Below are 57074 nucleotides of genomic sequence, written 5' to 3' on the forward strand. Positions count from 1 at the left end.
CTTCAACAGCTTCATGACGACCGAGAAGAACAGCCTGGGCGCCCTGATCTGCGACGAGGCACACCGCATCCGGGAGACCTCGGCCAACCGCTTCACGCGCGCCGAGAACCGTAACGGCAGGGCACAGATCGACGAACTCATCGACGTCGCCTACGTGCCCGTCTTCTTCCTCGACGAGCACCAGGTCGTCCGCCCCGGTGAGATGGGCACGGTGGCCGAGATCGAGGCGGCAGCGGCGAAGCGGGACATCCCCTGCAGTGTCGTACCGCTGGACAGCCAGTTTCGTTGCGGTGGCAGTGACGCCTACCTGCGTTGGGTGGTCCGCCTCCTCGGCCTGGAGAAGGGCGGGCCGGTCGAGTGGGAGCCCGACGGCCGCATGCAGTTGCTGGTCGCCGACAGCCCGCAGGAGATGGAAGCCTTCCTCGAGGCCCGTCGGACCCAGGGCTACGGCGCCCGCATGTCCGCGGGCTACTGCTGGCGCTGGTCCCCGGAGCCCAAGCCCGGCGACCCGCTCCCGCCCGACGTCGCCATCGGTGACTGGGCCCGCCCCTGGAACCTTCGCGGTGACCGCTCCGTCTCCGGCGCGCCCCCGGCCGCCCTGTGGGCCACCGACCCGGCGGGCTTCGGACAGGTCGGCTGCGTCTACACCGCCCAGGGCTTCGAGTACGACTGGTCCGGTGTGATCATCGGCCCGGACCTGGTCTGGCGCGGCGACCGCTGGATCACCGACCGCACCGCGTCCAAAGATCCGGTCTTCAAGAAGTCCACATCGGACACCGACGTGGACCGACTGATCAGGAATACGTACAAGGTTCTGCTGACCCGGGGCATGGTCGGCACGATCGTGTACTCGACGGACCCGGAGACGCGGGAGAAGCTGCGGGACCTCGGGGGACAGCCGACGCGGAAACTGGTCGCGACGTGACATCGGCACCCGCGGCCGGACACTGAGATCATTCGAACCGGTCGCGGCCCGACGGGCTTCCTACGCTTCACGCACGGCATCGCCTTGTGTGGAGGCCGCGACCGCTGAATCTCGTGTACGTCGACGGATCGCCGGCCCCGTTTGACACCCCGCCCACCAGCTCAGTGAATACCACCCGCTGTTCGCCGGCCTTACAGGTTTGCTGAACGGGCATCAGCGCAGGTCGGTCCGGGCACCGGGTCCTCGTAACCGCTATTGAGGATCGGCAAGTTGCGACGATTGAGTGCCTTCGCATCCTTCCGTCATCATCGGAGCATGCAAAAGCTCGAGGCGCACGAGATGCCCCTGCACAAGGTGTTCAGCAGCGACTACGACTTCCAGATCCCCGATTATCAGCGCCCGTACGCCTGGCAGGAGGAGCAGGCGTCCCAGCTGCTGATCGACCTGCAGGAGGCTTTGGACCGCAGCGCGGACGAGCCGTACTTCCTCGGGTCCGTCGTGCTCGTCAAGGACGGCGGGGCCCCGAAGGCGGAGGTCATCGACGGCCAGCAGCGGCTCACCACCCTCACCATCCTCCTGTCGGTCCTGCGTGACCTCACCGAGGACGCGGAACTGCGCGGTGACCTCGACCGGCTGGTGGTGGAGCCGGGCGCCAAGATCCGCGGCCTCGCGCCGAGGCCACGAATCACGCTGCGCAGCCGCGACAAGGACTTCTTCGAGAAGTACGTGCAGACGAAGGGCGCGGTGGACACGCTGCTGGCGCTCCAGGAGGACGTCCTCCGTACCGACGCGCAGAAGGCCATCCTGCGCAACGCGGCCGCCCTGCACCGCAGCCTCATCGCCCTCACCGAGGAGCGCCGGCTCGAACTGGCGCAGATGCTTGCCGAGCGGACGTTCCTGGTCGTCGTCAGCACTCCCGACCTCGAGAGCGCTCACCGGATCTTCAGTGTCATGAACTCCCGCGGTCTGGACCTGTCGCCCACCGACATCTTCAAGTCGCAGATCATCGGTGACCTCGACCGGGAAGCGTCCGAGGCGTGCGCCACCACCTGGGAGGACGCCGAGGAGATGCTGGGGCGCGACGACTTCGCGGAGCTCTTCCTCCATCTGCGGTTGATCTTCGCCAAGAAGCGGGCGGAACAGGAGTTGCTCAAGGAGTTTCCGGAGCAGGTACTCAGCCACTACCTCCCCGACCGGGCCGAGGCGTTCGTCCATGACGTCGTTCGGCCCTACGCCGAGGCCTACGCGCAGATCAAGGAGGCCCGTTATGAGTCGGCTTCGGGCGCGGAGGCGGTCAACGGCTGGTTCAGGAGGCTCCACCAGATCGACAACTATGACTGGCGACCGGCCGCCCTCTGGGCGCTGCGCCACCATGAGGGCGACCCGGCATGGCTCGACGCGTTCATGCGAGCGCTGGAACGCCTGTCGGCCAGCATGTTCATCCGGCGTGTCTACACGACACCTCGCGTCACACGCTATGCCGAACTGCTTCGACAGCTCGACGAAGGCCAGGGCCTCGACTCCCCGGCCCTCGAGCTGAGGGACGACGAGAAGGCGGACACTCTCAACCTGCTCGACGGCGATCTCTATCTCGTCCGTAGGGTCCGCAAGTACGTGCTGCTTCGCCTCGACGAGTTGCTGGCCCGCGGGCAGGGAGTGACGTACGACCACCCGCTCATCACTGTGGAACACGTACTGCCACAGAGCCCTGGGAGTGACTCGCAGTGGGTCGAGCTGTTCCACGAGGAGCAGCGAGTGCAGTGGACGCACCGCCTGGGAAACCTGGTTCTGCTGAACCGCTACAAAAACTCGACGGCCCAGAACTACGACTTCGCCGCCAAGAAGATCAAGTACTTCACCGGCCGCGGGGGAGTGGTCCCCTTCGCGCTGACCAGTCAGGTGCTCCAGCACGCCGAGTGGACCCCCGAACTGCTCAAGGCCCGGCAGCAGGAGCTGCTGGGCCTGCTTGCTGAGGAGTGGCGCCTGTGAGTGCGGGGCCGGGAAGTCGGTATCGGTCACCACGATAGCCAAGCAACTCCATGATGTTCCAAAGAGTTCCATTATTGTCGCCGCTTGGGCTATGGTCGTCGTCCACAGCGCGCGGATCACTGGCTGCGAGTCACCCCGTCGTGCCCGTGCGTCCCGTGTCGCTCAGTCGCCGCCGGCCTGCCCGGCCTCGCGCTTCCCAGCCGTCGCCTCCTCGGGAGTCCCCGCATGTCCGTATCAGCCGATCCCGCACCGGACACCCCTCCCACGAGGCCGCCCGCTCTCGATCCGCCCGCCGGCACCCTCGCCCACCTCATCGCCGGGCGGCTCGCCGGCTCGGACCTTGACGAGGAGACCCGGGCTGTCCTGCTCACCGCCTTCCAGAACGAGGCCCCGGCACGTGGCCGCATGCCGGGGGCCTACCTGCAGTCCGTCACGGTCAGCGGCTTCCGCGGCATCGGCCGAACCGCACGCCTCCCCCTCACCCCCGGCCCAGGGCTCACCCTGGTCACCGGCCGCAACGGCTCCGGCAAGTCAAGCTTCGCGGAAGCCGTCGAGATCACGCTGACCGGCGACAACGCCCGCTGGCGCGGCCGCAGCGACATCTGGCGCAAGAGCTGGCGCAACCTCCACCACGGCCAGGATCCGCAGGTCGCCGTGGAGTTGCGCATCGACGGTGATCCGGAGCCCGCCACTGTGGTGCGCACCTGGCAGGGGGACGACGTCGCCGACTCCACCGCCGAACTCGACCGGCCCGGCCACGCCCCCGTCCCCCTTCAGGACCTCGGCTGGCAAGATGACCTCGCGACCTACCGCCCCTTCCTGTCGTACTCCGAGCTCGGCCAGGTGATCGGCGGCAAGCCCAGCGAGATGTACGACGCTGTCGCCTCCATCCTCGGACTGGAACAACTCACCGCCGTCGACAAGCGGTTGCGTGAGCTGGCCCGCGAGTACGAGGCACCCGCCAAAGTGGCCAAGGCCGAACTGCCCGCCCTGCTCAGCCTCCTGAACGGCACCGAAGACCCCCGCGCACGGGCCGCTCACACCGCACTGAGCGGCCGGCGCCCGGACCTCGCACGAGCGGCCGAACTGGCCGCCGGCACCGACGCGGCGGACGAGTCCCTCCTGTTCGACCTGCGCCGCCGCGCCACCCTGACCGGCCCGGACACCGAGGCGGTCGCCACGGCCGTGACCCGGCTGCGCGAAGCCATCGCCTCCGCCGAGGACATGCGGGGCACCTCCGCCGAGGGCGCGCTGCGCCGCGCGGAACTCCTCGCCCGCGCGCTCGCCCACCACCGCGCCCACCCCGCCCTCGACACCTGCCCGGTGTGCGGCGGCACGGCCCGCCTCGACGAGGAATGGGCCCGGGAAGCCGCCGAGCAGGAACGCCTGCTGCGCGCTGAGGCCGAGCAGGTCCTCACCACCCGCAGGGACCTCGACGCGGCCGCGCAGGCCGTCCGCGACCTGGCCGTCCCGCCCCCCGGCTGGCTGCCGTCCGAGATCGCCGCCGCCTGGGAGGACTGGCTGCGCTGCCGCACCGTCTCCGACCCGGTCGTGCTGGCGACCGTATCCGCCGACGCCGCACGGACCGCCGCCGACGCCGCACGGATCACCCGCCAGGAGGCCGCGGCACGCCTCGCCGGCCAGGACGACACCTGGCGCGACACCGCGCGGGCGATCGCCGCCTGGCTCGACAAGGCCCGCGCAGCCGAGCAGGCGGCCCCGTACCTGGCCCGCGTCAAGGCCGCCCAGAAATGGCTGAAGGCCACTCACGACGACATCCGCGCCGACCGGATGCGGCCCATCGCCGAGGACGCCCAGCGCATCTGGTCCAACCTGCGCCAGCAGAGCAATGTCGCCCTCGGCCCAGTCCGCCTGAGCGGCTCCGCAACCCAGCGCAAGGTCGCCCTCGACGTGACCGTCGACGACATCGACGCCCCGGCGCTCGGCGTGATGAGCCAGGGGGAACTCCACGCCCTCGCCCTGTCCCTCTTCCTGCCGCGCACCTTCCTGCCGGAGAACCCCTTCCGGTTCCTCGTCATCGACGACCCGGTGCAGTCCATGGACCCCGCCAAGGTGGACGGCCTCGCCCGTGTCCTCGCCCTCCTCGCCGAACACCGCCAGGTCGTCGTCTTCACCCACGACACCCGCCTGCCCCAGGCCCTGAAGTACCTGCGGCTGCCCGCCACCGTCCTCACCGTCGACCGTCGCGAGCGCTCCGCCGTACGCGTCCGCTCCGGCGACGACCCCGTCAAGCAGGCCCTGCACGACGCGAGGGCGCTCGCCAGGACCCGCGACCTGCCCGGCGACGTGGGCACCCGGGTCCTGCCCGGCCTGTGCCGCACCGCCCTGGAGGCCGCCTTCCTCGAACCGGCCCGGCGCCGGCTCCTCGGCACGGGCGTGCCCCACGCCGAGATCGAGCAGCGCATCGCCAAGGCCCACAGGCTCACCGAACTGGCCTCCCTCGCCCTCTACGGGGAGACCGACCGGGTGGGCGAGGCCATGACCGACCTCACCCGGGCCTACGGCCAGCAGGCCACCGACCACATCCGGTGGTGCAACAAGGGCTCCCACGAAGCCGTACCCGTCGACGACGCGGAGGAGATCATCCGCCGCACCGCGGACCTCGCGAAGGCGGTGCGATCCCTGTGACCACGATCCCCCCGGCCCCGCCCATCCCTCCCGCGCGCCCGCCCCAGCTCCCCGCGCCCTTCCCGCCTCCGCCGCCGCGCACCTCGACCCCCGAGGAACTGCTCGCGGGCGCGGACCGGCTGCTCGGCACGGCCACCGCCTCCACCACCGGCGTCTGGCCGCGCGCCGTGGCCCTGCTGCTGCGCCACGCCCTCGAGGAGGCCCTGCGCCGCTACTGGCAGGCCCGCAAACCGCAGCTGGCCCACTGCCCGCCGCACGCCCAGGCCCTGTGCCTGGAGTCCTACGCCGACCCCGACACGGCCCGCCGCTGGTCGTCGACCTGGGCCGGCCTCAGCCGGGCCTGCCACTACCACGGGTACGAGCTGGCGCCCACGCAGGGGGAGCTGTGTGGGTGGCGGGACGACGTCGACCGGGTGATCGGGGCGTTGGCGCCCCGGACTCAGTGATGGATCGCCGCCGGACCGCAGACCCGCCGCGCGGGGCGGGCGGCGGGAGGCGGACGCCGGTTGGCGGAGGCGGTACGGGACGGGGCGCCGGGGAGAGGAGCGTGCCCGCTTACCCACCTCGACCGACCACACTCGCGCTACCGTCATACGCGTATTACGATGCCTTCATGGCGAAGACGCGCATCAGCATCAGCTTGGAGCGGGACCAGGCCGAGCGCATCAGGCAGCACGCGGAACGGGCGGGCATGGACGTCTCGGCGTACCTGGTGCACGCCGCAACGCGCCAGATGGCCGAGAGCGACGCCATAGAGGAACAGTTCGCCGAGGTGGACGCACTCATCGCCCGGGCGGAGCAAGCGGCGGACGGGCTCCCCGCCGAACCCGACCCCGAACCGGCTGCGGAACTGACGGAGCAGGAACGCCGCGAGGTGGAGGAAGCCCTGGGTCTCGTCCACGGCCGGGACCGGCAAGACCGCCGTCCGGGACACGCCGCGTGAGCTCGCGAGTGCCGGTCTACGACACCGGCATGCTCATCGCACTCGCCGACCGCAAGGCGAAGGCGGTCGCTCTTCACGAGGGACTGCGCACGGTCCCGCACCGGGCGCTGGTGCTCGGCCCGGTCCTCGCCCAGGTGTGGCGCCCCCAGCCGGCGCTGGTGCACGCCCTGTCCGGAGTCCTGAAGGACTGCACGGTCCCCCAGGCCCGTACGTCCGAACCGCCCATGCGCGAGACGAAGGCCGGCCGTCCAGAGTGCCTGGCCTGCGCTACAGGCCCGGACCTCGCGGACTGGCGGCGCATCGGCACCGCCCTGGGCAGGGCGGCCCTGCCGCCGAAGAAGCGACCGGATGCGGTGGACGCCTGGGTGGCCCTGGCAGCCGCCCGGCACGGCAGCGCGGTGATCTTCACCACCGATCCGTCGGACATCCAGGCCTACCTGACGGTCCTGGCGCCGGCGGATGTGCACGTGGTTGCCGTCTGACGTGCGGGACTCACGCTCCGCCCGGTCCAGACGGTTGCGGAGGCGGTGAACGAGCCTTCGGCAGGAGCGGAGCACGGGGCTCGGTCCTGCACACGTTCGCTCCGGGAGCGGGTCCCGAGGCGATCAGTCAGCAAGGGAAACGGCCATCCAGTGCCACGGTCTCCCCCCGCGCCGACCGCCGAACTCGCCGAGGGTCCGCCACCCGCTTCGCCATTTACCGCGACCGTGGTACTTGGCAAGGCAGGAGCAGGTACACAGCCAGCCCTTCGCGTTCTGGCAGGACGAGTTGCACCTCTCGTGGGGGTTGTACTCACGACCGATGAGGACGCTCGGGTACCTGCGGAGCAACTCGCGGCTCACGTGGGGGAAGTGAGCGCTGGCAACCGTCCAACACCCCTCGCGGCCGTCCCACCGGATCGATCGCTTCCGACCCAGCCCAAGAGCTTCCGCTCGTGTTCCCACAACGTGTGAGCCGGGAACCAAACACCGAACCACCCTTTGGCGGGCAAGCCGATGGTCGGCAGGTGCTCACCCCGGTAACTCGGCATCCAGCCAGAGGGCTTGAGGTACTCGGCCTTCTGCCGCCGATCACGCCTGTGCCCTTGGCCTCCACTCGCCGTCCGTCGCCCGCGTCGAGCCCCGGGGCCCCACTCGACCGATACGAGCCTGGCGAGCTGACCGGAGGCATGGCAGAGGAGATAACTCAGCGGCCTGTCATGCTCGACCACGCGGTCGTCCTGGTCGACCTTGATGAAGCTGCGGCACCTCAAACACGTGCGGCTGAACCTTCCGTCGCCCACGAATTTCCCCCCTTGGCTTGTGCTGCTACTCCCGTGTCTGTTGCCAGGACCTGCTGGTTTTCGGCCAGCGCCTCGTCGGCTACTCGGAGGCGAGGTTCGGCGTCAGCGCGCTCATACGGCCCGGAGGTGACTGCACGGTGCCGTATTCGCTCTTGCGGCGGAGGCGGGGTGCTCGACGCCCCGCAGTGCACCGAGATCAGCCGGTCAAGTTCACGCACGCCGGTGAAGTCCTGCGCGTCAGCAGTCCCACGATGTCGGGGCAGGACCGAACGCACGACGACTGGCCCTCACCGCGAGAGCGGCCATGGCGGCATTGGCCCCACCGCCGATCACAGCGCCGATACCGAACGGCGCCACTCGGCCGAGAACGATGATCCCCTGCTTGGTCCCGTACTTCGTGATGAAGTTCTTCCCCAGGACCTTGTTGATCTGTCGCAGCGTCTCCACCGGAACCTTGGCGACGACCTGACGTCCCCAGTGCTGCCCGGTCCGCTCGGCGATCTTGGTGATGGTGGTGGAGCCGCTCCCACCGAGCAGGATCCCCATGACGATCGTCCGGCGGCGCTCGACCTCGTCGATGGGGACCCCGTGGACCTCGGCGATCGAGAGCGCGAAGAGGGCGGTCAGCTCAAGAGACGACAGCGCCTCACCCGCCGACAGCGCCAGCGCGACTCCCGTACCGACCCCGGGCGCGGCCGCGGTCCCCCCGACCGCGGCACCTGTCCCGGTCAAGGCGCTGACGTACATCCGCTCCAGGTTGCGTATCACCTGCGCCGGCGACGCCTCTGGGTTCCGCTGACGGGCCCGTGCGATGTTCTTGCGCACCAGCGGGCTCTGGCCGCCGATTGCCTTGTCCAGGAGGTCGAGGACTCGCTGCCCACGAGCGTCTCCGTCCGGAACCGGTCCGTCGTGGGCATCCGTTGCCATGCCTTGCCCCCCTGAGTTGTTACGCCCCAAGGGAGTCTCCCATTTGGGCTGCCGGTTCCGGAGGGTTTTCGCGACACCTCCTATCTGTCCAGACTCGGTGCCGTTGCGGTCGGCCATTGCTTACGAAGTCAGCGTCAGCGCCTCCTGGTTCCGCGTCGAACCGGTAGAAGTGTGGTGGCCCATCCGGGAGTCTGGCCTCCACTCATCGGCTGGGCACAGGGCCGTGTTCGGTCGTCTGTCGCGCAGCGGGTGAACCGCGCCCAGCCGTCGTGGTCAGCTCCGCTCCCAGCGCGTGTCCGTGCCGAGGGCCTGCAGACGCAGTTCGGCCCAGACCGTCTTGCCGCCGGGCGGGTACGGCTCGACGCCCGAGCGGTCGGCGAGGGCGGTCACCAGGAGGAGGCCGCGACCGGACTCTGCGTCCAGAGACGGTTCGAGGTCCGGGGCGAACGACGGAAGGCTCTCCCCCCGAGCGTCGGTGACGGCGATGCGCAGCAACCCGGTCGCGGTGTCGAGGGTGAGGGCGAGCCGGAAGTCGCGGCTGTGCACACGACCGTGCAGGGCGGCATTGGCCGCGAGTTCCGCCACGATCTGCTCGGCACGTTCGGTGACGCCGGGTGACACCTCCCAGGAGCGGAGCTGACCGGCGGCGAGCAGACGGGCGAGCCGGGCCCCGCGGCGAGTGGACGACAGGAGCTGGGCGAACGTGCGCACGGTAGGGCGGTGTTGGGGCGTGATCGTGTTCATGGAGCCACGGTGGCGGGTGCGCGAGGCGCGTTCCAGGCGCACGGCCCGTACGTTGCGTCAGCGTACGGGCACATTCCGTGGACGGTACGACGGCTCATGCGTCACGCTGAGTGCCGTCGACTTCAAGACGGCGAACAGCGCGTGTACGAACCGGAGGTGGCTGCGGATGGCCGACGGCGGTGTGGTGGACGGCGGGGACCTGCCGTGCGGCGAGACGGACCGGGAGCCAGGGCCCTCGGACAGTCTGCGGACCTTCGGAGCCGTCATGCAGGCGCTGCGCGAACACGCGGGTTACAGCAGAACCGAGTTCGCGAACCTGGTGAGCTTCTCGAAGCACACGGTCGAGTTGGTGGAGCTGGGGCGGCGGATGCCGGATGTGGCGCTGGTGGAGCGGTCCGAGGAGGCGCTGGGCAACACCGGCGCCCTGCGGAAGGCCTCGCAGTACGTGACACGGGGCGCGGGGACGTGGGGCTCGCGGCGTGGTTCCGGCAGTGGGCTCGGCTGGAACGGGTGGCGGTGAGTCTGTGCACGTACGAGTGCCGACTGGTGCCGGGGTTGTTGCAGTCGGAGGGGTATGCGCGGGCGGTGTTCGAGGGGACCGTTCCGGTGGCGCCGGACAGCCTGCTGGAGGACTTCATGGCCCGGCGGATGGAGCGACAGCGGATGCTGTTCGAGCGTCCGACGACGCCGTTCAGCTTCATCGTCGAAGAGCACGTCTTCCGGCGCCGGTTCGGGGATTCGGAGCAGATGCGGGAGATGCTCGACCATGTGCTGGAACTGAGCGCACCGCGGAACGTGATGCTTCAAGTCGTTCCGTTGGAGGCTGGGTTGCATGCCTGCCTGGATGGGCCGGCGCAGTTGCTGGAGACTCTGAAGGGGCACCGGCTCGCGTACTCCGAAGGGCAGCAGAATGGCCGTCTGATCTCCGACGTGAAAGAGGTGAGCTTACTCTGCCAGCGCTATGACACACTGCGCTCGCAGGCCCTGAACGCCAAGGACTCGCGGGGACTGTTGGAGCGACTCCGAGGAGAGCTATGAGCACGAGGCCGGAACTGGCGTGGTTCAAGTCCAGCTACAGCGGCAGCCAGGGTGACAGCTGCGTGGAGGTCGCCGTCACCGAACAGGCCGTGTGCGTACGGGACTCCAAGGACGTGTCGCGTCCTCACTTCGCTGTCGGCTGCGAGGAGTGGTCGCAGTTCGTGGGTTACCTGACGGATGCATGAGCAGCGGTACGGCGGCACGGTGGCCTCCATTGGTCCGAGGAGTTGAGCGCTGGCGGCCGCCGGCGCGAGGGCGTTGGTGCGAAAGCGGGTGACCGCGAGGGAGGTGGCGGCGAGCACGTGGATCAGGTTTCAGCGCATCCACGAATCCCTGCGGTGGCCTGATGGCCTTCGTCGAGCCAGCAGGCGCTCCTTGGGGCTGGAAGTCCCCTTCGAGTGGTCACCTAATACGCCACTTCGACGAGACCGGCTCGTCCGGTTCATCCCGAGCGCCCTGAAATGCCGCCGCTGCATGGCCGAACCAACTCGTCTGCATACATGAAGGGCTGGCCGAATGAGGGGTGTGGCTGAAAGGTTACGTTAACCAGTATGATTAGCTGATCTGAAGTTATGATCACTTCGTGTGTGCGGCTGACCTTACCCAGGGCGCGGCGGGCTCCGTCCTGGACGTCGACTCCGAAGCGCGCGTGCTCGTATGTCCGGCATACGGGAGCAAAGAGTCGCGTCAGCATTGGCGCGACACGCTTGCGCGGGAGGTGCCCTTCACTGAGTCAACCTTGACGAGGCATCTGTCGCCTGGGCAACTTCAGCGGCTAAGCCGCTTGCATCCTGCCGGTGTGGCCCGCTTCTGGGGTGCTACATCGACTCATGACAAGGCCATGTCCAGCGTTCGCACGGGCGATGTGGCTCTTTTCACTGGAGCGAAGAAAGTGCTGGCTGTCGGGGAAGTCGGCGTCGTCTTCGTCAACCGCGAGGTCGCCGACACACTCTGGCCGCCGTCGCCCGGCGGTAAGAGTTGGCATACTGTATACAGTTTGCGGGACTTTGTCCCGGCTGAGGTTCCATACGAGGAACTAGCTGAACTGATTGGATATTCCAAAAACTACGGCTTTCCTGGCCAGTTGGTGCTCGAAGGTGACAAAGCCCGGGTTGTCATCGAGGGTTTGCGCATAACCACCAGGACGGTGTTGGAGCAACTCGGCGTCGAGGAGCCGCCTGCCCGCGATCCGCTCCCCGTTCACCGGGTTGCATTGGAACAGCAGCACACGCCAGTTGTCAGCTTCGAGCGCGCTGCGACGACAACCCTCTACAGGCGTGATGAACAGCCGTTGGTCACGGAGTTCTGCGCCACACTCACCGTTGCTGCTGAGCGCTTCCGTTCCCCAGTCGGCCTCTGTGACATCTATGTACAGGGACCTGACACTGTGGAGGTGATCGAAGCGAAGAGCCGCACCGGTCACCCGTACGTGCGTGAAGCCCTTTCTCAGTTGTTGGACTACGCCCCGCACAGTCCGCGTCCTGTGGACAGACTTGCCGTGCTGCTCCCTGATTCGCCCGACGAACGGGAACTTCGGTTGTTGCATCGGTATGGCGTCGACTGCATTTACCGGGTGTCTCCTGGCGTCTTTCGGAGAGTTTCGGCACCCGATGACAAGCGACGTCTGATGAAGAAACTGTGGACGGAGAGCTGAGTTCGTCATGGGCGCGCCCTTCAAACGCGTGTCCTGTGCTCTCTCCTCTCCAGCCGCCCCATCACCACCTGATGAGCCCGCCACCCTTCCGGAAACTTGGGCGGCACGTCCAGATACACAGGACTGCTCCGCGGATGCCGGTCCAGCAGGTCGCGGATGCCGGCGCGGGCCACCACAATGCAGGCGAAGCGGTGCCGGGACAGCAGGACGCACAGGCGGCCCGTCTCCAGGTGGAAGGCGGAGGCGTCGTGGCGGCCGGAGAGCGGGTGCCAGACGAGGGTGACGTCGAACTCGCGGCCCTGGAGGCGGTTGGCGGTGTCCACCGTGATGCCGGTCAGACCGCGGGCGGTGAGGCGGGAGCGGACCGCCTCCGCCTGCACGGTGCGCGCCGTGCCGATCGCGATGCGGTCCGTGGTCATGGGCTCCCCGTTGACCAGTGCCCCGCGCTCCAGAAGCCGGGCCGCCGTCGCCGCGAGGGCATCCGCCACCTCCGGGTCCTGGTCGAGGGTGTGGCGGGCGGGGAGTTCCAGGTGGCCCCAGCCGGAGTCGGCGGCCCGGGCGAGGACGTCGTCCAGCGGGCCTGAGCCGTGGGGCAGGCTGGCGTACGACAGAACGCGCTCCGGTGCCGTCGTGCCGGGGACGAACCGGTAGAAGGGGTAGAAGGCCTGCTCGACCAGGGGCGCCGCCGACTCCGGGAGGCGCCAGGAGACGGGGAGCTGGTGGCGGACGAGGTCGGGGTTGTGGGCGAGGGTGACGTCGACCGCGTTGCGTAGGGGATCCCAGGTCAGGCCGTGCCAGCGGTCGGTCTCCACGGTGGCGAAGGGGTCGAGCTGGCCGGGGTCGCCGACGAAGAGGACCTGTGAGTCGTCCTGGGAGAACAGCGGGGCCGTCGCCAGGAGCCCGTCCGAGCGCATCTGGTACGCCTCGTCGACGATGGCCCACCGCCACGGCGCGCACTTGTCCGGTGTGACGAACGACCACTTCTTCGCGGTGGACACCACGACGGGCAGGTCGCGCAGGTCCGTCACCTGGCTGCTCCCGGTGACGTTGGGGTGCCGGGTGACGCGAGGCGGGAGCACGTGGCCGCCGGCGTGGAGGCGGCCGAGGGCCAGGCCGGGATGCTCCCGCGCGATGCGGGCCACCAGGTCGTCGACCTGCTCGTTGGTCTGCGCGACGATCATGAGCTGGTGGCCCGCGGACGTCAGGTGCCCGGTGGCCCGCACCACCAGCGTGGACTTTCCGGCTCCGGGAGGCGAGTCCACGACTACGCCCCGGCCGGGTGCTGTGTCGAGGCTGGTCAGGATCCCCGCGACCGCCCGGTCCGCGCGTTCGCCGGGGGTGAGGGCTTCAGGCTCCCCGGTGTCGGGGAGGAGGGTGGTCACTCCCAGGTCTCCTCTGCGTCCTCGTCGGTGGGCTCGTACGGCTGCGGCGGACCGCCGTGGGTCCAGGGGGTGTTCTCCTCGTCCGGTAAGGCGGACGGCATGGCCGTGGGGTTGAGCGTGGTGTACGTCAGCTCCTCGCCGGTCTCCGCGAGGGTGCCGGCCGGGGCCGGGGGCTTGCGCTTCCTCGCGAAGCCGCCCTCGAGCTGGAGCACCACGGTGTGGCCGCCGTCGTCCTGCTGCCGGACCTCGAGGATCCGGGCTCCCTGGCCGGGCCGGGCAGGGGACTTCACCTCCGTGCCGACCGCGGGGACGGTACGGGCGTCGGTGCGGAGGGTGAGTGTCGGGCGCCACACCTGGGAGCCGGGGCGGTCGCCGGGGACGAAGCGGTCCTCGTCCCTGGCCGTGACCGTGCCCGTGAACGCCTCGCCGGTCAGCTCGTACTCCGCCATCACCAGCGGATCGTCGTACGCGCGCTCCGCCTCGTACCGGGCGACCGCGTCTTCCAGCCGGGCCAGGCGGCGGGCGGCCCGGACGGCCTGGTCGCGGCGGGCCTGGGGGCGGCCGTCGGCGTCCAGGTACTCGGCATACTCGGAGAACCAGCGTCGGTCGAGGGCCCAGCGATCGGGGACGTGGGCGCCCTCCGGCAGCTCGCGGAGCAGCTCCACGCCGCGCCACATCAGCCGCCAGGTGGGCAGCATCTGGCCGTGCAGTTCACGGTCGATCTGGCGGCCGACCGCCTCGCGTCCGCGGTCGTCGGACGCCTCGTCGTAACGCGTCATCAGCTCGTGCAGGGTCCGGTCGAAGACCGGGTCCGTGGACGGGCCGGCGGGCGGCCACACGGCGGGGTCCTCGGCCTCCCGCGCCGCGCTCGCGCCGTCGCTGCCCTGCGGTGGATCGATCCAGGCGAGCAGGGACGCGAGGTGGGAGTCCTCGGAAGGGCTCTGGCCCGTAGCCCAGTGCGCGGCGAGCAACCGGGTCATCGCGAGCAGCACACCGGAGTTCGGGAACTCGGCCAGGTCCGCGAACCACGTCAGCCACTTGCCGAGGGCGGGCACGGACGGGTCGACCGCGTACGGTCCTTCGGTGGCGCGGAGCCTGGTCAGCCGGCCCAGCAGGCGGACGTACGCGATGCCCTCGCCGTTCGGTACGAGGAGCTGTGGGGCCCGCTGGAAGCGCAGGCGTTCCTCCTTCTCCTTGCCACGGCCCACGGTGTAGGGCTCCGTCTCCGTCCGGCAGCCGTCGATGTACGCGAGGAGGATCGCGGCGAGGCGCTCGGCGAACCGGAAGCGTTCGGCGCGGTTGCGCGGCTGGCGGACGGTGAGGAGGGCCGGATGCTCGGGGTCCGTGCCCGCGAGCGCGGCCAGGGGCGCGCACGCCTCGCCGGCGAGGGTGAGTGGCACCAGGACGAACGGCTTGTCGTCCAGGTGCTGGTGGCGGACGGTCGTCAGCGGTTCGGCCCGGCCGGTGCGGGACGCCGTGAGCGCCGCGACGGTGGACAGGACGCTCATGCGGCCCCCCGGCGGAGTCGGCGCAGCCGGGCGGCGGCGCGCAGCAGGTCGGCGGCTTCCGCCTCGGCCTCTCCGGGGGCGGCGACGCCGTCCAGGTAGTCGAGCGCGGTGCGGGTGGAGTCGATGCCCGGCAGGTCGTTGCGTACGCCGCTGCCGAAGCGGGCCGGAGAGGCGCAGCCGTCCGCCTCGTCGCGGCAGTAGCGCGCCATCTCGCAGAAGGACAGGCAGGAAGGCGTGTACGACGCGTCCAACGCCTCTATGGATGCCGAGAGTTCGTCTGCGTCTCGGGTCGTGTCCAGGGTCGCCGTCTCGGGGAGCCGGGCTGCGAGGTCCTCGGCGCGCCGCAGCCGCGAGAGCTGGAACTGGAGGGCGTCGAGTTCCTGCCGGAGGTCGACGAGGCGGGCGTAGGGGCGGTTGGAGAAGTCCTTGGGGCAGACGAGCAGGAAGTCGTGGGCGAGCTGGTCGGTGGGCAGACCGGCGGTCTCGAAAGCGCGGCGCAGGGCCAGGGCGTACACCGCGGCCTGCTTGGCCGTCTCGGCGACGGCGGTCGGGTTGGCCTGGCCGTCGATCGCCGCGAAGGAGCGGATCAGGACGACGTGGAAATTCCCGCCGATGCGGTGGGTGAGCGCGTCCGGTTCCAAGTACGCGGTCTGACCGGCGACTTCGAGGGTAAGCACCGGGCGGTCGAGGATCAGCCGTACGTCCTGGCCGGAGGCCACGTGCGCGAGGAGGCGGCGGGTCTCCCGTTCGCGCACGTGCAGGTCCGTGTTGCCTCCCACCTCGTTGAGGTCGGTGACATGGGCCTCCGCCACGGGGACGGAGAGCTGCTCGCGCAGCAGTCGGATGAGCTCGGCGTAGCCACCCCACTTCACGAGAGCGTGGAACGCCTGTTCACGGGCGAGGGCGAAGGGAGACTGGCCGAAACGCGGCTCGTATCCGACCTGCTGGGCGAGCAGTGCCTTGTCCACCCCGGCGGCGTCGAGGACCGCGCGGCGGGCGCAGGCGGGGTTGGCGGTCAGCGCGGTGATCTTGCGGGCGGTGTACGGCTGAGGGGGCTGCGGTCCACGCAGCCGCGCGAGTCGGCCGTCGGGAGGTTCGGACTGCTGCGAGGGCATCGTCTCTGCTTCGGGTACGTCTTCGGGGGCTTACCCGCCTGCGAGGCGTCTGGCACGCCATCGCTGTCGGGGAACGGGTCGTCAGGACAGGGTCCCACTCGCGTCGCGCAGGGCGTCGCGCATCGGGGCCGCGCCGAACAGCTGCTGTACGTCGGCCAGTTGACCACGGGCGCGCTGCGCGGCCGCTTGCCGCTGCTGGTCGTCCTCCTGCTGATGGACGGCGGCTTCGGCGTGGGCCGCAGCGATCACGCGGGCGGGATCGGGCTCCTGGGCCGAGGCGTCGTAGGCGCCGGGGATGGTGAGGGCGAAGCGGCGCAGCAGCCGCCACGCCGCGTCCGGGGCCGGGTGCCCCGCGGTGGCGAGCCGCTGGATCTGCTCGGCGGTCCCCACCGCGTGGGTGAGGAAGTCGGCGCGCGGGCTGAGCGGGCCGATGATCCGCCGCTCCACGGACCAGGTGGACAGGGCCAGCAGCCCGCGCGCGGGGACGAGACGGTCATGGGTCAGCGCCGCGCAGATGTAGTACGGGCGGGCGTAGCCCTGTGCCGTGAAGGAGCGCTCCTCGTCGCGGCGGAGGGACGCGAGTTTGGTGGCGACCAGCGGTTCGGTGAAGAACGCCTCGTACGTGGAGGAGATGAGCTTGGGGGATGCAGGGGCCCCCAGCAGGGTGAGCGCCTGGTGGACCTGTTCGCGGATCGGGATGGAGCCGTGCGCCGGACGCTCCCTGCGGCGCGGTTCACCCGTGGCTACCGGCGTCGGCGAGGTCTGGGGTTCGGTCGGGAGTGCGCCGTTGTCCGATCCGGACTCGGACTCGGCCTCGACTTCCAGGGCGTGCTCCCAGGCGGCCTCGGCCTCGCGCAACGCGCGACGGATGCGCGCGGTTGCCGCCTTGTCCCGTGCGCGCACGGCACCGCGCAGCTCGGTGCGCAACTGGGACAGGCGCTGCTCGAGATCCTCCAGTGATGCCGCCATGCGGGGCAGCTTAGCGCAGGATCCAACCTGTGCCAATAACTTCCAAGTACTTCCAAGATTGCTGCTACGGTTGATGGCGACGGCGCACCCGGCCGGCCCGAAGGGTGCCGTGTGCCCGAGATCAAGAAGGGGGAGGCAATGAGCCTCGAGCACACCACGGCATGGCACAGGCCGCACTGGCTGACGGGGGACGACAGCCTGGTCCGCGTGGGGCCCGGGACGGGTGGAAGCGAGGAACACACCTGCCCCTCGCATGCCGCGGCCAAGGCCCGGCCCGGTCTCTGGCCCGCCCGGCGGCTCCGGCTGCCGAAGCCGGAGCTTGAGACGTTCACCCTCGGGCCGGTCATGGACGCCGTCGACCGGGTCGAGTTCCACGAGGAGACACCCGACCAGGCCCTGGCAGGGTTACGCTCCCGGACTCCCGCCCTCCACCCCGGTCACCTGACGTACGCCGAGCACGCCCTCCGTACCTACCTGGGAGTGTGCGCCGACGACGCCGGGCAGGGGCTCCAGCCGGTCCGCCCGTACTGGGTGGCCCAGCGGGAGAACGGCAAGTTCTGGGAGATGTACGCCTGGTGGCGCAGGTACGAGTCGGCCGACGGACGACTGCGCGAGTACCGGCGGCTGCGGCACGGCGAGGCCAAGGACTCCGAGCCCGGTGAGATCGCCATCGCCGTGTACGTGGCCGTTCACGGGCGCCAGGCGGCCTGGCCCAGGAAGTGGGCGCGTGCCTTCGAGCCGTACGGGCCCGCCGTCCGGCCCGAGCGGGTGCGTGTCGTCGAAGTCGGGCTCGCCGACGGACGGCCGCGCGTGCAGTTCGACGGGACGGCGGAGGAGGCCGAGGCGTACTACGCCGAGCACGGGCACGTGCACGTGACCCGAGTCGTGGCGGGCGGCAGGCCGGCACCCGGCTCGTCCTGCGTCGACTGCAAGCAGTTCACGGGCTGTGAGGCCGTGCCGCGCAGGCCCGGTGTCCTCGGGATCTCCTCGCGGGTGGCACCGCTGAGGAAGGTGTCGGTCAGCGATCTGCGCTATCACGCGGCCTGCCCCGCACAGGGATTCCTCCGTGCCCTGCACCTGCCCAAGTCCGACGAGTACGGCAGCGCGGCCAGGCTCGGCCAGGCGGTGCACGGCTGGATCGAGAAGCTGCACCGGCGCCCGGGACCGCTGCCGTGCGCGGCCGGCGACATGCCCCCGGAGGGCGAGAACTGGACAGCGGCACGCTGGCGGGTCTCCGACGAGGACGCCGCGGCTGGTCGGGACATGCTGCTCCACCACGTCGACGCCTGTCCCTTCCAGGACGCCGCACTCATCCAGCGGGTCGAGCCCGAAGCCCTTCGGGTCGTCCACGACACCGCGGCGCAGGCCGTCGTCATCGCCAAACCCGACCTTCTTTACCAGGAGGACGGCTCCTGGGTGTGGCGAGAGCTCAAGACGACCCGGAAGCGGCGCCGTCATCACGTGGACCCTCTCGACACCTACCCCCAACTCGCCCTGGCTGTAGCGCTCCTGGCGCAGGGAGCGCTGGGCGGCGATCCGGACGGCTCGCGCGTCGAGGTGGAGATCCTCCGGCCGGACGGCTCCGAGCCGCACGTGATCGACCCGACGGACCCCGGCCAGAAGCGGAAGGCGCTGTCGGTTCTGCGGCGGTACGCAGGACCGTGGCGGGAGGACGAGACATGGGATGCCCGCCCCGGACCGCATTGCCGGTTCTGCCCGGTGTCCCGGTGGTGTCCGAGCGCCGCTGCCGCGCCCGCCGGCACCGTCGCGGGAGAGGGGCAGGCGTGACCACGACCGACATGAGGGACGCACGGTCCGAGGATGCCTTCGGCACGGACGAGGGACTGCTCCGCCAGATCGCCAGCGCCCTGGCGTGCCTGTCCCGGCAGAGAACCGTGCCCAACCCGGTCTACCCGGCGAAGGTGCAGAACGCCTACAACCGCCTCGTCCTGCACTGCCTGCGCCGGGGCGAGGAACCACCGGGCAGTGTGCCGCAGATGGTCCGTTGGGCTTGTGAACGGCCTCTTGTCGAGTGGCCGTTGGAGCTGCCCCCCGACAGCTTTCCCGGAGCGGCCCTGCTCGTCGACCCGGAGACCCGGCTGCCGCACCAGCTGTGCCTGGAGTGGGAAGTAAGCGCGGCCGATCCGGCCGCCGAGCTCTTTGAGAACGAACGCATCCGGGAAGCACTCGCCGTGTGCCGTGCGGCCAAGGCCCCGCAGGCGTACACCGCGTTCCGGGCCCTGCTCACCTCCAGGCCCGTGCTGACCGGCGCCGAACTGGCGCTGCTCGGCGGCGATCCCGACTGCGGGATGCTGCTGCATGACGTGATCAAGCGCTGCTACGAGCCCGTGCCCGCCTCCTACCTGCGGCCCGGCACGTACCGGCAGTGCGCTCGCTGCCGCTGCCTGATGGTGCCGCTGCTGCACGGCGGCCACCGATGCGAACTCGACCGGTGCCGCCGCGACGGCACCTCGGACGAAGGCACGCCACTCCGTGCCGACAAAGGCGGGGTCTTCCAGCTCAGCCGCCCGTTGCGGATGTTCATCACGAGCCCCGGGCTCGCGGAGACCGATCTGCAAGCCGCCCTGGAGAAGAGGTTCGGCATCACCGCCGAGATGTGGCCCAACTACGACGCGTACGACCTGCGCGTCCCCCTGCCGGGGCGACGGCACTGGGCGGTGGACGTCAAGGACCGGGTGAACCCGGTGCTCCTGGCGCGATCCCTCACGCCGTTCAGGAACGACCCGCCGTACGACCGGGCGTTCCTCGTCGTGCCCCGCTACCGCTTCCGCGACAACGAGGCGTACGGGCGGCAGTTCCGTCGCAACGTGCCGGAGGACCTGGACGACCGGGTCGCCCTCCTGGACGACCGGGCCTTCCTGCGGCTGGTCGCCGATGAGATCTCCACCCCGCGAGACAAGGCGGGGGAACCGCGTACCGAAGGAGGAAGCCGTGCGTGACCGTAGAGGATGGCACCGGCGCTGCTCACCGCAGCAGCTCACCGAGGTGTGGCCGGCGAACCTCGGCAGCTTCCGCCCCGGCGACCTTCTCGACGTGGAACTGGGTCTGTACCTCCTGCAGGACGTGACGCCCACACGCACGGCCGCCGATGTCTGGCCACTGCTGGGCGGTTACCCGTACAGCGAGGTGTTCGGAGACGTCCGCACCGACGAACAGCGGCTGCGCGTTCTGCGCGCCCGCCACTACCTGTGGGACATGCGGCGACGTCACGCCTGGTCTGAGGCGCTGACCGACTACCTGTCGGTCCCCCAGCACCTGCGCGGATACGACATCGACGGACCCGGCTCCGTGCCGCGCCGTCGCGAGACGTCGCGCGCCGCACGCCGTTTCGAGATCTTCGAAGAACTGCTCAGCGCCCCTCCGCGGTTCGCGACACGATCCATTCCGTTGGCCGAAGAGGGAGAGCACACCTTCCGGGTGCAGGACCGTACCCACTCCGTGGTGTTCGACGAGGAACTGCTGACGGACACCCTGCCGCGCGCCCACGCGCTCGACGCACCACCGGCCGGGCACGGAGAGCCCGTCGACGTCACCTGGGAAGAGCTCGAAAAGGCCGCCGACGAGATGGACGACGTCGAGGCGACGGCGCCGGAGGGGGCGCGGGGCGGCTGGGCCGGGCGGCTCCGGCGGGTGAAACTGCTCGTGCGTGACGCGGAACGAGGCCGCTTCACCGAACAGGGACGGCTGAGAATCGACCGGCTGCTGCACCTCGTGGGGATGGTGGGAGCCGGCAAGTCCACCCTCCGGGACATCCTGACCTACCACCTCGTGAGCCGGACACCCCGCCGGGTCACCATCGTCGTCGGGGACGTGGCCGAGACGCTCGCCGTGGTGGACCAGTTCAACCGGCTCGGTGTACGAGCGGCGCCGATCCTCGGGCACTCCACTCGGGAACGCAACATCAACCGGCTGCACCGCCGCACCGCCACGGCCGGCGCCGGCACCATGCTCGGGCACGATCACGCGGGCTTCGCCCACCTCAGCAGCGCCTGCCCCGTCGACGTGCTGCGCGGCCTGGAAGCCCGCCGTCCGCTCGGCATTCGCGAAGCACCGTGCCTGGCGGTGTACACCGTCCCCGAGCAGGAGGCCGTGGATGGAGATCCGCTCCTCGACGACGAGACCAGCGCCAAGCGAGACACCCAAGGCCCGAAGCCGCAGAGGCGGCTGTGCCCGTTGTGGAACCGCTGCCCGCGCCACCGTGGGGCTCGCGATCTGGTCGACGCGCAGGTGTGGGTCGCCACCCCGGCCGGTCTGGTGCACAGCTCCGTCCCGCTGCATCAGCACCAGGAACAGCTCCGGTACCTGGAACTTGCGTGCCGGCTCAGCGACCTGATCATCGTCGACGAGGCCGACCGGGTGCAGATGCAGCTCGACACGGCCTTCGCGCCGGCCAGCACTCTGGTGGGCAAGGCCCCGAACTCCTGGTTCGACGAGGTCGCCGTCCACAAGTTCCAGCAGATGGCCCGGGATGGCCGGCTCCAGCTGTCCGCCCGTGACGTCGACGACTGGACCAACGCCGTCAACACGGTCAGCGCCGCCACTGACCGACTCTTCGCCCTGCTCGTCAAGGACGACAAGCTCAGGCGGTGGATCAGCGTCGACTACTTCAGCGCCTTCACCCTCCACAACCTGCTGCTGGACAGCTGGTTCCCGGGGCGGAAGGAGGGCGAACGACCGCCTGCGGCGGCCCGGACGCTGGACGGCGCGCTCGGCCGGTTCCGCGACGACCCGCTGCACGAGCAGCAGAGCACGAGTGACGACGACGAAGTGACACCCTTGGTGAACACCTTCGTCCACCTCGCTTTGGAGCTCCTGCACGCGCCCCAGGGAGCCCGGACGCGCGAAAGGTTGCGCGAGACGCTCACCGGCATCGTCGGAGACGACAGCACTGTGCTCGCGGACGCCGATCTGCAGTCCCGGCGCTTCGAGTTCACCCTGCTCCTTTCCGCCCTGCACAGCCGTCTCGACTTCATGACCACGCTGTGGCCGCGCGTCGAGGCCGCCCTCAATCTCGAGAGCGCCTCGAACGTGCTCTCCCGCAGGCCCCCCAAGGACTACGAGGCGGTCATCCCCGAGTCGCCCATGGGTAACGTGCTCGGCTTCCAGTTCCGTCACGACGACCGTGAGCGCGACGGTGACCGCAGCGGTGAACTCCGCTTCTTCCACTGCAACGGCGTGGGCCGCGAACTGCTCATGCGGCTCGGCGACCTGTGCGCGGTGGACGGCCGTCCGGGCCCGCACGTCCTGCTCATGTCCGCGACGAGCTGGGCGGGCACGTCGAGCAGGTACCACGTGCACGCCGAGGTCGGTGCCGTACTGCGTCCTCAGGACGAGGAAGTCGAAGCCGTGCTGGGCAGTGAGTTCCGTAAAGAGTTCCTGTACTGGCCCGGAAACGACCGGCCCAAACCGCTGCGCCTGTCCGGCTGCGACCCCGAAGAACGGCCGCAGGCCCTTCTCCACATGCTGCACCAGCTCGCGGTGCCCGACCGGAGCCTGCCCGACGCCGAGAGCATGCTGGACGCCGAGCTGAAGGAGATCGACGATCCCGACCGCCGCCGCATCCTGTTGCTCGTCGGCAGCTACGACGAGGCACGTCGAGCCGCCGAGTACCTCAACCAGATCCCCGAGTGGAACGGCCGCGTCACCCGACTCGTGTCCGACGACGCGGACTCCGACACCGCCTGGACCCGGCTGCCGGAGGATGCCGCCGCACGGACCCTGCCCCGTGGTGACGTGAAGGCCTTCCCCTCGGTCGGCGGCGACATTCTCGTCGCGCCGCTGCTCGCCGTGGAGCGAGGACACAACATCGTCCTGCGTGGTGGCAAGGCGGCCATCGGCACGGTCTACTTCCTGGCTCGCCCCCACCCGCGGCCCGACGACATCTCACTCGCCATCCAGTCCATCAACGATTGGGCCGTACGACAACTCCGCGATGCCGACGGGTCCTTTCGGCAGAACGCGCTCGCCGCCGCCACACCCGACCAGGCGGCCGTGGCGTTCCGCAGTCGCGCACGCCATCAGTGGAACCGCTTCCTCACCCGGCGGCTGGCCTGGTCCAGCCTGCGGGATGAGGAGAAGGCGGCGTTCACCTGGGACCAGCTCGTCGTCATGTGGCAGGTCATCGGGCGTCTGGTGCGCGGCGGCGTGCCGGCCCGGGTTGTCTTCGTCGACGCGGCTTTCTCTCCCCGAGAAGCCGGATTCCAGGCTGCGGACACCCCCGACACCAGCCTGCTGGCGAGTATGCGTGAGGTGCTCGCCCCCTACTTCGAGGACGGGAACGCGGGGGAGCGGGACCCCGCTCCGGTCGACAAGTCCCTCGTCCGTGAGCTGTACGAACCGCTCTACCGCGCCTTGGTGGACATGGGCTGACGGCATCCGTCACCACACCACACCGCATCCGCGTCATGTCCGTGTCGCGGCCGAACACTTCACGCCTTGCCCTGAGGAGAACAACCATGGCCTACCAGTACAACCGCCCGGCGGCGTACCTGCCCGACCCGGCACAGGGACCCTTCGTCGTCCCGATGCACACGCTCTCCTTGCCTGCCCACTGGGAGGAACCACTCCTGCGCCTCTACCACGGCGGAATGACCGAGGGGCAGACCGAGCGACGGCGCCGCGTACCCACAGCGGCGGTCAACCAGCTGATGCGCTCCACCGCGCCGGACATCGTCATGGTCGACTCCACGGCACGGTTCGGCTCGGAGAACCCCTGGCTGTACTGCCAGGACGCCTACCCGATGGCGGTGACGAACCTCTACATCGCCACCTGGCTCAAGAGCCTCCCGCGCGATGCCGACGATCCCGAGACCTCGGCCCTGCTGATGGACTGCTTCCGTGACCTCGACACCGCGGCTCTCAGATGGCAGACCGGCAGGATCGACCTCCTCGAGCAGGAGGTGTCGCCCGGAGGAACCGCTCTGCCTGCGCGCCACGTGTACCGGTTGCTTCCCGACATCCTCGCCGAACGGATCGCGCGCCAGGCACCGTACGAACACCACGGGCAGCAGCTGTCGTTCCGGCAGGTGGCCGGCCACACGGGAGCCAGGGGGCAGGGAAGCGGGGGCGCCGAGCTGATGTCGAACGTGATCGAGTACGTACCCAGGCGGCGCGGTGACGGCGGCAAACCGGCCTACTACGCGGCGACCCTCCGCATCACCGTGCGCACTGTTCCTTTCTCACCCGTCCCGCGCATCCACGTGGCCGCCGGTGTGCGTCGGTTCGTCACCGGCAAGGTCTACATGCCGTACGGCAAGGGGGTGTCCGCGTACCTGCTCCCGGACGACTCCCTCGTTCACGACGGCCCGCAGCCGCAGCGTTTCGCGGTCGCCATGCTGGAGTGGAAGAACGGGACCACGGACTGGCGTCAGGGCGGCGCGGAAGGAATGCTCGCCCGGATCAGCGCTCTCGACGCACTCCCGTCCCCGGACCGGCTGGTGAAGGAGGCCGACCACTGGATTCACGGCCGGGACGGCATCCGGATCTCGATCGGGCACCAGGCGCCCATGGGCAGGCACACGATCGGCACCGGACTGATGCCCAGCGAACGCCGACGGCTGATCGAGTGGGCGGAGCAGGCGATCGCTCCCGAGTTCGTGCCCGTTCCGAGGCTCGAGCGCAGTGCGTACGCGCGGCCGCCGAAGAAGCAGCTCAAGACGCTGCCGTCCATTCCCAAGAACAAGGAGGAGAAAGATCCCGGAGAGCTCGCGGTCATCCTGAACAAGCGTGAGCTGCACGCCGCCCACAACGTCCAGGTTCTGCGGGCACGCCTGGCCGAAGCACTCGAAGGGGAAGACCTCACCGCGGTCGTGCTCCACCAGAACGACATCATCCGCGACCAGATGATCGCCGCGGCGGAGACGGGGCTGGGGCTGGCCGGGCACCGGCGTGCGCAGGGCCCCGATACCTGGGTGTGGGAGACGGAGGAGCTGACCGTCCGGCTGCACGCGCGGCCCCTGGGCGCTCTCGGTGCACCGCTGGGAGGCGACAGCGTGCCCCGTCGGGGGCAGGAACACGACAAGGCCATCGAGGAGCGCCGTACCGGTGTCGCGCGGGCCATGGCCGCCCTGAGGGAAGCCGTCCCCGGGGTGCGGCTGGCCTTCGTGGAGCTCGACGGGCAGGACGCTTTCCGCCACGCCAAGCGACGGAGTGACCCCAAGCACGCGATCCGCCTCGGCTGCGCGGATGCAGGCCTGGTGACACAGTTCATCCGTCCGCCAGACCCGGATATGGATACGGACGAGGCTCTCGCCGATGCAGGGCTGCGTGCAGCCGCAGCCTGGTCGGACGGCCTGCGCCAGACCGGCGTGCGGCTGGTGCCCCAGCACACGCTCGGCGACACGCTCGTCCCCGTAAACCTGAACCAAGTGGCCTTCCACCTGGTGGAACGCCGCCTCGACGGACCCACGGGCAAGCAGCAGTTCACGCCGATCGCGGTGCTGATCCGGCCGGGCGCGAAATGCGTGCTGGGCAAGTCGGCCGACATGCACACATGGGTGCCGTACCCCGAACTCCTCAAGTCGTTGACGGGACGGGTCGAAGGCAGGAAGAACAGCAGGGAGCAGTCGGCCCTTACGGCGGCCTTCGTCAAGAAGACGCTCGCGCAGCTGCGCAGTATGCCGACGCTCGTCCTGGCCCACGCTCAGGACGTCCGGAAGCGCTGGCCGTGGCTGAGGAACGACGGTCTGGAACGGGACAGGCTCGGCCTCGACGGAGGTCCCGTTCAGCGGATCGGTCTGTACGGCAAGCAGCTTCGTGTCGTCCGGATCGCCGACGGAAGCCGGGACGAGACGGCACAGTGCTGGGCCGAGGCGGAGGAACTGTCTCCCGAGTTGGAGGGCAAGCAGAGCGGGGGCATCGCGATGGGGCTGTGGCGGCCCGGCGTGCGGGGAGACTCGGGCCGCGTCTTCTACAGCACTAGCGGCAAGTCCGGCTCGCAGACGAAGCTCACCAATGACGACGCCAAACTGACTCCGCACACCAATCCCTCGGGCAACAACGCCTACAGGCCGACGGTGAACGCCTGGAACCCGGACCTCCTGGAACTGACCGTCGCGTGTCTCCAACCCGGTGACGACGCCGAGGCATGGGCCGCATTCGTCCACCAGCAGCGTTTCAGCGAGGACTACCGTGCCGGTCGCGAGGGGCTGGCTCTGCCCTTGATCCTCCATCTTGCGCGACTCGCGGACGATTACGCTCTGCCTCACGAGCTCGAGGAGGCCTTGGATCCGACGGAGCCGGAGGCTGCGGCCGCGCCGGACCATGCTCTGCCGGGCCAGCTGACCTTCGACCTCGACCTCGATGACGGGGATGAGGAGTGACCTGGGGGCTTGCGATTGGATCGGCGGGTGGACCACCGGAAGATGCTGGCGATGTGGAGTCCGGCCAGGTAGACCCCGCAACCGCAACGTGCGCAATTCCCGCGACGGACCCCCCGCCCTACCCCGTAGAGCAGACGACAGGAAGCTCGCAGGGAGGGGAACAGGACGTGGCAGGGCACAGGGGCAGGCGGGTCAGAGGTACGGCGGCCGCGGTGGCGGCGATGGCGGCGCTCACCGCGTCGCAGGCGCCGGGGGTGATCCCGGCGCGGGCCTCCGCACCGGCGCCCAGGCAGGCACCTGCCGAGCACGGACCGAGCGTGTCCGGCGATGCCCCGTACCGCACCGAGCTGCCCCCGCTGCGGACCGCGAAGCCCGCGGGCGGCGGGGCGGCAGCGGAGGTGGGCGGCGCGCTGCCGGCGAGCGTGTTCGCCGCCTATCGGCGGGCCGAGGACCGGCTCGCGCGTGAGGCGCCCGGCTGCCGGCTGCGCTGGCAGTTGCTGGCGGCGATCGGGCAGGTGGAGTCGGGGCAGGCGCGGGGCGGCAGGGTGACGTCGGACGGTACGACCGTGGCGCCGATCCTCGGGCCGCGGCTGGACGGCGTGGCCTTCGCGCTGATCCGGGACACCGACGGCGGTGTCCACGACGAGGACACGGCGTACGACCGTGCGGTCGGGCCGATGCAGTTCATCCCGTCGACCTGGGCCCGCTGGGGTGCGGACGGCAACGGCGACGGGCGAACCGATCCGAACAACGTCTTCGACGCGGCACTCGCCGCCGGACGGTACCTGTGCGCCGGCGGCCGGGACCTGTCCGTCCCCGCCCAGCTGGACCGGGCGATCCTCGGCTACAACCATTCGACGGCTTATCTGCGCACGGTCAGGGCCTGGTACACCTACTTCATGGAAGGGCACCGGGTGGTGCCGGACGTCCCCGCCGGGTCCTCCTCCGCGCGCCCGGAGCCGTCGCGGCCGGCCGCCACACCGAAGCCGTCACGGACACCCTCCGCCCGGCCGAGCGCCCCGCCCTCCCGTACCCCGTCGACCCCCGCCTCCCCGGCCCCGGCCGGAACCGGCCCGGCCACCGAACCCGAGAAGCCGGACGAGCCACAACTCCCCGCCCCCGGCCCGGACATGGAGCTCCCCGGCGAGAACCTGCTGCCCAGCGGCGCCCCACTCACCAGTAACAGCGCGGACTCGATGACCGTCTCCCCCTCCACAACCGCCGATACTCGACGGTAATGTCGCCCCCCGCCGGACAGCACGAGACCGGTGGGTGAGCGCGAAGGGGTCCTCATGGCGACGGACATGCCCGCAGAGACATCTGTGGAGATGCACGCGGCCGACGAGCGGTGGCGCCACATGTGGAGCCACCGTGAGCATTTGCTCAAGGTCGCCCGGCGCCGGTCGATGAGCCCGGAGGACGCCGAGGACGCGGTACATGAGGCGATGCTGCGCGCCGCCGAGCGGCCCGACCTGGACGAGGAACGGCTCGCGGCCTGGCTGACGACGGTGACGATGCGCCTGTGCGTCGACCGTTACCGGCAGGTGAACCGCGAGGCCGAGGTGCGGACCAGCCCGACGCTCATCGCCCCAGGTCCGGTGCCCGTCGAGGAGGCGGTGTGCGACCGGGCCGAGGCGAGGTGGCTGGCGGTGCGCAGTGGTGAGCTGCCCGCGCGGCAGGCCGAGGCGCTGCGGCTGAAGTCGGAGGACCTGGACGTCGGCCAGGTCGCCGTCCGGATGGGGCTGAGCTACCGGACCGTCGAGTCGCTGCTGGCCCGGGCCCGGCGGACGCTGCGGCAGTCGCTGGCCGCAACGCTCGGGTGCGCGCTGTTCGTGATCGGGTGGGGGCGGCCGCGCGGGGTCGGCAGGGCACAGGCCGTGGCGGTCGCCTCGACGGCGGCGTCCCTGGCGGTGGCGGGGTTCGTGCTGCCGTACGCCCTCGACGGCGGCGGAGGCGGTGGCGGTACGGCGCCTCGGCCCACGGTCGCCACGCCGGACGCGGAGACGCTGCGGCCGGACGGCGGAGGGGAGGGCCGTACGCCTCGGGGAGCTGAGCCCACGGCTGCCGCAGGCGCGCGCGGAGCGGCCGACGCTCCCGCCGGCGAATCGTTCCTCCCGCTGTCCGTGCCGTCGCTGCCGGAGGTCCCGGTCGTCGCGCAGGTCCCGGAGGTCCCGGTGTCGTCGCTGCCCGGGTTGTCCGCGCCGGACGTCCCGCAGGTGCCCGGCGTCCCCGACCTGAGCGTGGAGCCCTCCGCCGTACCGACGGACATGGTGGACGTGGCGGACACGGCCGTGCCGGAGTCCCCCGAGGCTTCCGACGCACCGTCCGTCGCACCGTCCATCTCGTTCACCGGACTTCCGGCGAGCCCGCTTCCGTAGCGCTGCCGGGAAACCCGCCCGGGCAGCAGCGCTGCCGGGAAACCCGCCCGGGCAGCGCTGCCCGGCAACCGTCCGCAAGCGCCGCCCGGTAGCGCCGCCCGGAAACCCGCCCGAAAAAAATCCGTCACACGAGCGACGGACGCCCAGCCCCTCCCCGTAGAGCAGATGTCAGAGCTGCTCCAGGGGCACTGCTCCACGGGCTGAAGGGTGGACCGGATGGGTGTCGAGATCTGTGTGGAAGGGCTGACCAAGTCCTTCGGTCACCAGGTCATCTGGCAGGACGTCTCGCTGACGCTGCCCGCCGGGGAGGTCTCGGTCATGCTCGGCCCCTCGGGCACGGGCAAGTCGGTGTTCCTCAAGACGCTCGTCGGACTGCTCAAGCCGGAGCGCGGCTCGATCACGATCCAGGGCCGGGACATCACCAAGCTCCGCGAGCACGACCTGTACGAGGTGCGCAAGCTCTTCGGCGTGCTGTTCCAGGACGGCGCGCTGTTCGGCTCGATGAACCTGTACGACAACATCGCCTTCCCGCTGCGCGAGCACACCCGTAAGTCCGAGAGCGAGATCCGGCGCATCGTGCTGGAGAAGATGGACATGGTCGGGCTGATCGGCGCCGAGGAAAAGCTGCCCGGCGAGATCTCCGGCGGGATGCGCAAGCGCGCCGGGCTGGCCCGGGCCCTCGTCCTGGACCCGGAGATCATCCTCTTCGATGAACCCGACTCGGGCCTCGACCCGGTCCGCGTCGCCTACCTCAACCAGCTCATCGTCGACCTCAACGCCCAGATCGACGCGACCTTCCTGATCGTCACGCACGACATCGCCTCCGCCCGCCAGGTGCCGGACAACATCGGGCTGCTGTTCCGGCGCGAGCTGGTGATGTTCGGGCCGCGCGCAGAGCTGCTGACCAGCGACGAGCCCGTCGTACGGCAGTTCCTGAACGGCCGGATGCAGGGCCCGATCGGCATGGCGGAGGAGAAGGACGCCGCGCAGGTCGAGCAGGAGCTCGCGCAGATCGACGACAGCGCGCGCGTGCAGGAGCTGACTCCCCGGCTGCTGCCGGGACCGGGCATCACCCGCCCGCCCCGCTGGCAGGCGATCGCACGGCGCGAGGCCCGGCTCCACCACAAGGAGGTGGCCGGCGCATGAGCCTGTCACCGGCCGGAGCGCTGCGGCACTCCGGCAGCCTCTTCGCGATGGCGCTGGACGTCGTCCGGACGATCCCCCGCCGGCCCTTCCAGGCACGGGAGTTCATCCAGCAGGCGTGGTTCGTCGCGAGCGTGACGATCCTGCCGACGGCCCTGGTCTCCATCCCGTTCGGGGCGGTCATCGCGCTCCAGATCGGCAGTCTGACCCGGCAGCTCGGCGCCCAGTCCTTCTCCGGGGCCGCCTCCGTGCTCGCCGTGCTGCGCGAGGCCTCGCCGATCGTCACCGCGTTGCTGATCGCGGGCGCCGGCGGCACGGCGATCTGCGCCGACCTCGGGGCGCGGAAGATCCGCGACGAGATCGACGCGATGCAGGTGCTGGGCATCGACCCCATCCACCGGCTGGTCGTTCCCCGCGTGCTGGCGTCGATGCTGGTGGCGGTGCTGCTGAACGGCCTGGTGTCGGTGGTCGGCGTGGCGGGCGGCTACTTCTTCAACGTCGTCCTCCAGAACGGCACTCCCGGCGCCTACCTGGCCTCCTTCACCACGCTCGCCCAGCTCTCCGACCTGTGGGCGGCCGAGGTCAAGGCGCTGGTGTTCGGTGCGATCGCCGGGATCGTCGCCTCCTACAAGGGGCTGACCGCCAAGGGCGGACCCAAGGGTGTGGGCGACGCGGTGAACCAGTCGGTGGTGATCACCTTCATGTTGCTGTTCGTGACGAACTTCGTGATGACCGCCGTGTACTTCCAAGTCGTTCCGCAGAGGGGCTGAGGCATGGCGCTGCTGAGTCGTCTGGAGGAGCTGGGTGCCCAGCTGTCCTTCTACGGGCGGTCGCTGGCCTGGACCGGCCGCACCCTGCGCCGCTACAAGAAGGAGATCCTGCGGTTGCTCGCCGAGGTGAGCTTCGGCCGGGGCGCGCTCGCCGTCGTGGGCGGCACGGTCGGCGTGATCGCCTTCCTGTCGTTCTTCACCGGCACGGAAGTGGGGTTGCAGGGGTACGCCGCGCTCAACCAGCTCGGCACCTCCAACTTCGTGGCGTTCCTCTCGGCGTACTTCAACACCCGTGAGATCGCCCCGCTGGTGGCCGGGCTCGCGCTCTCCGCGACGGTGGGCGCCGGTTTCACCGCCCAGCTGGGCGCGATGCGGATCAGCGAGGAGACCGACGCGCTCGAAGTGATGGGCGTGCCCTCCCTGCCGTTCCTGGTGACGACCCGGATGATCGCCGGGTTCGTCGCGGTGATCCCGCTGTACGTGATCGGCCTGCTGTCCTCGTACCTGGCGGCCCGCACCATCACCACCGGCTACTACGGGCAGTCCACGGGCACGTACGACCACTACTTCCAGCAGTACCTGCCACCGGTGGACGTCCTGTGGTCCTTCGGGAAGGTGCTGGTCTTCGCCGTCCTGATCATCCTGGTGCACTGCTTCTACGGCTACTACGCGAGCGGTGGCCCGGCGGGCGTCGGTGTCGCGGTGGGCCGCGCCGTGCGGACCTCGATCGTGGCGATCAACGTCCTGGACTTCTTCCTGTCGCTGGCGATCTGGGGCGCCAGCACGACCGTACGGATAGCGGGGTGAGCCGTCGTATGAGGGTGCTGAGACTGCGGTTGTACGGCGTCGTCTTCATCGCCGTGCTCGCGCTGCTGCTGTCCCTGTCCGTGGCCGTCTACCGGCAGGCGTTCACGCCGGTCGTGCGGATCACGCTGGAGGCCGACAGCCTCGGCAACCAGCTCGATCCGCGGGCCGACGTCAAGCTGCGCGGGCTGCTGGTCGGTGAGGTGCGCGAGGTGCGGGCCGACGGGACGAAGGCGACGCTCGACATCGCGCTCAAGCCGGAGCACGTCGTCCACATCCCGTCCGACGTGCACGCGCGCCTGCTGCCCAAGACGCTGTTCGGTGAGAAGTACGTCGACCTCGTCCCGCCCGAGCGCTCCGCGTCCTCTTCGGCTCGGCCCATCCGTGCCGGTGACGTCATCACCCAGGACCGCACCCGCGTCGGCATCGAGGTCCAGCAGCTGATGAACGACCTGCTGCCGCTGCTGCGGACCGTGCAGCCCGGCAAGCTCAACGCCACGCTCAACGCGTTCGCCACCGCCCTCGACGGCCGCGGCGACCGGATCGGCGAGAACCTCACGCGACTGGAGAGCTACCTGCGCCGCCTGAACCCGCATCTGCCGTCCCTCACCGAGGACATCGCACGTTTCGCCGAGGTCGCCGAGACGTACGGCGACGCGGCGCCCGACCTGATGGAGATCCTGCGCAACACCGTCACCACCAGCCGCACGATCGTCGATCAGAAGGACCGGCTGGCGGCGGCTCTGAAGTCCACGGCGACCGTCGCGGGCACCGCCGAGGACTTCCTCGACGCCAACGGCGACCGGCTGATCACCCTCGGCCAGGTCTCCCGTCCCACGCTGGCGCTGTTCGCCCGCTACTCCCCCCAGTACCCCTGCCTGCTGGCCGGCCTGGTCCGGCAGGAGAAGGCGTCCGAGGAGGCGTTCAAGGGCGGAAAGATGCACATCACGCTGGAGGTCGTACGGCCGCAGGGTGCGTACGAACCGGGTGAGGAACCGCGCTACGGCGAGCGGTCGGGCCCGAACTGCCGCGATCTGCCGCACCCTCCGGTGCCGGCGCCCGGCACCCACCTCAAGGACGGTTCCAAGGAGGCGAGTCCGGCCTCGGGCGGTCCGCTCGGCGTCTCCGCCACCCGGGCCGAGCAACGGGCCGTCGGCTCGCTCGTGGCACCGGTGCTGGGCGTGCCCGCGGACGAGGTGCCGCCGGTCGCGACGCTGCTGTTCGGGCCGATGGCGCGCGGGACGGCGGTGAGCGTCGCATGAGCACCACAGGAGCCCGGCAGACCGCCGCGCCGCTGATCAAGTTCGGCCTCTTCGCGCTGGTGACGGTGGTGGCGACGGCCCTGCTCGCCGCCACCATCGTGAACATCTCCTTCACCCCCGAGCACGAGTACCGCGCGGTCTTCAGCGACGTCACCGGCCTGGAGGAGGGCGACGACATCCGGGTGGCCGGAGTGCGGGTCGGCGAGGTCGAGGGCATCCGGATCAAGGAACGGACGCTGGCCGAGGTCACCTTCACGGCCAGCGAGGACCGGCCGCTGCTCACCAGCACGGGCGCCGTCATCCGCTACCGCAACCTGGTCGGGCAGCGGTACATCGCGCTGACCGAGGGCGCCGGCGACGGCACCCGGCTGCGCCCCGGCGGCACGATCCCGCTCGCGCGCACCCAGCCCGCCCTCGACCTGAACGCGCTGCTGAACGGCTTCAAGCCGCTGTTCGCCGCGCTCAGCCCGAAGGACGTCAACCAGCTCGCCACCGAGATCATCAAGACCCTCCAGGGGGAGGGCGGCACCGTCAACAGCCTGCTCACGCACACGGCGTCGCTCACCACGACGCTGGCCGGCCGGGACAAGCTGATCGGCTCGGTGATCGACAACCTCAACACGGTGCTGAAGACGCTCGACAAGCGCGGCGCCCGCTTCTCCGGACTTCTCAAGCAGTTGCGCCGGGTCATCTCGGGCCTGTCCGCCGACCGCAAGCCCATCGGGGAGTCGCTGGTGAGCATCGGCGATCTGACGGAGGCCACATCGGGCCTGCTGAAGGACGCGCGTCCGCCGCTGAAGGACGACATCGCGGAACTGACCGACCTCACCGGGACGCTGAACGACAACGAGAAGACCGTGGAGGGCGTGCTGAAGAGGCTGCCGAACAAGCTCAACGAGCTCACGGGGACGGCGTCCTACGGATCGTGGTTCAACTTCTACCTGTGCGACTTCGACGGCCGGATCGTGCTGCCGAAGACGAAAAAGGTGCTCACGCCCGAGATGCACGTGGCGAGGGCGAGGTGTGGGGCATGAGCCGCAAGCAGCGCCGCCCGGAGCCGCTGTTCAAGGTGCGGGTGGAACCGCCGAAGCTGCCGAGACTACGGCTGCCGGAGGTACGGCTCCTGCCCCGCCGCAAGCCGCGTCCGCAGCCGCTGGTCAAGGTCCGCGTCGACCCGCCGAAGCTGCCGGGGATCCGGCTCCGCCGTCCGCACCTCGGCCCCTTCCGCGAACGCAGTCCCATCGTCATCGGTGCCGTCGGACTCACCGTCCTGGCGCTGCTGACCGTGGCCGCGTTCAACGCGGACCGCCTGCCGGTGATCGGCGACGGCGAGACGTACAGTGCCGCCTTCGCGGAGGCGGGCGGTCTCAAACCGGGTGACGAGGTGCGGATCGCCGGGGTCAAGGTCGGCAAGGTCGAGGAGGTCGACCTGGACGGCGACCATGTCAAGGTCACCTTCAAGATCAAGGGCGAGCCGGGGTTCGGCACCGGGACCGGCGCGTCGATCCGGGTCAAGACGATCCTCGGCGCCAAGTACCTCGCCCTGCACCCCAGGGGCCGGGGCCAGTTGGAGCCCGGCAGCGAGATCCCGCTGAAGCGGACCGTCCCCGCCTACGACGTCGTGCAGGCGTTCAGCGATCTCACCACCACGACGGAGAAGGTCGACACCGACCGGCTGGCGAAGGCGCTGGACACCATCTCGACGACCTTCGAGGACTCACCCGCCGAAGTGCGGTCGTCCATCAAGGGCCTGTCGCGGATCTCCCGGACCGTGGCCTCGCGCGACAAGGCCCTCAAGGAGCTCCTCGACCACGCGAACGGCGTGACGGGTGTGCTCGCCGACCGGTCGGGCGACTTCACCGCCCTGGTCGAGGACGGCGACAAGCTGTTCAAGGAGATCAGCAAGCGGCGTACGGCGATCCACAAGCTGCTGAAGACCTCCGCCGCGCTCGGCATCCAGCTCTCCGGCCTGGTCCAGGACAACGAGAAGGAGATCGGGCCCGCGCTCAAGGGCCTCAACACCGTGGTGAAGATGCTCGAACGCAACCAGTCCAGCCTCGACCGGAGCATCGAGCTCCTGGCGCCCTATGTGCGGGTCTTTACCAACACCCTCGGCAACGGCCGCTGGTTCGACTCCTACGTCCAGAACCTGGTCGCCGCCCCGGTGGTCCCGCGAACGGGAGGCACGCAGTGAGCAACCGCTGGAGGAAGCGCCTGGCCCTGCTGACCGCCCTGGCCCTGGTCGCGACGCTCGCCTGCGTCCTGTGGCCGCGGTCCGAGCCGGCGAGCGTCACGGCGTACTTCCCGCGCACCGTCGGCATCTACCCCGGCTCGGACGTCCGCGTGCTGGGTGTGCGGATCGGCGAGGTCAAGAAGATCACGCCGGAGGGCGGCCGGGTGCGGGTGGAGCTGGAGTACGACGCGGACCGGAAGGTCCCGGCGGACGCGCAGGCCGCGATCATCAACTCCTCGGTGGTCAGCGATCGTTACGTGCAGCTGCTGCCGGTGTACCGGAGCGGCCCGGTACTGCGGGACGGGGACGAGATCCCCGAGTCGCGCACGGCCGTGCCGGTCGAACTGGACCGTGTCTTCGACAGCCTGCACACCACGGCCGAGGCGCTCGGCCCCGAGGGCGCCAACAAGGACGGCGCCCTGTCCCGGTTGCTCGGCGTCAGCGCCGACAACCTCGACGGCCAGGGCGAGAACCTGCACCAGACGGTGAAGGACCTCTCGGAGGCGGTCACGACCCTGTCCGACGGCCGCACGGACCTGTTCGGCACGGTCCGCAACCTCCAGGTGTTCACGGCTGCGCTGGCGGCGGACGACAAGAGCGTGCGGTCGTTCAACAGCAGCCTCGCCAAGGTCGCCGGGCAACTCGCGGGCGAGCGCAAGGACCTGGCGGCGGCGCTGAAACACCTCGGCACGGCGCTCGGTGACGTGTCCGCCTTCGTGAAGAAGAACAAGAAGTCGCTGACGTCGAACGTGGAGGGCCTGAGCAAGGTGACCAAGGTGCTCGTCACCCAACGGGCGGCGCTGGAGGAGCTGCTGGAGGTCGCGCCGACGGGCGTGTCGAACCTGCACAACGCCTACAACCCTTCCGCCGGCACCCTCGACACCCGCAACAACCCGGACCGTCCGCAGGATCCGGCCTCACTGCTGTGCTCGATCCTGAAGACGACCGGGGAGAAGACCGACTGCGGGGACCTGAGGGACCTCTTCGACTCCCTGCCCGAGGTGCCCCGGGGCACCTCGGGCGCCGGCACGGTCGACCGCACCCTCGGCGGAATCCTGGGGGCGAGCGCATGAGGCCCCTGCGCAAGAGCGGGGCCGTCGCGTGGACGGCCGTCGCAACGGTGCTCCTGTCCGGCTGTGAGTTCAACGGCTGGTACGACGTCCCGCTCCCCGGCGGAGCCGCCGCCGACGGCCGCGCCTACCACGTCACCGTCGAGTTCCGCGACGTTCTGGACCTGGTTCCGCAGTCGTCGGTCAAGGTCGACAACGTCACGGTGGGCGCGGTGGAGAAGGTGGAGCTGGAGGGGTGGCATGCCAGGGTCCGCCTCCGGGTCGCCGACTCGGTGAAGCTGCCCGCCAACGCCATCGCCGAGCTGCGGCAGACCAGCATGCTCGGCGAGAAGTACGTGGCGCTGTCCGGGCCGCCGGAGAGCGCACCGGCCGGCCGGCTCCGCGACGGTGATGTGATCCCGCTGTCCCGCAGCGGCCGCAACCCGGAGGTCGAGGAGGTGCTGTCCGCCCTGTCCGCCCTGCTCAACGGCGGTGGCGTCGCTCAGCTCAAGACGATCACCACGGAGCTGAACAAGGCCCTGGAAGGCCGGGAGAACCGGGTCAGGTCCCTGCTCAAGGAGCTCGACACCTTCATCGGCGGCCTGGACGATCAGCGCCAGGACATCGTCCGCGCGCTGAAGGCCGTGGACCGGCTGGCCAAACGGCTGGGCAAGGAGAAGACGACGATCGCCGAGGCCGTCGACACGATGCCGCCCGCCCTGAAGGTCCTGGCCGACCAGCGCCGCGACCTGACGAGGATGCTCACCGCCCTGTCCAAGCTGGGCAGAACCGGCACCAAGGTGGTCAACGCCTCGCACGGCGACACGGTCGCCAACCTCAAGCGGCTCCGGCCGATCCTGCAACAGCTCAACAAGGCGGGCAGCGACCTGCCCAACTCCCTGGAACTGCTCACCACCTACCCCTTCCCGCGCAACGTGGTGGACGCCATCAAGGGCGACTACGTCAACCTGCACGTCACGGCGGACCTCGATCTGGCCGGCGTCTACGGCAACCTGACGGACGAACCGGGCGGCGGAGGCGGCGGGGACAGCCGGGTGCCCGAGCTTCCCGAGCCCCCCGACCTGCCGGACGCACCGGATCTCCCGGACGTGCCGGACGTGCCGGGCGTGCCGAAGCCCACCGCGCTGCCGAGCGGTCCGACCGTGCCGTCGTCCCCGTCCGCCCCCTCGGGCGGCGACGGCCCGCTGTGCCCGCCGGTGTGCACCGCCGGCTACGGCCCCCAAGACCACCGGACCGAGGGCCACCGGACCGAGGGGATCAACCTCGAACTCGCCGAACTGATGCTGAAGGGGGTCCAGCCGTGATCACCCGTACGGTCAGGGCGCAACTGATCGCCTTCGCCACTCTCACCGCCGTGGGCGTGTCGTACGTCGGCGCCGAGTACACGGGCCTGGTGGACGAGGTCCTGGACCGCGGCTACACCGTGCGGGCCGAGTTCGCCGACTCCGGGGGCGTGTTCCCCGGTGCCGAGGTCACCTACCGCGGGGTGCCGGTGGGCAAGGTCAGCGCACTGCGCCTGGCCGGCCCGGACGGGGTCTCGGTCACGCTCGACATCGAGGACGGGGCGCCGCACATCCCGGCGGACACGCTGGCGGTGGTGGCGAACCGCTCGGCGGTGGGCGAGCAGTACGTCGATCTCCAGCCCCGGACCTCCCGCGGCCCGTACCTGCTGGAGGGCAGCACGATCCCGCGCGAGAGCACACGGGTGCCGCTGTCGACGACGGACATGGTGCTCAGCCTGGACCGCCTGGTGAACTCGGTCGGCAAGGACGACCTGCGGGTCACGGTCGACGAGTTGGGCAAGGCGTTCACCGGCACCGGACCCGACCTGGGCCGCCTGGTGGACTCGGGCAACACCCTGGTCGAGTCGGCGTCCGAGGCGCTGCCGGAGACCGTCGCCCTGATCGAGGACTCACGGAAGGTCCTGAAGACACAGGCCGACCAGGGCTCGTCGATCAAGTCGTTCGCGCGCGATCTGGCGGCGCTGTCAGCCCAGTTGAAGGCCAGTGACGGGGACCTGCGCAAGCTGATCGGAAACGCGCGGCCGGCGGCGCAGGAACTGAACTCGCTGCTGAAGTCGACCGGGCCGCAGCTGTCGGTCCTGCTGGCCAACCTGATCAGCGGCGGCCAGGTCACGCTGGCCCGCCTCCCCGGCGTGGAGCAGGCCCTCGTCACCTTCCCGCTGACGGTGGCGGGCAGCCACACGGTCGTCCCCGGCGACGGCACCACCCACTTCGGCCTGGTGCTGAACGCCGACGAACCACCGGCCTGCACCCAGGGGTACGGCACGGTACGCCGCGACCCGGCGGACACCGGCACACGCGAGGCGAACAGCGACGCCCGCTGCACGCTCCCGCGCGGCAGCGAGTCGTCGGTACGCGGCGCGCAGAACGCGCCGGGCGCGCCGACACCCGACGGCGGCGCGAACCAGGCGGCGCACGTCACCCCGTACGACCCGGAGACCGGCACCACGACCGGCCCGGACGGAAGGAACGTCGAGATCGGCTCGGCGGGCGGCCAGCAGGCCGTGTTCGGAAAGGAGTCGTGGCAATGGCTGCTCGTCGGCCCCATGGCATGAGGCAGGTAGGACCCCGGGTGATGGCGGCGGGACTCGTCGCGGCGACCGTCATCACCACAGCACTGGCGCTCTGGCTGGCCTTCGGAATCCACGAACAGCGCGAGACGGACCAACGGCGCCAGGGCATCCTGGCCGCGGCCCGCCAGTCGGCGCTGAACTTCACCTCCCTCGACTACCGGCACTACGACCGCGACAGCGCGAATGTCCTGGCGGGCGCGACCGGCGACTTCAAGAAGCAGTTCACCGCCCAGACGGAGCAGCTCACGAAGCTGGTGGCCCAGAACAAGTCCGTGTCGGAAGGCCAGGTCCTGGAGGCGGGCATCGTCCGCTCCGACGAGAACTCGGCCCGTGTGCTGGTGGTCGCCGACAGCAAGGTGACCAACACCGCCGTGCCCGGGGGAGAGGCGCGCACCTACCGGCTCCAGCTCGACCTCGTACACAAGGACGGCCGCTGGCTGACGTCCGACGTCGAGTTCGTCGGCTGATTCACGGGCCGATCCGCCGACACAAGCACCGACGAGGAGTACCACCATGCCGAAGACGACCAGCGGCCGCGCCCCCGCTCCCGGCACCCGCCGCACCATGACGGCGGCCGCCCGCGCGGCGGCGAAGCGCGCGGAGCGCGGCCACCGCGAAGCGGGGACCGTGACGGCCACCGACGAGGGGTCCCCGTGCCGGGCCGAGCGGCCGTTCACCGGACGCACCGTCCTCGTCGAGGCCCCGAAGGACGGCTGGGACGACCCTCCGGAGCCGTCGGCTCAGTCGTTCGAGGAGGACGGGCCGCAAGAGCGGAGCGAGCACGGTCCCACCGGGCGTCGCAGGCTGCTCACTTCGGTCCTGGCCGTCCTGCTCGTCGTCGGCCTGGTCGCGGTCGCCGCCCTGGGATGGCGGTACCGCGACGGCCGCCTGACGGAGACCGCCCGGACCGAGGCGCTCACGGCCGCGCGAAAGGCGGCGCCGGTCGTCCTGTCGTACGACTACCGTCACCTGGACAGGGACTTCTCGAAGGCCCGCGCCCACCTGACCGGCGACTTCCGCGACGAGTACGGCAAGACCACGAAGACCGTGGTCGCCCCGACGGCCGAGAAGTACCGAGGCGTGGTGAAGGCGAGGGTCGCCGCCCCCGGCTCCGCCGGCGCCCCGGCCGCCTCCGTCGTCTCGGCCTCTCCCGACAGGATCGTCGTCCTGCTCTTCGTCAACCAGGTCACCGAGAGCACCCAGGTGACGGGTTCCCGCCTGGACCAGAACCGGGTGCGGATGACGATGGAGCGCACGGGCGACGGGTGGAAGGTGAGCGCGGTGGACGCCTTGTGAAGGCAGGACCGGGCTTCCCGGGGTCATCTCGTCGGGGACCCGGTCGGTGTGGGCCCTGGCGGTGCGGGCGCTTGGCGGAAAGGTGAACGGGCTCTCGCGCGGTACCCGGTGATCAGAGCGACCGACGCGGAACGTCCGCCTCTGCCGGCCGCGCCGTGGACCGTCGTGCCACCCGGCCCAGGTGCCGTGCGAACACCTCTCGGGCCTCCGGCGTCAGCGTCCGCAACGCCACCAGTGCCGTGATGACCACATCGCACAGCTCCGCCTGCACGTCCTCCCACGAATGCGTGACCCCCTTGCGCGGGTTCTGCCCCGTCGCCCCGATCACCGCCTCCGAGACCTCGCCGACCTCCTCGGTCAGTTTCAGGATGCGCAGGAGTACGCCCTCGCGACCCTCGATCGGCCGGCTCTGGTCGAGCCACTCCCACAGGGCGTCGATGGCGGACCAGAGTTCATGGGCGGGCGACTGTTCGTTCATGGGGGCGCAGCCTGCCATGCCGGACCGACAGCGCCCCCGGCCCCGGCCGCCCCCTACTCCATGTACTCCTCCTCGAACAACGCCTCCTGTTCCCCCTCCTTCGCCTTCCGCAGCCGCCTCGCCCTGGCGCCCACCACCGCCGCCGTGCCCGCCGCCGTCGCCGCGAAGGCCGCCGGGATCATCCAGCTTCGGTTCACCGCGTGGCCGAGCAGATGGTCGACGGAGAGGCGGCCCGGGCCGGTGACGGCCAGGCCCGCGGCCGTGAGGCCCAAGGTCGCCGCGTACTCGTAGCCGCCGCCCTGGTTGAAGAAGCCGTTGGGGGCGTGCACGGCCGCCGCGCCCGCCATCGCCCCGGCCGCCGCCGCCCCCGCGGCCGGCGTGGCCAGGCCCAGGGCCAGCAGCGTGCCGCCGCCCGTTTCCGCGAGGCCCGCCGCCGTCGCGCTCGCCTTGCCGGGGGCGTAGCCGACGGATTCCATGAACTGGCCGGTGCCCTCGATGCCGTGTCCGCCGAACCAGCCGAACAGCTTCTGCGCGCCGTGGGCCGCCAGCACACCGCCCGCCCCCAGCCGGAGCAGCAGCAGACCCAGATCACGTCGGTCGTTACGCCTCACGTCGTCTCCCGGAGCAGGCAGCAGGAATGGAGGAGCTCATCTCGTCGCCTGTCCACGGTCGCACCCCTCGCACCCGGCGACACCCGGCGGGCCCGTCCGCCGACGCCGTTCGGGTGGCACCGGTGGCGTGGGGCGGGGGCCGGTACGAGTCTGGCCCGTATGACGATTCAGACCACGCGCCTCAGCGATCCGGCCGTCCGGGCCTTCGTGACCGCCGTGAACAACCACGACCGCGAGAGCTTCATGGAGCTCCTCGCGCCGGGCGCGACCATGACGGACGACGGCTCCGACCGTGACCTCGCCGACTGGGTGGACCGGGAGATCTTCTCCTCCCACGGCCACATGGAGGTCGACAACGAGTCCAACGGCGGCCGTTCCCTCCTCGCCCGCTACAGCAACGACACCTGGGGCGAGATGCGCACCCGGTGGAGTTTCCAGGTGGACGAGGACGGCAGGATCACGCGCTTCGAGACCGGGCAGGCCTGAGGCCCCCCGGCGTCCCGCGGGGGCTTGTCCTTCGACACCGGCCTCTGGTCCCTTGGCCGGTCACCCCGCCTCGGCCCTCGATGTGAGCGGCAGTCGTTCCACGCGCACCGGTGCGTACTCCGCGGTCCCTCGCGGAATCCACCCCCACCCGGTGCCGTGGAACGACTGCCGCCTCCCCCCTGGATGTGGCCGACGGGAGCTCTCTGCTCCAAGTGTGAAGCTTTCGTGTAGGAGAGTTGAGCATAATTCCCCTACCGGCCGCAATGGGGCGGAGGTTCCTATTCCGTTTGTGCAGGTTGACGAGTTGACGAACTTGCCGCGCGCTCAGCCGCGTCCGACGTACGGCATCGCCGTCGCCAGTACGGTCGCGAACTGCACGTTCGCCTCCAGCGGCAGTTCGGCCATGTGCCGCACCGTGCGGGCCACGTCCGCGACGTCCATCACCGGTTCCGGGGCGACTTCCCCGTTTGCCTGCAGCGCTCCCGTCTGCATACGGGACGTCATGTCGGTGGCCGCGTTGCCGATGTCGATCTGCCCCACCGCGATCCCGTACGGCCGGCCGTCCAGGGAGAGGGACTTCGTCAGGCCCGTCAGGGCGTGCTTGGTCGCCGTGTAGGCCACCGAGTGCGGACGGGGCGTGTGCGCGGAGATCGAGCCGTTGTTGATGATCCGGCCGCCCTGCGGATCCTGCTCCTTCATCTGCCGGTACGCCGCCTGCGCGCACAGGAACGCCCCGTTGAGGTTGGTGTCCACCACGTGCCGCCAGGCCTCGTAGGGCAGTTCCTCGACCGGCACGCCGCCGGGCCCGAACGTGCCCGCGTTGTTGAACAGCAGGTCGACCCGGCCGAAGCGCTCGACGGTGGCGGCGAACAGGGCGTTCACGTCCTCGGGGCGTGAGACGTCCGTGCGTACCGCCACAGACGCGGCCCCGGGTGCCAGCGCCGCCGTCTCCTCCAGGGTCTCCGCGCGCCGGCCCGCCAGCGCCACCGACCAGCCCGTGCGCAGCAGTTCCACGGCGACCGCCCGGCCGATGCCGGAACCCGCCCCGGTCACCACCGCGATCGCATTGTCCTTGGCATTCATGGGCCCGCAGCGTACGGGAGCGCGCCCGTCGCCCCGGCGGGACGAGGGCGTCAGACGGGCGTGAGTTCCGGCTCGCCCGTCTCGCCGGGGTAGCGGACCCCGACACGGTCCCGGATCGCGTCGAGCGTGCGCATCACGGCGAGCGTGCCGTCGAGCGGGACCAGCGGGGACTCGGTCTCCCCGGCCCGCAGGGCCCGCATCACCTCGAGCGCCTCGTGACGCATGCTGTTGCGCGGCCCGTCCGCCGGGTCGGCCGTGAACTCCTCGGCGTCCCGGCCGTCCCGGTGCAGGACGAAACGGTCCGGGAAGAAGAAGCCGTTCGGGACGTCGATCCGGCCCTCGGAGCCGGTGACCGAAGCGGAGGTCGCCGTACCGCCCACGAGGGAGCAGTGCACCGAACCGAGCGCGCCGCTGTCGAACGAGAGCACCGCCGCCGTCTGGAGGTCGACACCCTCCTCGGAGAGCACCGCCCGCGCCGCGACGTCCGACGGCTCCCCGAGCAGCAGCTGCGCGAACGACACCGGGTACACGCCGAGGTCGAGCAGCGCGCCGCCGCCCAGCCGCGGGTTGCGCAGCCGGTGCGAGGGCGGGAAGGGGCCGGCCAGCCCGAAGTCGGCCTGGACGCTGCGCACCTCGCCGATCGCCCCGTCGTCGACGAGCGCCTTGAGCCGCCGGACCAGCGGGTTGCAGTACATCCACATCGCCTCCATCAGGAAGCGCCCGTGCTCCCGCGCCAGCGCGACGAGTTCCTCCGCCTCGCGCACGTTCAGCGTGAAGGGCTTCTCGCACAGCACGTTCCGCCCGGCCGCCAGACACAGCCCGGCCGCGGCCCGGTGGGCGGTGTGCGGGGTGGCGACGTAGACGACATCGATGTCCTCGTCCTGCGCGAGCGCGTTCCAGTCGCCGTAGGCCCGGGGTGTCCCGAAGCGCTCCGCGAACGCCTTCGCCGACTCCGGCGACCGCGACGCCACGGCCACGACCTCCGCGTCCGGCAGGTCGATCAGATCCGCGGTGAACGCCGCCGCGATCCCCCCGGTCGCCAGGATCCCCCACCGCACCGTGTCCGCCGTCATACCGCCCCGCCTCCACCTCGCGACCCCGAGCATGCGTACGAGCTGAGAGCATAGGTGGCGATCGACTCGGAGAGGGAGGGACTCATGCCCGAGGGTGGGGGGTCCATATCGAGGACCGCGCAGGAGGCCGCAGCCGGGACGGAGCGGCCCGGCCGCACACCGCACCGCCGCACCGGGCTCCTGGTCACCTTCCTGCTCGGAAGCCTGACCGCCGTGCCCCCGCTGGCGATGGACATGTACCTCCCGTCCCTGCCGCAGGTCACCCGTTCCCTGCACGCGCCCGCCGCGACCGTCCAGCTCACGCTCACCGCCTGCCTGGCCGGCATGGCGCTCGGGCAGTTGGTGGTCGGGCCGATGAGCGACCGCTGGGGACGCCGCCGCCCGCTGCTCGCCGGACTCGCGGTCTTCGTCGTCGCCACCGTCCTGTGCGCGCTCGCGCCCACCGTGGAGCTGCTGGTGGCCTTCCGGCTGGCCCAGGGCCTCGCGGGCGCCGCCGCCATCGTCATCGCCCGGGCCGTCGTCCGCGACCTCTACGACGGCATGGCCATGGCCCGCTTCTTCTCCACCCTCATGCTGATCTCCGGCGTCGCCCCGATCGTGGCGCCGCTCATCGGCGGGCAGGTCCTGCGCGTCACGGACTGGCGGGGCGTGTTCGTCGTCCTCACCGCCATCGGCGTGCTGATCGGGGTGCTGGTCTGGACGAGGCTGCCCGAGACGCTGGAACCCGCCGAGCGGCACAGCGGCGGCGTCGGCGAGGCCCTGCGCGCGATGCGCGGCCTGCTCGCCGACCGCGCCTTCGCCGGCTACATGCTCACCGGCGGCTTCGCCTTCGCCGCGCTCTTCGCCTACATCTCCGCGTCCCCGTTCGTCATCCAGGAGATCTACGGCGCCTCCCCGCAGACGTTCAGCCTGCTGTTCGGCGTCAACTCGGTCGGACTGGTCCTCGTCGGCCAGATCAACGGCAAGATCCTGGTCGGCCGGGTCAGCCTGGACCGGGTGCTGGGCGTCGGCCTCGCGACCGTCATCACCGCCGCGACCGCGCTGCTGCTGATGTCCCTCGGCGTCTTCGGCGAGGCCGGTCTGGTGCCCGTCGCCGCCGCGCTGTTCGTGCTCATGTCCGCGATGGGCGTCACCCTGCCCAACACCCAGGCCCTCGCCCTGATGCGCACCAAGCACGCGGCCGGCTCCGCGTCGGCCCTGCTCGGCACCACCTCCTTCCTCATCGGCGCGATCGCCTCCCCGCTCGTCGGCATCGCCGGTGAGGACACCGCCCTCCCGATGGCCGTCGTCCAACTGGCCGCCGCACTGGTGGCACTGGCCTGCTTCATGGGAATGTGCCGACCCTGGAAGAAGGAGAGCAGCCGTTCGAGCGCGGAGGGAGCAGTCAGCTGAGCGCACCGAGACTGCGCGACGGCACGCCGGAGCGGGCCGGACTCGACCCCGGGGAACTGCGTCACCTCGTCCGGGAGGTCCACGTCCTCACCACCGGGCAGCGCCCCTGGGCCCCAGGTGCGGTCCTGGTCGTCGGGCGCGGCCCGGTGATCGCGGTGGAGGAGGCGGCGGGCTGGGCCGTCCGCTACGCGGCCTACGACCCCGAGGCCGACGCCGGGGTGGAGCTGCCTGCCGGGGAACGGGTCCCCATGACCGTCGGCACGCCCTTCGACCTGGCGTCCCTCACCAAACTGTTCACGTCCGTGGCCGCCGTGCAGCAGATCGAGCGGGGCACACTCGGCATCGACGCGAAGGTCGGGGCGTACCTGCCCGATTTCACGGCGGCCGCCCGGCACGGCATCACCGTACGGCAGCTGCTCACGCACACTTCCGGGCTGCGGCCCGAACTCCCGCTGTACGACTGCCCCGACGACGCGCAGCGGCTGGCGATGCTCCAGGCGGAGCCGCCGGTGGGGGCGCCGGGCACGTACTCCTACTCCGACCTGAACATGCTGCTCCTGCAGCACGTCCTGGAACGCGTCAGCGGCCGCACGCTCGACGTCCTCTTCCGGGACGGGATCACCCGGCCGCTGGGCATGACGGCGACGGACTTCGGGCCGTGTCCGGGCGCCGCGGCGACGGAGGACCAGCGGCGGCCCTGGGCCAAGGCGGACCGGGGGATGCTGCGGGGCGAGGTCCACGACGAGAACGCCTGGGCGCTCGGGGGCGTGGCCGGCCACGCGGGGCTGTTCTCCACCGGCCGGGACCTCGCGGTGTTCTGCCGGACCCTCCTCGCCGGCGGCTCGTACGGCCCCGCCCGCATCCTCGGCCCCGACTTCGTCGAACTGCTCTTCACCCCGCCCGGCCTCGGGTTCTCCCTCGACCAGCCCTGGTTCATGGGCGACCTGGCGGGCCGCGGCGCGGCGGGCCACACCGGCTTCACGGGCACGTCCCTCGTCCTGGACCCGGCCACGGACACGTTCCTGATCCTCCTCACCAACGCCGTCCACCCACGCCGCCGCCGCCCGGACAGCGCACCCAGGGCGGCAGCGGCGTCACGGGTGGCGCGAGCGGTGCGGTGAAGTCCGGGGCGGGGCCGGGACCAGGGGAGAAGGTGAGGGGCCCGGGGGCGTGACCGGGCCCTCGGCGGGTGACGGGCGGGCGGGAACACCGCCCGGCCGTCCCGAGCGGCTCGTGTGTGGAACGCGGCACCGGACCGCGCACACCGCCCTCCAGAACGCGCGCCGCCCGACGTCCTGCGCCCGCCTCGTAGAATCGCCGGGTGAACGCCCCCGCACCCCCGGCCGAAAACCTCCGTGCCGCCCTCGCCGGTCTGCTCGACGGGCTGCCGCCGCGGCAGGCCGCGCAGGCCGTGGAGCGGCTGATCAGCAACTACCGGGGAGCCACCCCGACCGACACCCCCATCCTCCGGGACCGGGCCGACGTCGCCGCCTACGCCGCCTACCGGATGCCCGCGACCTTCGAGGCCGTGCGCGCCGCGCTGGAGGCGTTCGCCGAGGCCGCGCCCGCGTGGGTGCCCGGCGGCCACACCGACCTCGGCGGCGGCACCGGTGCCGCCGCCTGGGCCGTGAGCGCGGTCTGGGGCGGGCGGCGGCCCGTCACCGTGCTCGACTGGGCGGAACCCGCGCTCGCCCTGGGACGCGAGATCGCCGCGGCCAACCCGGAGCTGAAGGACGTCCGCTGGCAGCGCTCGCGGATCGGAGCGGCCCTCACCCTGGAGAGCACGGACCTCGTCACCGTCTCCTACGTCCTCAACGAGCTGACCACCGCCGACCGCACCGCCCTCGTCGACGCCGCCGCGGCCGCCGCACAGGCCGTCGTGATCGTCGAGCCGGGCACACCCGACGGCTACACCCGTCTCATCGAGGCCCGGGACCGGCTGATCAGCGCCGGCTTCCGGATCGCCGCCCCCTGCCCGCACAGCGCCGCCTGCCCCATCGCCCCCGGCACCGACTGGTGCCACTTCTCCGCCCGGGTCAGCCGCTCCTCCCTGCACCGCCAGGTCAAGGGCGGCTCCCTCGCGTACGAGGACGAGAAGTTCGCCTACGTGGCAGCCGCCCGCTTCCCCGTCGAACCGGCACCCGCCCGGGTCGTCCGGCGCCCCCAGATCCGCAAGGGCCAGGTGCTCCTCGACCTGTGCGAGAGCGAACCGTCCCTGCGCCGCGCCACCGTCACCAAACGCCACGGCGACCTGTACAAGGCCGCCCGGGACGCCGACTGGGGAGACCCCTGGCCGCCCTCGTGACCCAGGCCCTAGCCCCGCCCCGCCCAGCGGACCAGTGCGTCCTCCGCCCAGGCCCGGTCGGCGGGGCGCAGGTCCGCGAGGTCGGCGCCGTGGTTCCCGCCCGGTACCCACAGCAGCCGTGAGTCCGGCCCTCCGGGGCGGAAGTGCTCGGCGACCGCGGGGTCCTGGGTGCCGTTGACGAACAGCAGCCTGCTGCCGCGCCGCCGTACCCAGCGGTCGATGTCGGGCATGGCGGCCCGGTCGAAGCGCAGGGGGACGTCCCGGGGGACGAAGCTGCGTGCCTCGGTGGCACCCGGATGGCGGAGCAGGTCCGCGAGGTGGGCGGTGGGGAGGCCGCCGTACCCCAGCTGCGTGCCGATCTGGTACCAGTACGGGATGTAGTTGCGGGCCGAGGTGTCGGCGTACAGCGCCAGGCCCGTCGTGTCGTCCAGCCACGTGTACAGCTCGCCGTCCGGCGCCCCGGGGCGGGGGATCGCGGCGACGTCGGCCGGGGTGCCGCGCTGCCAGAACATGAACGGCACCCGCAGGACGGCGATCTCGAGTGCCTTGTCGGCGCTGCCGACGAGCCGGAAGGTGTCGCCGGTGGCGGCCGCCCAGGCCTCGTAGCGGGCGGCCAGTTCGGCCCGGCGCAGCAGGATCGCCCGCTGGACCGCTTCGAGCGCCTCCCGGGCCGCGGGGGTGCCGACCGTCGCCAGGAAGCGGAGGTACGCGGAGTCGTCGCGGTCGTCGACGTTGTTCGGGGCCGAGTGGACCAGTGTGCCGTTCACGTCGTGGGGATGGAAACGGCGGTGGTAGACGGCCGCCATGCCGCCCTTGCTGCTGCCGGTGGAGATCCACGCGCCGGGGTAGAGCCGGCGGAACAGCCGGACGGCGCGGTGGTGGTCGTCGGCGGCCTGGCGGACGGTGAGGTGGGTGTAGCCGGGCTCCGCGGGGCGTGAGGTCCCGAAGTAGCGGTGTTCGACCTGGAGTTGGTTCGCGCCCAGCAGCACCGCCGCCTCGGTGCGGCGTGGGGTGAGGACCGCGTGGTAGCCGGTGCTGAACAGCACGATGGGGCGGTCGGCGGCGGTGTGGAGCAGGGTGAGGCGCTGTTCGAAGGTGCCGGCGGCCGGGTTCGTGTGGTCGACCGGCTGTCGCAGGCCCAGCACGAAGTGCCGGTACCCCGGTTCGGCGTCGTGCCGCTCCTCGATCAGGCGCAGCCCGGGCAGGGCCCGCAGCGCGTCGGCCACGTCGGCGTCCCCCTCACGGGCCGGGGCCGCCGCCCGCGCGAGCGGGGCCGTCGCGGCGGCGAGACCCACCGCCGGGACGGCCGTGACCGCCGAGCTGAGCAACCGTCGTCTGGTCCATACGGTCATGAGCCGAGTCCTCCCGGGGTGTCCGTGGGGTGGATGTCCGTCGTCGCCTGCCGCGACCGTCCCAGTACATCCGCCGGACCGCCCGGGAGGATCCCGCGCGCGGGGGTGCGCTCTCCCTCGCGCGGGGGAGGCTCACGAGCCCTCGCCGGTCGTGCCCTCCTTCTGCTGCCGGTTCTCCTGAAGCTTGCGCAGCAGTTCGCGTTTCTGGGCCTGCGGGTCGAGACCGCCGCCGATCCGGCCGCCCCGGCCGTCGCCGCGCAGCGCCCTGCGGCCGAGGTTCCTGCGCGATCCGCCGACACCCAGCATGTTTCCGGCTCCGCCTCGGGTCATCCCGGGCTCCTTCCGTCGCCACTGTCGCGACGAGACGGTTCGTCTCGTGCTCGTCGCTCCACTGTCCGCGAGACGCTCCGTCTTGTCAACTGATAAATTCGGCCCATGGCCGTCCAGAAGTCCACCCAGCCCGCCCCCGGCAAGCCCGCCCCCGACTCCACCCGGCGCAGCGAGAAGTCCCGCCGCGCCATCTATGACGCCGCCCTCGCCCTCGTCGTCGAGGTCGGCTACCCGAAGACCACCATCGAGGGCATCGCCGCCCGCGCCGGCGTCGGCAAGCAGACGATCTACCGCTGGTGGTCGTCCAAGGCGGACGTCCTGATGGAGGCCTTCCTCGACCTGGCCGAGCGGTCCACGGACCAGGCCGCCCCCCAGCCGTACACCTTCCCGGACACCGGCGACATCGCCGCCGACCTCAAGGTCGTCCTGCGCGCCACCGTCGACGAACTGCGCGACCCGACGTTCGAGGCGCCCTCGCGTGCGCTGGCCGCCGAAGGCGTCGTCAACGAGCAGCTCGGGCGCGAACTCGTGGCCAAGCTCATGCAGCCCTCACTCGACCTCTACATCCACCGGCTGCGCGCCGCCCAGGACGCCGGCCAGGTGCGGCCCGACATCGACCCGCGCATCGCCCTGGAGTTCTTCATCTCGCCGCTCGCCCAGCGCTGGCTCCAGCACACCGGACCGATCTCCCACGAGTACACCGACACCCTCGTCGACTACGCCCTTCACGGCCTGGCCCCGCGCTGAGCGGCCCGGGCCAGACGCCCCGGCGCGTCCGTGATCACGCCGTCGCAGCCCAGCGCCAGCACCCGGTCCCGCTGCGCGTCCGTCACCACGGTGTGCGCCCACACCCGCGCGATCCCCGAGCGCACCGCCCGCACCAGATCCGCGTTCCGCGCCCGGTGGTCCACGTCCAGCAGATCCACGTACGACCGCCAGCGCTCCGGGCGGTCCGTGCGCAGCTGCTGCGCCGAGCGCCACAACTGCGAGAGCAGGCCGAGGTTGTGGACGCGCCGGGCCACCTCGGGGTCGTTGGAGTTCACGAACACCGAGCGGGTCAGGCCGCGGGCCCGGATCAGCTCGGCCAGCCGGTCGAGACTGCGCGGGTCCTTGGCCTCCATCATCAGCACGATCCGCCCGCCGAAACGATCCAGCACCTCGGCGACCGTCGGCGGCCGCTCCGGCCGCCAGCTCCCCGGGAGCCGGTCCTTCGGGCGCAGCCGTACGCCCTGCCACTCCCGGGCGTCCAGACCGCCCACCGTGCCGCCCAGGTAGGTGGTGCGGTTCAGGGTCTCGTCGTGGAACACCACCGGCGTGCCGTCGCGCAGCAGCCGCGTGTCGAAGTCCAGCACCTGCGCCGTGCCGCGCTCATAGGCGGCCGTAAGCCCCGCCATGCTGTTCTCGGGGACCTCACGGGCGCCGCCGCGGTGCGCGACGTACGTGACCCGGGGCAGGGCCGCCGCGGTCAGGGGGCCCGTGCCCCACTCCAGCGGGGCCGGGGCGCGGCCGCCCGGTCCCGTCAGGGCCAGCGAGACCACGGACGCCACAGAGGCCAGACCCGACAACGCGATCCTTGTGACCATGGTGATCACGGTAGGTCGCCATGTCATGGCAAAGCAGGCAATGACACCCGATCACGGTGGACAGCGGGGCACGCTCCCGTCGGGCACCCCGTGTGCGATGCGTCCGTCCTGTCCCGGATGTGGGCACTGGCCCCCCGGTGCGCGGGAAGATGGGACGATGAGGCATGCTGTTCCGCACGACGGCGAGGCGAGGGGATAGATGAGCGCGGAGTTCGGCGGCCGGACCGGCCTGCAGGGCAAACTCACCCGCTGGCTGCGCGCCGGGCGCCGGCCGAAGGAGACCGCCGGGGACGGCGGCCGTGAGGCCCTGCTGCTCGCCGCCGCCGACGCGGGACTGCCCCTCGCGCCCGCCGCCCACCCGGCCGGCTACCGCTGCTCCTGCGAGCGGGTCGGCTGTCCCACCCCCGCCCGGCATCCGGTGTCCTTCGCCTGGCAGACGCAGTCGACCACCGACCGCGGCCAGATCGAGCGCTGGGCCCGCCACCAGCCGCAGGCCAACTTCATCACCGCGACCGGCATGGTGCACGACGTCCTCGACGTGCCCCTCGATGCCGGTCGCGACGCGTTGGAGCGGCTGCTCGCGGCCGGTGTCGAGGTCGGGCCGGTCGCCGAGAGCGACGACGGCCGCCTGCTGTTCTTCACGCTCACCCGGGGCACGCCCGAGGACGAGGACGAGTGGTGGCCGTGCGAACTGGACTGCCACCCCGAGACGATGGACGAGCACCCCGGGCTGCGCTGGCACTGCCGGGGCTCCTACGTCCTGATGCCGCCGGCGCGGCTGCCCGGTGAGGAGCGGGGGGTGCGGTGGGTGCGCGGGCCCGAGCACGCGCTGCCGGATCCGCTGAGCCTGCTGGAGGTGCTCACCGAGGTGTGCGGGCGGTACGCGGACGACGACGCCGGCCGGGCCGCCGGGGCGGGCTGGCCGCTGCGGCACTGAAGCCGGCCGGCGGCCGGCTAGTGCGGGCCTGCCCGGCCTACGAGCCCTTTGCCGACGTCAGCCCCTGGATCCTGCCCAGGATCGTCACCTTGCCCGGGCCCTTGGGGTCCAGTGCCACCTCGTTGGAGACGAACTCCATCGTGAGGGACTGCTTGATCTCGCCCTTCGTCAGGGCCAGGACGTCCTTGTTGGGGGCCGGGACGGACGTGCCCGCGTAGGCGGTCTGCTTCTCGTAGTGCCGGGTCGTGAAGAACACCAGTGCCCCGCCGTCCGTCGTGCGCAGCGCCAGCGGTGCGTAGTCGCCGTTCGTCAGCGGCTCGTCGATGTACTGGGTGACCATGCCCGGCTTCTTGCCGTTCTTCTCGCGCAGGGCGCGCCACCGGTTGGTGTGGACGCCGTCCGTGAAGGTCTCTCCGCCGCTCTTGAGGTACGTCGTGTACGACCGGCTCAGGTCGCCGGGGGCGGTGGCCAGGCCGGTGGAGTCGACCGGGACGGACTCGGCCCAGCCGTCGGCGTCCTTCTTGAACTGCGGGACCTTGCCCGGGGCGACGAGTGTCAGGTACGCCACCTGGAAGGGGTCGTCCAGGCTGCTGCGGGTGAAGACCAGCAGCCAGCGGGCGGTGCCGCCCTTGTTGCCGGCCGCGTCGGCGACGAACCAGCGGGGCCAGCCGGCCTTCTTGGGGATCGTGAACTTCGCGTCCGTCAGTTCCAGCGGGGTGTGGCGGGGGTTGCCGTCCGGGTTGTTCGCCTTCCCGGCCTTGAGGCGGGCCGAGTCGATGTCGGCGAGGGCGCCCGTGGTGTGGCCGGCGTCCAGGGTGCCGTCGTAGGCCTTGTCGGCCTCGTTGTACGCGGTCGTGAACTCCTGGAGGGCCTTGGCGGCTTCGGCGCGGGTCGTGGACGGGAGGACCTCCCGTTCGCCGTGCACGACGACGCATCCACTGGCCGTCAGCGACAAAGCGGTCACCGAGGTTGCTATGAGGGCGCTCCGGGCGGGCCTGCGGAGCGTTCGAGGGTCGCGATCCCTGCTCATCGGGTACCTTCACCTTCCCCTTTCCGGAGGCGAACCCTACCGGGTGCCTCCGGCGGTTGGGCCGGGGGTGGGGCTGAGGCCGGGGGTGCTTCCGGCTGCCGCCGGGTTGCGGGCCCACCCGGCCCGGTGCCGTCACACCTTGTCGCGTACCGGGGCCGGTGTCGTCGTCCGGGCGGGTGCCAGGAACAGGGCCAGGGTCGGGACCAAGTACAGGAGCCAGACCGCGACTTGGAGCGTGGTGGGGTCGGGCTGGAAGTTGAAGACACCCTTGAGGAGCGTGCCGTACCAGCTGTCCGGCGGGATCGTGCCGGAGATGTCGAAGGCCTTGTCGGTGAGGCCGGGCAGGAAGTCGGCCTCCTGGAGGTCGTGGAAGCCGTAGGCGAGGACGCCGGCCGCGACGACCACCAGCATGCCGCCGGTCCACGTGAAGAACTTCGCCAGGTTGATGCGCAGCGCGCCCCGGTAGAACAGCCAGCCCAGCAGGACCGCCGTGAGGAGGCCCAGGGCGACGCCCAGCAGGGGACGCGGGGTGCCGTCGCTCGCCGCGTGGACCGAGGCCCACACGAACAGGGCCGTCTCCAGGCCCTCCCGGCCCACCGCGAGGAACGCCGTGGCGACCAGTGCGCCGGTGCCCATCGCGAGGGCGGCGTCGAGCCGGCCGTGCAGTTCCGACTTCAGGTGCCGGGCCGTGCGGCGCATCCAGAACACCATCCACGTCACCAGGCCGACCGCGAGGATGGAGAGGGACCCGCCCAGGGCCTCCTGGGCCTGGAACGTCAGTTCCTGGGAGCCGAATTCGAGGGCGCAGCCGAAGCCGAACGCGAGGGCGATCGCGACGGCTATCCCGGCCCAGATCGGCTTCAGGGCGTCCCTGCGGCCGGTCTTGACGAGGTAGGCGATGAGGATGCAGACGACGAGGCTCGCCTCCAGGCCCTCGCGCAGACCGATCAGGTAGTTGGAGAACATCGGGTCTACGCCTCCTTGGAGAACAGCGTGCGGCCCCACCAGTCGTCCTTGTCACGGACGCCCGGCGGGACGGCGAAGAGGGCCGAACCCACGTGCTGGATGTACTCGTTGAGCGCGTCCACGGCCAGGCTGCGCTGAATGGGGATGAAGCCCTTGCGGACGTCACGCTGGAACGCCAGGAAGAACAGACCCGCGTCCAGGCGGCCGAGGCCGTCCGTACCGTCGGTGAAGGAGTAGCCCCGGCGCAGGATCGTCGCCCCGTGGTTGCTGTCGGGGTGTGCGAGCCGGACGTGGGCGTCGGGCTTCATCGCCTTCAGGAACGGCTCGTCGCGCTCCTTGGCCTTGCCGACCGGGGCGCCCTCGCCCTTGTCGCGGCCGAAGATGTCCTCCTGCTCCTGCAGCGAGGTGCGGTCCCAGGTCTCGATGTGCATGCGGATGCGGCGGGCGACCAGGTAGGAGCCGCCCTCCATCCAGGACGGGCCGTCCTTGCCGTCCACCCAGACGAACTTCTTCAGGCGGTCCGTCTCCGTGCCCGCGATGTTGCGGGTGCCGTCCTTGAAGCCCATCAGGTTGCGCGGTGTCTGCGCCTCGGGCGTGGTGGAGGAGGTCTTGCCGAAGCCGAGCTGCGACCACTTGATGACGACCTTGCCGAAGCCGATGCGCGCCAGGTTGCGGACGGCGTGCACCGCGACCTGGGGGTCGTCGGCGCAGGCCTGGATGCACAGGTCGCCGCCGCTGCGGTTCTTGTCCAGGTTGTCGCCCGCGAACTTCGGCAGGTCGACCAGGGCCTCCGGGCGGCGGTCCGCGAGGCCGAACTTCTCGAACAGCGACGGGCCGAAGCCGATCGTGAGGGTCAGACGGGAGGGCTTCAGGCCCAGCGCCTCGCCGGTGTCGTCCGGGGGAGCCTCGGCCAGGCCGCCGTAGGCGCCCTCGCCGACCGCGTGTCCGGCCGTCATGCGCCGGGCCGCCTCGGTCCAGTCCTTCAGCAGCTGGACGAAGGCCTCACGGTCGTCGGTCGTCACGTCGAACGCGGCGAAGTGCAGGCGGTCCTGGACCGGGGTGGCGATGCCCGCCTGGTGGGGGCCGTGGAAGGCGATCGCCGAGCCGGCCGACGGTGCGGCGTCGTCCTCGGTGCGGGCCATCGCCACCGCGCCGCCCGCCGCGGCCGCGCCGAGCGCCAGGCCGGCGCCGCCCCAGCCGAGCAGGGAACGGCGGCTGGGGGAGGGGGAGTTGCTGTCCGTCATCGTTACTTCACCACCGCTGCGGCGAGCTTCGACAGCGGCTCCGCCAAGGCGTTGACCGCGTCGGAGAGCTCCTTGCGGTCGGCCTTGCCGACCTTGTCGTACGAGGTGAAGTCGTACGACGTCGGGTTCGGGCGGTACTGGTCGAGCAGCTTGTCCAGGGCCGCGAACTGCTCGTCGAGTTCGGTGACGAGAGCCGCGTCGTTCTCCTTGGCGACCGGCTTCAGCAGGTCGTAGGACTTCTGCGCGCCCTCGACGTTGGCCTTGAAGTCGACCAGGTCGGTGTGCGAGTAGCGCTCCTCCTCGCCGGTGACCTTGCCGGTGGCGACCTCGTCGAGGAGTTCCTTGGCGCCGTTGGCCATGGAGGTGGGGGTGATCTCGGCCTTGCCGACCCGGTTCTGCCAGTCCTTCAGGTCCTTGATCAGCAGGCCGGCGAGGTCCTTCTCGCGGGTGCCGATCTTCTTGTCCTGCCAGAGGGCCTTCTCCAGGCGGTGCCAGCCCGTCCAGTCGGTGGCCGGGTCCTGGCCGTCCTCCAGGCCGTCCTCGCGGACGTCGACCTTGGGGTCGATGTCGCCGAACGACTCGGCGACCGGCTCGGTTCGCTCCCAGCCGATGCGCGAGGGGGCGTAGGCCTTCTTCGCCGCCTCCAGGTCGCCGTCCTGGACGGCCTTCGCGAACGCCTCGGCCTCCGGCAGGGTCTCGTCGGCCTGCGCTTGCACGTAGGCGCGGTAGGCGGCGACGGCCTTGTCCAGGCGCGGGTCGCGCTGGACGGCCTTGCCGCCGGTGGCCCTGACGGACTGGCGGATGCCGTCACCCTTCATGCCGGGCTTGCAGGCGATCTGGTAGTCGCCCGCCTTCACCTCGGCGGTGACCCGCTGCTTGGTGCCGGGGCCTATGTTCTCCCGCTCGGTGACCACGCGGTCGTCGGGGAAGAGCACGTAGACCTCGGTGACCTTGGAGCCCTTGTTCTCGACGGCCAGCTCCACGTGCCCGGCCGGGAACTCCTTCTTCGACACCTGGCACTTGTCGTCGGTCGCCGTCACGTTGATCACGTGGTCGTCGTCCTTGCCGTCGCTCTTCGCGGTGCAGCCGGTGACGGCGGCCAGGGCCGCCGCGGCGACGAGGACGGCGGAAGCGGGACGAGCGGGTCGCATGTGGGCTCCAGGAGAGAGGAAGGTGAGGCTCACCTAAGGACAGCTCATAAGGATGGCCTAGGTGGCTCAAAATCGCCCCCATGATTTGGTAAAGGGAAGGTCAAAGGTCGCGTTTCGGTGTGCCACCGGCATACGCCTCCGCCCGGCAGCGGAACGGCGGCCTCATGGACCCCGCCCGCCCCGGCGATGTTTGAATTCCCTCGTGACTGACTACGACGTGCTGCGCGTCTTCTGCGGGCCGAACGGTGGGTACGGCAACGAGCTCGGGGTCGTGCGCGAAGGGTCCGTGATGCCCGAGCGGGACGAACGGCAGGCGTTCGCCGCGAAGGTCGGGTTCAGCGAGACGGTGTTCGTCGACGACCCCGAGCGCGGGGTGATCGACATCTACACGCCCACGCTGCGGCTGCCCTTCGCCGGGCACCCCTGTGTCGGCACGGCCTGGCTGCTCGACGTGCCCGAGCTGGTCACCCCCGCCGGCGTGACCGGGGCCCGGCAGGACGGGGAGTTCTGCTGGATCGAGGCGCGGGCGGAGTGGGTGCCGCCGCGGACGCTGCGGCAGTACGGCAGCGCCGCCGAGGTCGACGACCTGGCCGTGCCGCCGCCGGGGGAGTGGGTGTACGCCTGGGCGTGGGAGGACGAGCCCGCCGGGCGGATCCGGGCCCGGGCCTTCCCCGGCCGGGGCGACGGCATCGACGAGGACGAGGCGACCGGGGCCGCCGCCCTGCTGCTCACCGACCGGCTGGGCCGGGCCCTCAACATCACGCAGGGGGCCGGGTCCCAGATCCTCACCGCCCCCCAGCCGGGCGGGTGGACCGAGGTCGGCGGCCGGGTGCGTCTGGAGCGCTGAGCCGGGCGGCGCGCGCCCCTCGGGTGGGACATCGCGGCACTCCGCGCCGTCGTCGTCGGCGGAGGCGGCACCCGGGGCCTCTCGTCGCGAGCGAGGGAGCCCCGCCCGTTCACGCCGTCAGGGGGAACTCCTCGCCCAGCGCCTCGAACATCCCGTTGTTCAGCCCGTAGGCCCGCTTGCACTCGGCC

General features: G+C 71.0%; 50 protein-coding genes and 1 pseudogene (2 of these 51 only partly in view). 33 read left to right on the top strand and 18 right to left on the bottom strand.

Annotated elements, in window-relative coordinates; all coding sequences use genetic code 11:
• From AB0937_RS19705 to AB0937_RS19730, 6 genes are all read left to right on the top strand, one after another.
• Positions 1–925, top strand: partial view of a DUF2075 domain-containing protein gene (locus tag AB0937_RS19705; RefSeq protein WP_366713266.1) — the 3' end only. 962 nt of this gene lie to the left of the window's left edge; 925 of the gene's 1887 nt are visible here — the last part of the coding sequence; its start codon lies beyond the left edge, outside the window; it ends in the stop codon at positions 923–925.
• A 315-nt stretch (positions 926–1240) separates the two neighbouring features.
• Complete coding sequence (locus tag AB0937_RS19710) at positions 1241–2914, top strand: DUF262 domain-containing protein (RefSeq protein ID WP_366713267.1); 1674 nt, start codon at positions 1241–1243, stop codon at positions 2912–2914.
• A 225-nt stretch (positions 2915–3139) separates the two neighbouring features.
• Positions 3140–5563, top strand: coding sequence for an AAA family ATPase (locus AB0937_RS19715; RefSeq protein WP_366713268.1), 2424 nt, complete (start codon positions 3140–3142; stop codon positions 5561–5563).
• On the top strand, positions 5560–6009 hold the full coding sequence (locus tag AB0937_RS19720) for a hypothetical protein (RefSeq protein WP_366713270.1): 450 nt from the start codon (positions 5560–5562) through the stop codon (positions 6007–6009). Before AB0937_RS19715 ends, AB0937_RS19720 begins: the two co-directional genes overlap by 4 nt.
• A gap of 167 nt (positions 6010–6176) precedes the next feature.
• On the top strand, positions 6177–6506 hold the full coding sequence (locus AB0937_RS19725; RefSeq protein WP_366713272.1) for a hypothetical protein: 330 nt from the start codon (positions 6177–6179) through the stop codon (positions 6504–6506).
• Positions 6503–6988: a hypothetical protein gene (locus AB0937_RS19730; RefSeq protein WP_366713274.1), complete on the top strand. Its 486-nt coding sequence runs from the start codon at positions 6503–6505 to the stop codon at positions 6986–6988. Before AB0937_RS19725 ends, AB0937_RS19730 begins: the two co-directional genes overlap by 4 nt.
• Before the next feature lie 1037 nt (positions 6989–8025).
• Here AB0937_RS19730 and AB0937_RS19735 read toward each other — a convergent pair.
• Both AB0937_RS19735 and AB0937_RS19740 read right to left on the bottom strand, forming a co-directional pair.
• The gene (locus tag AB0937_RS19735; RefSeq protein WP_366713275.1) at positions 8026–8613 is read right to left on the bottom strand and encodes a hypothetical protein; all 588 of its coding nucleotides are present in this window, start codon (positions 8611–8613) and stop codon (positions 8026–8028) included.
• A gap of 375 nt (positions 8614–8988) precedes the next feature.
• Positions 8989–9459: an ATP-binding protein gene (locus AB0937_RS19740; RefSeq protein ID WP_366713276.1), complete on the bottom strand. Its 471-nt coding sequence runs from the start codon at positions 9457–9459 to the stop codon at positions 8989–8991.
• 166 nt (positions 9460–9625) lie between these two features.
• Here AB0937_RS19740 and AB0937_RS19745 point away from each other — a divergent pair.
• The 3 genes and pseudogenes from AB0937_RS19745 (at position 9626) to AB0937_RS19755 (ending at position 12151) form a co-directional block, all read left to right on the top strand.
• Positions 9626–10497: pseudogene (locus AB0937_RS19745) on the top strand (helix-turn-helix transcriptional regulator).
• Positions 10494–10682, top strand: coding sequence for a DUF397 domain-containing protein (locus tag AB0937_RS19750; RefSeq protein WP_366713278.1), 189 nt, complete (start codon positions 10494–10496; stop codon positions 10680–10682). Before AB0937_RS19745 ends, AB0937_RS19750 begins: the two are co-directional and overlap by 4 nt.
• 614 nt (positions 10683–11296) lie before the next feature.
• Complete coding sequence (locus AB0937_RS19755; RefSeq protein ID WP_366713280.1) at positions 11297–12151, top strand: hypothetical protein; 855 nt, start codon at positions 11297–11299, stop codon at positions 12149–12151.
• A gap of 20 nt (positions 12152–12171) precedes the next feature.
• Here AB0937_RS19755 and AB0937_RS19760 read toward each other — a convergent pair whose 3' ends face one another.
• From AB0937_RS19760 to AB0937_RS19775, 4 genes are all read right to left on the bottom strand, one after another.
• Complete coding sequence (locus AB0937_RS19760) at positions 12172–13533, bottom strand: AAA family ATPase (RefSeq protein WP_366713281.1); 1362 nt, start codon at positions 13531–13533, stop codon at positions 12172–12174.
• A complete protein-coding gene (locus AB0937_RS19765) occupies positions 13530–15041 on the bottom strand; it encodes a hypothetical protein (protein WP_366713282.1) in 1512 nt (503 codons plus the stop codon). The genes AB0937_RS19760 and AB0937_RS19765 overlap by 4 nt, the downstream gene beginning before the upstream one ends.
• Entirely contained in the window at positions 15038–16156 is a 1119-nt protein-coding gene (locus AB0937_RS19770; protein WP_366713284.1) for a hypothetical protein, read from the bottom strand. The genes AB0937_RS19765 and AB0937_RS19770 overlap by 4 nt, the downstream gene beginning before the upstream one ends.
• Before the next feature lie 81 nt (positions 16157–16237).
• Positions 16238–17125: a hypothetical protein gene (locus AB0937_RS19775; protein WP_366713286.1), complete on the bottom strand. Its 888-nt coding sequence runs from the start codon at positions 17123–17125 to the stop codon at positions 16238–16240.
• 138 nt (positions 17126–17263) lie between these two features.
• Between AB0937_RS19775 and AB0937_RS19780 the strand changes: the two genes are divergently transcribed.
• The 17 genes from AB0937_RS19780 to AB0937_RS19860 all read left to right on the top strand — a co-directional run bounded on the left by AB0937_RS19780 (position 17264) and on the right by AB0937_RS19860 (position 40018).
• Positions 17264–18913: a PD-(D/E)XK nuclease family protein gene (locus AB0937_RS19780; RefSeq protein WP_366713288.1), complete on the top strand. Its 1650-nt coding sequence runs from the start codon at positions 17264–17266 to the stop codon at positions 18911–18913.
• Positions 18910–20085: a hypothetical protein gene (locus AB0937_RS19785; protein ID WP_366713289.1), complete on the top strand. Its 1176-nt coding sequence runs from the start codon at positions 18910–18912 to the stop codon at positions 20083–20085. Before AB0937_RS19780 ends, AB0937_RS19785 begins: the two co-directional genes overlap by 4 nt.
• A complete protein-coding gene (locus tag AB0937_RS19790) occupies positions 20078–23515 on the top strand; it encodes a signal recognition particle (RefSeq protein WP_366713290.1) in 3438 nt (1145 codons plus the stop codon). The genes AB0937_RS19785 and AB0937_RS19790 overlap by 8 nt, the downstream gene beginning before the upstream one ends.
• 86 nt (positions 23516–23601) lie before the next feature.
• Positions 23602–26466, top strand: a complete 2865-nt coding sequence (locus AB0937_RS19795) for a DUF3962 domain-containing protein (RefSeq protein ID WP_366713292.1) — start codon at positions 23602–23604, stop codon at positions 26464–26466.
• A gap of 221 nt (positions 26467–26687) precedes the next feature.
• Positions 26688–27704: a lytic murein transglycosylase gene (locus tag AB0937_RS19800; RefSeq protein ID WP_366713429.1), complete on the top strand. Its 1017-nt coding sequence runs from the start codon at positions 26688–26690 to the stop codon at positions 27702–27704.
• Positions 27705–27758: 54 nt separating this feature from the next.
• Positions 27759–28844, top strand: coding sequence for a sigma-70 family RNA polymerase sigma factor (locus AB0937_RS19805; protein WP_366713293.1), 1086 nt, complete (start codon positions 27759–27761; stop codon positions 28842–28844).
• Positions 28845–29060: 216 nt separating this feature from the next.
• Positions 29061–29990: an ABC transporter ATP-binding protein gene (locus AB0937_RS19810; RefSeq protein WP_366713294.1), complete on the top strand. Its 930-nt coding sequence runs from the start codon at positions 29061–29063 to the stop codon at positions 29988–29990.
• Positions 29987–30757, top strand: a complete 771-nt coding sequence (locus tag AB0937_RS19815; protein ID WP_104783856.1) for an ABC transporter permease — start codon at positions 29987–29989, stop codon at positions 30755–30757. Before AB0937_RS19810 ends, AB0937_RS19815 begins: the two co-directional genes overlap by 4 nt.
• A 3-nt stretch (positions 30758–30760) precedes the next feature.
• A complete protein-coding gene (locus AB0937_RS19820) occupies positions 30761–31564 on the top strand; it encodes an ABC transporter permease (protein ID WP_184845712.1) in 804 nt (267 codons plus the stop codon).
• 8 nt (positions 31565–31572) lie between these two features.
• On the top strand, positions 31573–32823 hold the full coding sequence (locus tag AB0937_RS19825) for an MCE family protein (protein ID WP_366713297.1): 1251 nt from the start codon (positions 31573–31575) through the stop codon (positions 32821–32823).
• Positions 32820–33857, top strand: coding sequence for an MlaD family protein (locus AB0937_RS19830; RefSeq protein ID WP_366713299.1), 1038 nt, complete (start codon positions 32820–32822; stop codon positions 33855–33857). The genes AB0937_RS19825 and AB0937_RS19830 overlap by 4 nt, the downstream gene beginning before the upstream one ends.
• Positions 33854–35017, top strand: coding sequence for an MCE family protein (locus tag AB0937_RS19835; protein WP_366713300.1), 1164 nt, complete (start codon positions 33854–33856; stop codon positions 35015–35017). The genes AB0937_RS19830 and AB0937_RS19835 overlap by 4 nt, the downstream gene beginning before the upstream one ends.
• Positions 35014–36129, top strand: coding sequence for an MCE family protein (locus AB0937_RS19840; RefSeq protein ID WP_366713301.1), 1116 nt, complete (start codon positions 35014–35016; stop codon positions 36127–36129). The genes AB0937_RS19835 and AB0937_RS19840 overlap by 4 nt, the downstream gene beginning before the upstream one ends.
• Positions 36126–37430, top strand: coding sequence for an MCE family protein (locus AB0937_RS19845; protein ID WP_366713302.1), 1305 nt, complete (start codon positions 36126–36128; stop codon positions 37428–37430). The genes AB0937_RS19840 and AB0937_RS19845 overlap by 4 nt, the downstream gene beginning before the upstream one ends.
• Positions 37427–38704: an MlaD family protein gene (locus tag AB0937_RS19850; RefSeq protein ID WP_366713304.1), complete on the top strand. Its 1278-nt coding sequence runs from the start codon at positions 37427–37429 to the stop codon at positions 38702–38704. The genes AB0937_RS19845 and AB0937_RS19850 overlap by 4 nt, the downstream gene beginning before the upstream one ends.
• A 20-nt stretch (positions 38705–38724) precedes the next feature.
• Complete coding sequence (locus tag AB0937_RS19855) at positions 38725–39189, top strand: hypothetical protein (RefSeq protein ID WP_366713306.1); 465 nt, start codon at positions 38725–38727, stop codon at positions 39187–39189.
• Between the two features lie 46 nt (positions 39190–39235).
• Positions 39236–40018: a hypothetical protein gene (locus AB0937_RS19860; RefSeq protein WP_366713307.1), complete on the top strand. Its 783-nt coding sequence runs from the start codon at positions 39236–39238 to the stop codon at positions 40016–40018.
• 112 nt (positions 40019–40130) lie between these two features.
• Here the strand turns inward: AB0937_RS19860 and AB0937_RS19865 are convergent, their stop codons facing one another.
• Positions 40131–40496, bottom strand: a complete 366-nt coding sequence (locus AB0937_RS19865; protein ID WP_366713309.1) for a MazG-like family protein — start codon at positions 40494–40496, stop codon at positions 40131–40133.
• 53 nt (positions 40497–40549) lie between these two features.
• A complete protein-coding gene (locus tag AB0937_RS19870) occupies positions 40550–41107 on the bottom strand; it encodes a DoxX family protein (RefSeq protein WP_366713311.1) in 558 nt (185 codons plus the stop codon).
• Between the two features lie 159 nt (positions 41108–41266).
• Here AB0937_RS19870 and AB0937_RS19875 point away from each other — a divergent pair, with 159 nt between their 5' ends.
• Positions 41267–41593: a nuclear transport factor 2 family protein gene (locus AB0937_RS19875; RefSeq protein ID WP_362039625.1), complete on the top strand. Its 327-nt coding sequence runs from the start codon at positions 41267–41269 to the stop codon at positions 41591–41593.
• A gap of 324 nt (positions 41594–41917) precedes the next feature.
• Here AB0937_RS19875 and AB0937_RS19880 read toward each other — a convergent pair whose 3' ends face one another.
• A complete protein-coding gene (locus AB0937_RS19880) occupies positions 41918–42676 on the bottom strand; it encodes an SDR family oxidoreductase (protein WP_366713313.1) in 759 nt (252 codons plus the stop codon).
• Positions 42677–42726: 50 nt separating this feature from the next.
• Entirely contained in the window at positions 42727–43749 is a 1023-nt protein-coding gene (locus tag AB0937_RS19885) for a Gfo/Idh/MocA family oxidoreductase (protein WP_366713315.1), read from the bottom strand.
• Between the two features lie 84 nt (positions 43750–43833).
• On the opposite strand from AB0937_RS19885, the gene AB0937_RS19890 reads away from it, so the two are divergent.
• The 3 genes from AB0937_RS19890 to AB0937_RS19900 all read left to right on the top strand — a co-directional run bounded on the left by AB0937_RS19890 (position 43834) and on the right by AB0937_RS19900 (position 47446).
• A complete protein-coding gene (locus AB0937_RS19890; RefSeq protein WP_366713316.1) occupies positions 43834–45141 on the top strand; it encodes a multidrug effflux MFS transporter in 1308 nt (435 codons plus the stop codon).
• Positions 45084–46262 (top strand): serine hydrolase domain-containing protein, encoded by a 1179-nt coding sequence (locus AB0937_RS19895; protein WP_366713318.1) that lies wholly within the window; start codon positions 45084–45086, stop codon positions 46260–46262. The genes AB0937_RS19890 and AB0937_RS19895 overlap by 58 nt, the downstream gene beginning before the upstream one ends.
• A 200-nt stretch (positions 46263–46462) precedes the next feature.
• Complete coding sequence (locus AB0937_RS19900; RefSeq protein WP_366713320.1) at positions 46463–47446, top strand: small ribosomal subunit Rsm22 family protein; 984 nt, start codon at positions 46463–46465, stop codon at positions 47444–47446.
• An 8-nt stretch (positions 47447–47454) separates the two neighbouring features.
• Here the strand turns inward: AB0937_RS19900 and AB0937_RS19905 are convergent, their stop codons facing one another.
• Entirely contained in the window at positions 47455–48798 is a 1344-nt protein-coding gene (locus AB0937_RS19905) for a S28 family serine protease (protein WP_366713322.1), read from the bottom strand.
• A gap of 132 nt (positions 48799–48930) precedes the next feature.
• Positions 48931–49128, bottom strand: coding sequence for a DUF6243 family protein (locus tag AB0937_RS19910; RefSeq protein ID WP_366713324.1), 198 nt, complete (start codon positions 49126–49128; stop codon positions 48931–48933).
• Between the two features lie 105 nt (positions 49129–49233).
• Here AB0937_RS19910 and AB0937_RS19915 point away from each other — a divergent pair, with 105 nt between their 5' ends.
• Complete coding sequence (locus tag AB0937_RS19915) at positions 49234–49875, top strand: TetR/AcrR family transcriptional regulator (protein ID WP_366713326.1); 642 nt, start codon at positions 49234–49236, stop codon at positions 49873–49875.
• On the opposite strand, the gene AB0937_RS19920 is transcribed toward AB0937_RS19915, so the two are convergent.
• Positions 49854–50711 carry a glycerophosphodiester phosphodiesterase gene (locus tag AB0937_RS19920; RefSeq protein WP_366713328.1) on the bottom strand — a complete coding sequence of 286 codons (858 nt, stop codon included), beginning with the start codon at positions 50709–50711 and terminating at the stop codon, positions 49854–49856. The two genes, AB0937_RS19915 and AB0937_RS19920, sit on opposite strands and share 22 nt — an antisense overlap.
• A gap of 199 nt (positions 50712–50910) precedes the next feature.
• Here AB0937_RS19920 and AB0937_RS19925 point away from each other — a divergent pair, with 199 nt between their 5' ends.
• On the top strand, positions 50911–51648 hold the full coding sequence (locus tag AB0937_RS19925; RefSeq protein WP_366713330.1) for a bifunctional DNA primase/polymerase: 738 nt from the start codon (positions 50911–50913) through the stop codon (positions 51646–51648).
• Between the two features lie 37 nt (positions 51649–51685).
• Here the strand turns inward: AB0937_RS19925 and AB0937_RS19930 are convergent, their stop codons facing one another.
• From AB0937_RS19930 to efeO, 4 genes are all read right to left on the bottom strand, one after another.
• Positions 51686–52678: a hypothetical protein gene (locus tag AB0937_RS19930; RefSeq protein ID WP_366713332.1), complete on the bottom strand. Its 993-nt coding sequence runs from the start codon at positions 52676–52678 to the stop codon at positions 51686–51688.
• Between the two features lie 132 nt (positions 52679–52810).
• The gene (gene efeU / locus AB0937_RS19935) at positions 52811–53644 is read right to left on the bottom strand and encodes an iron uptake transporter permease EfeU (RefSeq protein WP_366713334.1); all 834 of its coding nucleotides are present in this window, start codon (positions 53642–53644) and stop codon (positions 52811–52813) included.
• Between the two features lie 5 nt (positions 53645–53649).
• Complete coding sequence (gene efeB, locus AB0937_RS19940; protein WP_366713336.1) at positions 53650–54888, bottom strand: iron uptake transporter deferrochelatase/peroxidase subunit; 1239 nt, start codon at positions 54886–54888, stop codon at positions 53650–53652.
• Between the two features lie 2 nt (positions 54889–54890).
• Positions 54891–56039, bottom strand: a complete 1149-nt coding sequence (gene efeO / locus AB0937_RS19945) for an iron uptake system protein EfeO (protein WP_366713338.1) — start codon at positions 56037–56039, stop codon at positions 54891–54893.
• A gap of 202 nt (positions 56040–56241) precedes the next feature.
• Between efeO and AB0937_RS19950 the strand changes: the two genes are divergently transcribed.
• Positions 56242–56886 (top strand): PhzF family phenazine biosynthesis protein, encoded by a 645-nt coding sequence (locus AB0937_RS19950; protein ID WP_366713340.1) that lies wholly within the window; start codon positions 56242–56244, stop codon positions 56884–56886.
• A gap of 109 nt (positions 56887–56995) precedes the next feature.
• On the opposite strand, the gene AB0937_RS19955 is transcribed toward AB0937_RS19950, so the two are convergent.
• Positions 56996–57074, bottom strand: partial view of a biliverdin-producing heme oxygenase gene (locus tag AB0937_RS19955; protein WP_366713342.1) — the final stretch only. It continues 569 nt past the right edge of the window; only the last 79 of its 648 coding nucleotides appear in the window; its start codon lies beyond the right edge, outside the window; it ends in the stop codon at positions 56996–56998.

Origin of the sequence: Streptomyces sp. NPDC047880, assembly GCF_040706515.1 — a bacterium.
In the GTDB taxonomy this organism is placed as follows: Bacteria; Actinomycetota; Actinomycetes; order Streptomycetales; family Streptomycetaceae; genus Streptomyces.

Coding starts and splice junctions, on each gene's coding strand:
- AB0937_RS19710 (WP_366713267.1), top strand. CDS start 1,241: ATGCAAAAGCTCGAGGCGCACGAGATGCCCCTGCACAAGGTGTTCAGC.
- AB0937_RS19715 (WP_366713268.1), top strand. CDS start 3,140: ATGTCCGTATCAGCCGATCCCGCACCGGACACCCCTCCCACGAGGCCG.
- AB0937_RS19725 (WP_366713272.1), top strand. CDS start 6,177: ATGGCGAAGACGCGCATCAGCATCAGCTTGGAGCGGGACCAGGCCGAG.
- AB0937_RS19740 (WP_366713276.1), bottom strand. CDS start 9,459: ATGAACACGATCACGCCCCAACACCGCCCTACCGTGCGCACGTTCGCC.
- AB0937_RS19750 (WP_366713278.1), top strand. CDS start 10,494: ATGAGCACGAGGCCGGAACTGGCGTGGTTCAAGTCCAGCTACAGCGGC.
- AB0937_RS19765 (WP_366713282.1), bottom strand. CDS start 15,041: ATGAGCGTCCTGTCCACCGTCGCGGCGCTCACGGCGTCCCGCACCGGC.
- AB0937_RS19770 (WP_366713284.1), bottom strand. CDS start 16,156: ATGCCCTCGCAGCAGTCCGAACCTCCCGACGGCCGACTCGCGCGGCTG.
- AB0937_RS19775 (WP_366713286.1), bottom strand. CDS start 17,125: ATGGCGGCATCACTGGAGGATCTCGAGCAGCGCCTGTCCCAGTTGCGC.
- AB0937_RS19780 (WP_366713288.1), top strand. CDS start 17,264: ATGAGCCTCGAGCACACCACGGCATGGCACAGGCCGCACTGGCTGACG.
- AB0937_RS19795 (WP_366713292.1), top strand. CDS start 23,602: ATGGCCTACCAGTACAACCGCCCGGCGGCGTACCTGCCCGACCCGGCA.
- AB0937_RS19800 (WP_366713429.1), top strand. CDS start 26,688: ATGGCGGCGCTCACCGCGTCGCAGGCGCCGGGGGTGATCCCGGCGCGG.
- AB0937_RS19805 (WP_366713293.1), top strand. CDS start 27,759: ATGGCGACGGACATGCCCGCAGAGACATCTGTGGAGATGCACGCGGCC.
- AB0937_RS19810 (WP_366713294.1), top strand. CDS start 29,061: ATGGGTGTCGAGATCTGTGTGGAAGGGCTGACCAAGTCCTTCGGTCAC.
- AB0937_RS19815 (WP_104783856.1), top strand. CDS start 29,987: ATGAGCCTGTCACCGGCCGGAGCGCTGCGGCACTCCGGCAGCCTCTTC.
- AB0937_RS19820 (WP_184845712.1), top strand. CDS start 30,761: ATGGCGCTGCTGAGTCGTCTGGAGGAGCTGGGTGCCCAGCTGTCCTTC.
- AB0937_RS19825 (WP_366713297.1), top strand. CDS start 31,573: ATGAGGGTGCTGAGACTGCGGTTGTACGGCGTCGTCTTCATCGCCGTG.
- AB0937_RS19830 (WP_366713299.1), top strand. CDS start 32,820: ATGAGCACCACAGGAGCCCGGCAGACCGCCGCGCCGCTGATCAAGTTC.
- AB0937_RS19835 (WP_366713300.1), top strand. CDS start 33,854: ATGAGCCGCAAGCAGCGCCGCCCGGAGCCGCTGTTCAAGGTGCGGGTG.
- AB0937_RS19845 (WP_366713302.1), top strand. CDS start 36,126: ATGAGGCCCCTGCGCAAGAGCGGGGCCGTCGCGTGGACGGCCGTCGCA.
- AB0937_RS19855 (WP_366713306.1), top strand. CDS start 38,725: ATGGCGGCGGGACTCGTCGCGGCGACCGTCATCACCACAGCACTGGCG.
- AB0937_RS19860 (WP_366713307.1), top strand. CDS start 39,236: ATGCCGAAGACGACCAGCGGCCGCGCCCCCGCTCCCGGCACCCGCCGC.
- AB0937_RS19865 (WP_366713309.1), bottom strand. CDS start 40,496: ATGAACGAACAGTCGCCCGCCCATGAACTCTGGTCCGCCATCGACGCC.
- AB0937_RS19875 (WP_362039625.1), top strand. CDS start 41,267: ATGACGATTCAGACCACGCGCCTCAGCGATCCGGCCGTCCGGGCCTTC.
- AB0937_RS19880 (WP_366713313.1), bottom strand. CDS start 42,676: ATGAATGCCAAGGACAATGCGATCGCGGTGGTGACCGGGGCGGGTTCC.
- AB0937_RS19885 (WP_366713315.1), bottom strand. CDS start 43,749: ATGACGGCGGACACGGTGCGGTGGGGGATCCTGGCGACCGGGGGGATC.
- AB0937_RS19890 (WP_366713316.1), top strand. CDS start 43,834: ATGCCCGAGGGTGGGGGGTCCATATCGAGGACCGCGCAGGAGGCCGCA.
- AB0937_RS19905 (WP_366713322.1), bottom strand. CDS start 48,798: ATGACCGTATGGACCAGACGACGGTTGCTCAGCTCGGCGGTCACGGCC.
- AB0937_RS19910 (WP_366713324.1), bottom strand. CDS start 49,128: ATGACCCGAGGCGGAGCCGGAAACATGCTGGGTGTCGGCGGATCGCGC.
- AB0937_RS19915 (WP_366713326.1), top strand. CDS start 49,234: ATGGCCGTCCAGAAGTCCACCCAGCCCGCCCCCGGCAAGCCCGCCCCC.
- AB0937_RS19920 (WP_366713328.1), bottom strand. CDS start 50,711: ATGGTCACAAGGATCGCGTTGTCGGGTCTGGCCTCTGTGGCGTCCGTG.
- AB0937_RS19925 (WP_366713330.1), top strand. CDS start 50,911: ATGAGCGCGGAGTTCGGCGGCCGGACCGGCCTGCAGGGCAAACTCACC.
- AB0937_RS19930 (WP_366713332.1), bottom strand. CDS start 52,678: ATGAGCAGGGATCGCGACCCTCGAACGCTCCGCAGGCCCGCCCGGAGC.
- efeU (WP_366713334.1), bottom strand. CDS start 53,644: ATGTTCTCCAACTACCTGATCGGTCTGCGCGAGGGCCTGGAGGCGAGC.
- efeB (WP_366713336.1), bottom strand. CDS start 54,888: ATGACGGACAGCAACTCCCCCTCCCCCAGCCGCCGTTCCCTGCTCGGC.
- efeO (WP_366713338.1), bottom strand. CDS start 56,039: ATGCGACCCGCTCGTCCCGCTTCCGCCGTCCTCGTCGCCGCGGCGGCC.